The sequence below is a fragment of the Pseudooceanicola sp. HF7 genome, from assembly GCF_011806405.1.
GTDB lineage: Bacteria > Pseudomonadota > Alphaproteobacteria > Rhodobacterales > Rhodobacteraceae > Pseudooceanicola.
On sequence record NZ_JAATOW010000004.1, the window covers coordinates 1 to 56,384 of the forward strand.

52 protein-coding genes and 1 riboswitch (1 of these 53 running past the window's edge) are annotated in these 56,384 nt (G+C 64.9%); of the genes, 18 read left to right on the forward strand and 34 right to left on the reverse strand.

The window, feature by feature from the left end; translation table 11 throughout:
- Positions 1-211 (forward strand): SDR family oxidoreductase (locus HCZ97_RS02880; protein WP_167687171.1); only part of this gene is annotated, 211 nt, incomplete at its 5' end.
- A 6-nt stretch (positions 212-217) separates the two neighbouring features.
- Here the strand turns inward: HCZ97_RS02880 and HCZ97_RS02885 are convergent.
- The 7 genes from HCZ97_RS02885 to HCZ97_RS02915 all read right to left on the reverse strand — a co-directional run bounded on the left by HCZ97_RS02885 (position 218) and on the right by HCZ97_RS02915 (position 7,364).
- Positions 218-1,594 (reverse strand): FGGY-family carbohydrate kinase, encoded by a 1,377-nt coding sequence (locus HCZ97_RS02885; protein WP_167687172.1) that lies wholly within the window; start codon positions 1,592-1,594, stop codon positions 218-220.
- Positions 1,591-1,905, reverse strand: a complete 315-nt coding sequence (rhaM, locus tag HCZ97_RS02890; protein WP_167687173.1) for an L-rhamnose mutarotase — start codon at positions 1,903-1,905, stop codon at positions 1,591-1,593. Before rhaM ends, HCZ97_RS02885 begins: the two co-directional genes overlap by 4 nt.
- Before the next feature lie 14 nt (positions 1,906-1,919).
- Positions 1,920-2,918 (reverse strand): ABC transporter permease, encoded by a 999-nt coding sequence (locus HCZ97_RS02895; RefSeq protein WP_167687174.1) that lies wholly within the window; start codon positions 2,916-2,918, stop codon positions 1,920-1,922.
- Positions 2,915-3,907 (reverse strand): ABC transporter permease, encoded by a 993-nt coding sequence (locus HCZ97_RS02900; RefSeq protein WP_167687175.1) that lies wholly within the window; start codon positions 3,905-3,907, stop codon positions 2,915-2,917. Before HCZ97_RS02900 ends, HCZ97_RS02895 begins: the two co-directional genes overlap by 4 nt.
- Positions 3,904-5,436, reverse strand: coding sequence for a sugar ABC transporter ATP-binding protein (locus tag HCZ97_RS02905; protein ID WP_167687176.1), 1,533 nt, complete (start codon positions 5,434-5,436; stop codon positions 3,904-3,906). Before HCZ97_RS02905 ends, HCZ97_RS02900 begins: the two co-directional genes overlap by 4 nt.
- Before the next feature lie 81 nt (positions 5,437-5,517).
- The gene (rhaS, locus tag HCZ97_RS02910) at positions 5,518-6,510 is read right to left on the reverse strand and encodes a rhamnose ABC transporter substrate-binding protein (RefSeq protein WP_167687177.1); all 993 of its coding nucleotides are present in this window, start codon (positions 6,508-6,510) and stop codon (positions 5,518-5,520) included.
- Positions 6,511-6,560: 50 nt separating this feature from the next.
- Complete coding sequence (locus tag HCZ97_RS02915) at positions 6,561-7,364, reverse strand: DeoR/GlpR family DNA-binding transcription regulator (protein ID WP_167687178.1); 804 nt, start codon at positions 7,362-7,364, stop codon at positions 6,561-6,563.
- Between the two features lie 189 nt (positions 7,365-7,553).
- On the opposite strand from HCZ97_RS02915, the gene HCZ97_RS02920 reads away from it, so the two are divergent.
- The 3 genes from HCZ97_RS02920 to HCZ97_RS02930 all read left to right on the forward strand — a co-directional run bounded on the left by HCZ97_RS02920 (position 7,554) and on the right by HCZ97_RS02930 (position 11,805).
- Complete coding sequence (locus tag HCZ97_RS02920) at positions 7,554-9,662, forward strand: bifunctional rhamnulose-1-phosphate aldolase/short-chain dehydrogenase (protein WP_167687179.1); 2,109 nt, start codon at positions 7,554-7,556, stop codon at positions 9,660-9,662.
- 112 nt (positions 9,663-9,774) lie between these two features.
- Positions 9,775-11,049: an L-rhamnose catabolism isomerase gene (gene rhaI, locus HCZ97_RS02925; RefSeq protein WP_167687180.1), complete on the forward strand. Its 1,275-nt coding sequence runs from the start codon at positions 9,775-9,777 to the stop codon at positions 11,047-11,049.
- A 384-nt stretch (positions 11,050-11,433) separates the two neighbouring features.
- A complete protein-coding gene (locus HCZ97_RS02930) occupies positions 11,434-11,805 on the forward strand; it encodes a hypothetical protein (protein ID WP_167687181.1) in 372 nt (123 codons plus the stop codon).
- Here HCZ97_RS02930 and HCZ97_RS02935 read toward each other — a convergent pair.
- The 5 genes from HCZ97_RS02935 to ytfQ all read right to left on the reverse strand — a co-directional run bounded on the left by HCZ97_RS02935 (position 11,802) and on the right by ytfQ (position 17,146).
- Positions 11,802-12,536 carry a FadR/GntR family transcriptional regulator gene (locus tag HCZ97_RS02935; RefSeq protein WP_167687182.1) on the reverse strand — a complete coding sequence of 245 codons (735 nt, stop codon included), beginning with the start codon at positions 12,534-12,536 and terminating at the stop codon, positions 11,802-11,804. The two genes, HCZ97_RS02930 and HCZ97_RS02935, sit on opposite strands and share 4 nt — an antisense overlap.
- Positions 12,533-13,528 (reverse strand): galactofuranose ABC transporter, permease protein YjfF, encoded by a 996-nt coding sequence (gene yjfF / locus HCZ97_RS02940; protein ID WP_175581628.1) that lies wholly within the window; start codon positions 13,526-13,528, stop codon positions 12,533-12,535. Before yjfF ends, HCZ97_RS02935 begins: the two co-directional genes overlap by 4 nt.
- Positions 13,525-14,574, reverse strand: a complete 1,050-nt coding sequence (locus HCZ97_RS02945; RefSeq protein WP_167687183.1) for an ABC transporter permease — start codon at positions 14,572-14,574, stop codon at positions 13,525-13,527. Before HCZ97_RS02945 ends, yjfF begins: the two co-directional genes overlap by 4 nt.
- The gene (locus HCZ97_RS02950) at positions 14,574-16,076 is read right to left on the reverse strand and encodes a sugar ABC transporter ATP-binding protein (RefSeq protein ID WP_167687184.1); all 1,503 of its coding nucleotides are present in this window, start codon (positions 16,074-16,076) and stop codon (positions 14,574-14,576) included. The genes HCZ97_RS02945 and HCZ97_RS02950 overlap by 1 nt, the downstream gene beginning before the upstream one ends.
- A 116-nt stretch (positions 16,077-16,192) precedes the next feature.
- The gene (ytfQ, locus tag HCZ97_RS02955; protein ID WP_167687185.1) at positions 16,193-17,146 is read right to left on the reverse strand and encodes a galactofuranose ABC transporter, galactofuranose-binding protein YtfQ; all 954 of its coding nucleotides are present in this window, start codon (positions 17,144-17,146) and stop codon (positions 16,193-16,195) included.
- A gap of 717 nt (positions 17,147-17,863) precedes the next feature.
- Between ytfQ and HCZ97_RS02960 the strand changes: the two genes are divergently transcribed.
- Positions 17,864-19,222, forward strand: a complete 1,359-nt coding sequence (locus tag HCZ97_RS02960) for a methyl-accepting chemotaxis protein (RefSeq protein ID WP_167687186.1) — start codon at positions 17,864-17,866, stop codon at positions 19,220-19,222.
- A gap of 195 nt (positions 19,223-19,417) precedes the next feature.
- On the opposite strand, the gene aspS is transcribed toward HCZ97_RS02960, so the two are convergent.
- Complete coding sequence (gene aspS, locus HCZ97_RS02965; protein ID WP_167687187.1) at positions 19,418-21,199, reverse strand: aspartate--tRNA ligase; 1,782 nt, start codon at positions 21,197-21,199, stop codon at positions 19,418-19,420.
- Positions 21,200-21,740: 541 nt separating this feature from the next.
- On the opposite strand from aspS, the gene HCZ97_RS02970 reads away from it, so the two are divergent.
- The 3 genes from HCZ97_RS02970 (at position 21,741) to HCZ97_RS02980 (ending at position 27,646) form a co-directional block, all read left to right on the forward strand.
- Entirely contained in the window at positions 21,741-22,979 is a 1,239-nt protein-coding gene (locus HCZ97_RS02970; RefSeq protein WP_167687188.1) for a cyclopropane-fatty-acyl-phospholipid synthase family protein, read from the forward strand.
- Positions 22,980-23,453: 474 nt separating this feature from the next.
- The gene (gene carB, locus HCZ97_RS02975; protein WP_167687189.1) at positions 23,454-26,750 is read left to right on the forward strand and encodes a carbamoyl-phosphate synthase large subunit; all 3,297 of its coding nucleotides are present in this window, start codon (positions 23,454-23,456) and stop codon (positions 26,748-26,750) included.
- Positions 26,751-27,163: 413 nt separating this feature from the next.
- Entirely contained in the window at positions 27,164-27,646 is a 483-nt protein-coding gene (locus HCZ97_RS02980; protein ID WP_368484311.1) for a pyridoxamine 5'-phosphate oxidase family protein, read from the forward strand.
- A gap of 102 nt (positions 27,647-27,748) precedes the next feature.
- On the opposite strand, the gene ampH is transcribed toward HCZ97_RS02980, so the two are convergent.
- Complete coding sequence (gene ampH / locus HCZ97_RS02985) at positions 27,749-28,882, reverse strand: D-alanyl-D-alanine-carboxypeptidase/endopeptidase AmpH (protein WP_167687190.1); 1,134 nt, start codon at positions 28,880-28,882, stop codon at positions 27,749-27,751.
- Positions 28,883-29,460: 578 nt separating this feature from the next.
- On the opposite strand from ampH, the gene HCZ97_RS02990 reads away from it, so the two are divergent.
- Positions 29,461-30,051 carry a thymidine kinase gene (locus tag HCZ97_RS02990; protein ID WP_167687191.1) on the forward strand — a complete coding sequence of 197 codons (591 nt, stop codon included), beginning with the start codon at positions 29,461-29,463 and terminating at the stop codon, positions 30,049-30,051.
- Positions 30,052-30,152: 101 nt separating this feature from the next.
- Positions 30,153-31,166 carry an alpha/beta hydrolase gene (locus HCZ97_RS02995; protein WP_167687192.1) on the forward strand — a complete coding sequence of 338 codons (1,014 nt, stop codon included), beginning with the start codon at positions 30,153-30,155 and terminating at the stop codon, positions 31,164-31,166.
- A 118-nt stretch (positions 31,167-31,284) separates the two neighbouring features.
- Here HCZ97_RS02995 and HCZ97_RS03000 read toward each other — a convergent pair whose 3' ends face one another.
- The 4 genes from HCZ97_RS03000 to HCZ97_RS03015 are packed head-to-tail and all read right to left on the reverse strand — an operon-like array spanning position 31,285 to position 33,922.
- A complete protein-coding gene (locus HCZ97_RS03000; RefSeq protein ID WP_167687193.1) occupies positions 31,285-32,244 on the reverse strand; it encodes a D-glycerate dehydrogenase in 960 nt (319 codons plus the stop codon).
- Positions 32,241-32,582: a tRNA-binding protein gene (locus HCZ97_RS03005; protein WP_167687194.1), complete on the reverse strand. Its 342-nt coding sequence runs from the start codon at positions 32,580-32,582 to the stop codon at positions 32,241-32,243. The genes HCZ97_RS03000 and HCZ97_RS03005 overlap by 4 nt, the downstream gene beginning before the upstream one ends.
- Complete coding sequence (gene proC, locus HCZ97_RS03010; RefSeq protein WP_167687195.1) at positions 32,575-33,390, reverse strand: pyrroline-5-carboxylate reductase; 816 nt, start codon at positions 33,388-33,390, stop codon at positions 32,575-32,577. The genes HCZ97_RS03005 and proC overlap by 8 nt, the downstream gene beginning before the upstream one ends.
- A 31-nt stretch (positions 33,391-33,421) precedes the next feature.
- A complete protein-coding gene (locus HCZ97_RS03015; RefSeq protein ID WP_167687196.1) occupies positions 33,422-33,922 on the reverse strand; it encodes a YbjN domain-containing protein in 501 nt (166 codons plus the stop codon).
- Between the two features lie 690 nt (positions 33,923-34,612).
- Between HCZ97_RS03015 and cls the strand changes: the two genes are divergently transcribed.
- Positions 34,613-36,067, forward strand: coding sequence for a cardiolipin synthase (cls, locus tag HCZ97_RS03020; RefSeq protein WP_167687197.1), 1,455 nt, complete (start codon positions 34,613-34,615; stop codon positions 36,065-36,067).
- Between the two features lie 37 nt (positions 36,068-36,104).
- Here cls and HCZ97_RS03025 read toward each other — a convergent pair whose 3' ends face one another.
- From HCZ97_RS03025 to HCZ97_RS03060, 8 genes are all read right to left on the reverse strand, one after another.
- The gene (locus HCZ97_RS03025; protein WP_167687198.1) at positions 36,105-37,103 is read right to left on the reverse strand and encodes an energy transducer TonB; all 999 of its coding nucleotides are present in this window, start codon (positions 37,101-37,103) and stop codon (positions 36,105-36,107) included.
- Positions 37,100-37,492 (reverse strand): biopolymer transporter ExbD, encoded by a 393-nt coding sequence (locus HCZ97_RS03030; protein ID WP_254871309.1) that lies wholly within the window; start codon positions 37,490-37,492, stop codon positions 37,100-37,102. The genes HCZ97_RS03025 and HCZ97_RS03030 overlap by 4 nt, the downstream gene beginning before the upstream one ends.
- Positions 37,493-37,495: 3 nt before the next feature.
- Positions 37,496-37,876, reverse strand: coding sequence for a biopolymer transporter ExbD (locus HCZ97_RS03035; RefSeq protein ID WP_167687199.1), 381 nt, complete (start codon positions 37,874-37,876; stop codon positions 37,496-37,498).
- 6 nt (positions 37,877-37,882) lie between these two features.
- On the reverse strand, positions 37,883-39,004 hold the full coding sequence (locus HCZ97_RS03040) for a MotA/TolQ/ExbB proton channel family protein (protein WP_167687200.1): 1,122 nt from the start codon (positions 39,002-39,004) through the stop codon (positions 37,883-37,885).
- A 292-nt stretch (positions 39,005-39,296) separates the two neighbouring features.
- Complete coding sequence (locus HCZ97_RS03045) at positions 39,297-40,049, reverse strand: ABC transporter ATP-binding protein (RefSeq protein ID WP_167687201.1); 753 nt, start codon at positions 40,047-40,049, stop codon at positions 39,297-39,299.
- Entirely contained in the window at positions 40,046-41,011 is a 966-nt protein-coding gene (locus HCZ97_RS03050; protein WP_167687202.1) for an iron chelate uptake ABC transporter family permease subunit, read from the reverse strand. Before HCZ97_RS03050 ends, HCZ97_RS03045 begins: the two co-directional genes overlap by 4 nt.
- The gene (locus tag HCZ97_RS03055) at positions 41,004-41,951 is read right to left on the reverse strand and encodes an ABC transporter permease (RefSeq protein WP_167687203.1); all 948 of its coding nucleotides are present in this window, start codon (positions 41,949-41,951) and stop codon (positions 41,004-41,006) included. Before HCZ97_RS03055 ends, HCZ97_RS03050 begins: the two co-directional genes overlap by 8 nt.
- Positions 41,952-41,955: 4 nt before the next feature.
- A complete protein-coding gene (locus HCZ97_RS03060) occupies positions 41,956-42,891 on the reverse strand; it encodes a siderophore ABC transporter substrate-binding protein (protein ID WP_167687204.1) in 936 nt (311 codons plus the stop codon).
- A 138-nt stretch (positions 42,892-43,029) separates the two neighbouring features.
- Here HCZ97_RS03060 and HCZ97_RS03065 point away from each other — a divergent pair, with 138 nt between their 5' ends.
- Positions 43,030-43,335 (forward strand): DUF2218 domain-containing protein, encoded by a 306-nt coding sequence (locus HCZ97_RS03065; protein WP_167687205.1) that lies wholly within the window; start codon positions 43,030-43,032, stop codon positions 43,333-43,335.
- Between the two features lie 10 nt (positions 43,336-43,345).
- On the opposite strand, the gene HCZ97_RS03070 is transcribed toward HCZ97_RS03065, so the two are convergent.
- Positions 43,346-43,954, reverse strand: a complete 609-nt coding sequence (locus HCZ97_RS03070; protein ID WP_368484315.1) for a LuxR C-terminal-related transcriptional regulator — start codon at positions 43,952-43,954, stop codon at positions 43,346-43,348.
- A gap of 133 nt (positions 43,955-44,087) precedes the next feature.
- Here HCZ97_RS03070 and HCZ97_RS03075 point away from each other — a divergent pair, with 133 nt between their 5' ends.
- From HCZ97_RS03075 to HCZ97_RS03100, 6 genes are all read left to right on the forward strand, one after another.
- Positions 44,088-45,263 (forward strand): substrate-binding domain-containing protein, encoded by a 1,176-nt coding sequence (locus tag HCZ97_RS03075; RefSeq protein ID WP_175581634.1) that lies wholly within the window; start codon positions 44,088-44,090, stop codon positions 45,261-45,263.
- Between the two features lie 93 nt (positions 45,264-45,356).
- Positions 45,357-46,142: an ABC transporter ATP-binding protein gene (locus HCZ97_RS03080; RefSeq protein ID WP_167687208.1), complete on the forward strand. Its 786-nt coding sequence runs from the start codon at positions 45,357-45,359 to the stop codon at positions 46,140-46,142.
- Positions 46,139-46,843 (forward strand): ABC transporter ATP-binding protein, encoded by a 705-nt coding sequence (locus HCZ97_RS03085; RefSeq protein ID WP_167687209.1) that lies wholly within the window; start codon positions 46,139-46,141, stop codon positions 46,841-46,843. The genes HCZ97_RS03080 and HCZ97_RS03085 overlap by 4 nt, the downstream gene beginning before the upstream one ends.
- Before the next feature lie 9 nt (positions 46,844-46,852).
- The gene (locus HCZ97_RS03090; RefSeq protein ID WP_167687210.1) at positions 46,853-47,836 is read left to right on the forward strand and encodes a branched-chain amino acid ABC transporter permease; all 984 of its coding nucleotides are present in this window, start codon (positions 46,853-46,855) and stop codon (positions 47,834-47,836) included.
- A 1-nt stretch (position 47,837) separates the two neighbouring features.
- A complete protein-coding gene (locus tag HCZ97_RS03095) occupies positions 47,838-48,905 on the forward strand; it encodes a branched-chain amino acid ABC transporter permease (RefSeq protein WP_167687211.1) in 1,068 nt (355 codons plus the stop codon).
- Complete coding sequence (locus HCZ97_RS03100) at positions 48,902-49,750, forward strand: alpha/beta fold hydrolase (RefSeq protein WP_167687212.1); 849 nt, start codon at positions 48,902-48,904, stop codon at positions 49,748-49,750. The genes HCZ97_RS03095 and HCZ97_RS03100 overlap by 4 nt, the downstream gene beginning before the upstream one ends.
- Here the strand turns inward: HCZ97_RS03100 and HCZ97_RS03105 are convergent.
- The 7 genes from HCZ97_RS03105 to mdoH form a co-directional block, all read right to left on the reverse strand.
- The gene (locus HCZ97_RS03105; protein ID WP_167687213.1) at positions 49,737-49,976 is read right to left on the reverse strand and encodes an Lrp/AsnC ligand binding domain-containing protein; all 240 of its coding nucleotides are present in this window, start codon (positions 49,974-49,976) and stop codon (positions 49,737-49,739) included. The two genes, HCZ97_RS03100 and HCZ97_RS03105, sit on opposite strands and share 14 nt — an antisense overlap.
- Positions 49,977-50,043: 67 nt before the next feature.
- Complete coding sequence (locus tag HCZ97_RS03110; protein WP_167687214.1) at positions 50,044-50,490, reverse strand: hypothetical protein; 447 nt, start codon at positions 50,488-50,490, stop codon at positions 50,044-50,046.
- Positions 50,491-50,631: 141 nt separating this feature from the next.
- On the reverse strand, positions 50,632-51,876 hold the full coding sequence (locus HCZ97_RS03115; RefSeq protein ID WP_167687215.1) for an agmatinase family protein: 1,245 nt from the start codon (positions 51,874-51,876) through the stop codon (positions 50,632-50,634).
- Positions 51,857-52,624 (reverse strand): ABC transporter ATP-binding protein, encoded by a 768-nt coding sequence (locus tag HCZ97_RS03120; RefSeq protein WP_167687216.1) that lies wholly within the window; start codon positions 52,622-52,624, stop codon positions 51,857-51,859. Before HCZ97_RS03120 ends, HCZ97_RS03115 begins: the two co-directional genes overlap by 20 nt.
- Complete coding sequence (locus HCZ97_RS03125) at positions 52,621-53,433, reverse strand: ABC transporter permease (RefSeq protein ID WP_167687217.1); 813 nt, start codon at positions 53,431-53,433, stop codon at positions 52,621-52,623. The genes HCZ97_RS03120 and HCZ97_RS03125 overlap by 4 nt, the downstream gene beginning before the upstream one ends.
- Positions 53,434-53,488: 55 nt before the next feature.
- Positions 53,489-54,553: a putative urea ABC transporter substrate-binding protein gene (locus tag HCZ97_RS03130; RefSeq protein ID WP_167687218.1), complete on the reverse strand. Its 1,065-nt coding sequence runs from the start codon at positions 54,551-54,553 to the stop codon at positions 53,489-53,491.
- 90 nt (positions 54,554-54,643) lie between these two features.
- A riboswitch (guanidine-I (ykkC/yxkD leader) is annotated at positions 54,644-54,752 on the reverse strand.
- A gap of 230 nt (positions 54,753-54,982) precedes the next feature.
- Positions 54,983-56,384: the 3' portion of a glucans biosynthesis glucosyltransferase MdoH gene (gene mdoH, locus HCZ97_RS03135; protein ID WP_167687219.1), read on the reverse strand. It continues 383 nt past the right edge of the window; 1,402 of the gene's 1,785 nt are visible here — the last part of the coding sequence; its start codon lies off the right edge, out of view; it ends in the stop codon at positions 54,983-54,985.

Genomic DNA, 56,384 nt, shown 5'->3' on the forward strand with positions numbered 1-56,384 from the left:
CCCCATACGGACCGCACTGTTCGATCAGGCCAATCCGCCCGACTCCCCGCGCACGCAGGCGGTCATGCAAGCCATCCCCGTCAAGCGCATCGGCACCCCAGAGGACGTGGCCCATTCGGTGAGCTTCCTGCTGGATGACCGCGCGGGCTTCGTGACCGGCCAGGTCGTGCCGGTCTGCGGGGGCATGACAGTTGGCTCCGGCAGCGCCTGAAGCGGCTCACCCTAGGGCCAGCTCGGACACCTCGGCCTGCCAGTCTGCGGCATAGGCCCTGAGCGCCGCGGCATCCCGTGGCGCGACCGGGCGGGTGCGCGGGGCCACCTGCGCCTCTGAAAAGAGCATGGCCGCCCCCGTGCTGGTGCCCGTGGCAGAGGTCGACAGTTCCACCCCTTCCGGCGAAAGGGCGGCAAGCATTTCCGTGTAAGTCGCGTTGGCCGCAAAGGGCCCCTCGAGGATAACCGGCCCGGCCGCGCCGGTCAGGTCCAGACAGGTGCGGGTCATCAAAGCCAGGTACCAGGACAGCGCCGCCATGCGCTGCGCGTCATTTGCAGGCTGCCGCGTCCAGCAATGGCGACGCCCGGGAAAGGGCCCGGATTCCGGAACCACAGAGGGCATCAGCATCACGCCATCGCGCAAAACGGCCTTCAGGTCTTCGTCCGTGGGCGTTGCGGTGCAGCCCTGCCGGATCACCTCGTAAGCGCGTCCGCCCATGTAGCGGGCAGAGGGCACGGGCTGGCCAAGCGCGTTGACATTGACCAGCGTGTCGCGCGCGGCCGACAGGTGCGGGGTCTCTCCGCCGATGGACATGGCCACCAGCCATGTGCCTGTGGACACGACGGAAAAGGCCCCCTGCCGCCCGGCTAGATGCGGAAAGAGAGAGGCATTGCTGTCATGGATGCCGCAGAGCACCGGCGTATCGGGGGTCAGCCCGGTCGCCGCGCAGACGGCGGGCGTGACCGTGCCAAGCACATCGCCGGATTTGCGCGGCTCCGGGATCTTGCCCGCCAGCCCAAGGGCTTCGACCAGCGATGAAAACCGCCCTTCCTGCGGAGCCCAGAGATCGGTGTGGCACCCAAGAGAGGTCACATCCGTGGCGAAACGCCCGGTCAGCCGATATCCCCAGTACTGCGGATAGGTCACCACATGGGCGGTGCGCTCTGCCAGGCCCGGATCCTGGCGGAACTGCCAGAAAAGCTGCGCGCCCAGGTTCAGCCCCATCGCCAGGCGTGGAGAGCCGGTCTCCGCGAAATCGGGGCGGATCGCGTCATATGCACCCGCCAGGCTGTCCGGGCCGTCATGTTCATAATCCAGCATCGGCGCAGCCAGCTCGCCCGCCGCGTCCAGCAGCACCGCGGATGCCCCATGGGTCGTGACGGAAATCCCGTCGATCCCGTGACTGGCCTGAAAGCTCTTCAAGGCTTCCAGGAAGAATGCCCAATGCCCCTCAAGATCGAAATGCGGCCAGGGCGGGCCCGCCAGCACGCGATTGGGGCGGGTGACCACGGCCAGTTCCTGAAGCGTGGCGGCATCGACAAGGGCAAGCTTTGCATTGGTCTTGCCCACGTCGATGACGGCGATATGGCGGATCCTGGTCATGGCAGGTGAAACACCGTTTCCAGCGTTTTCGCCACGGGCTCGTTATCGGGGTGTACCTCCATGATATCGGCCATGTGGGCCCACCAGCGCTGCATCACCGGATGCTCCGGAAGGGCGTCCATGCCGTGATCCTTGCGCCGCCAAAGCACGCCGAAAAGAAGCCGCGTCTCCGCGTCGTAGTGGATCGAGTAATCCTCTACCCCGGCGTCCTTCAATAGCGCCACCAGCTCTGGCCAGATCTCGTCATGGCGGCGGCGGTATTCCTCAAGGCAGCCCGGGTGCAGGACCATGCGAAAAGCGTGTTTTTCCATTGTCCGACTCTCCTTCAGCGCCGCATGAGCTTCCAGAGCCGCGGCAGCGCCACGACCCCGATGAGCAGCATGCCGATGAAGATCGACATGACGATGCCGGGCACGTTCAGCAGCCCCAGCCCGAAGGTCACCAGCCCCATGACGAAGGCCGCGATCACCACGCCGGGGATCGAACCGGATCCCCCTAGGATGTTCACGCCACCAAGCACAACCATGGTGACCACCTCAAGCTCCATCCCCGATGCGATGGACGGGCGCGTGGAGCCAAGACGAGAGGTCAGGCAAACCGCCGCCAGCCCGGACATGAGGCCCGTCAGCAAAAACAGGATGAACTTCACCCGCCCCACCCGGATGCCAGAGAACAGCGCGCCGGTGGCATTGTTGCCCACGGCATAGACCGCGCGGCCGAAGTTGGTCCGGTGCAGCACGATGGCATAGATGACCGCCAGCAGCGCAAAGATCACCAGCTCGACAGAGATCACCCAGAAGGCATAGCCCTGCCCGAAAAAGGCAAAGCTGTCCGGGTAGCCCCGAAAGGCGCCATCGCCCAGCACGATGTAGGAGATACCGCGAAACAGGCTCATGGTGCCGATGGTCGCCACGATGGAGGGCAGGCCCAGGCGTGTGACCAGGAAGCCGTTGAAACCGCCGCAGGCCAGGCCCGTCAGCAGGCCCACCAGCACGATCACCGGGGTGCCCGCGCCCGCCTGCATCACCACGCCCATGGCCGTGGAGGCCAGCGCGATGATCGAGGCGACGGAAAGGTCAATCTCTCCGGCGATGATCAGCAGGGCCATGGCGAAGGCGATCATCGCCTTTTCGGTGAAGTTGAAGGTTGCGTCGCTCAGGTTCCAGGCGTCCAGGAAGTAGGGCGAGGCGAAGCTGTTCAGGACAAAGATGCCGATCGCGACCAGCAGCAGAAGGCTTTCCCAGCTTTTCAGCGCCTTCTGCGCCGGTGTGGCCAGCTGATCGGGAATGCGGCGTCCGGTTCCCGTGCTCTCGGTCATGCTCATTGCGCCTGCTCCGCGGATTTGAGGATAACGCGGCCCTTGGTCCGGTCGGCCCGCGTGTTGAAGGTGACGGCCAGGATGATCGCCGCGCCGGAGATGGCCAGCTGCCAGAAAGGAGAGACATCGATCACAGGCAGGGCGTTCTTGATCACGCCAAGGAAAAGCGCGCCCAGGACGGCCCCGCCCACGGTGCCAAGCCCGCCCGCGATGGAGATGCCCCCGATCACGCAGGCGGCCACCACGTCCAGCTCGAACCCGCCAGCGATATCCACGTAGGCCACGGCGTAGCGCGCGATCCACAGATAACCGGCCAACCCTGCCAGCATCCCCGAAATCACGAAGGCGATGAACTGGGTCTTGCCGACGTCAATGCCGGTATAGACCGCGGCGTGGGGATTGCCTCCAACGGCATAGAAACTGCGCCCAAGCGCGGTGCGGGTCATCACCAGCACCATGACACCCGCCATGACGATCGCAATCCAGCTAAGGACAGGAAGGCCAAGGATGACCTGCCGCGGGAAGCCAGTGAAATGGGCCGACATCTCATGGGAGTTCACCCAGCTGCCGTCCGACAACAGGAAGATGATGCCGCGATAGATGGTCATCGTGCCAAGTGTCACCACGATGGGCGGGATGCCGAGCTTCCACACCAGGATGCCGTTGAACGCCCCCATCACGCCGCCCAGGAAGACGGCCAGCACCAGCGACACGACGATCGGCAGATCCGGGTAGGCGACGTTCAGCATGGCGCAGACCATGCCCGTCAGCGCCAGGTTCGCCGCCACCGAAAGGTCGATGCAGCGGGTCAGGATCACCACCATCTGGCCAAGCGCCAGAAGAATCAGCGGCGAGGTGTCGTTGAAGACCGACACCAGGTTGGAGAGGGCGACGAAGCCTGGGAACCGGGTCGAGATCAGCACCATGACCAGCGCGATGACCGCGACCAGGATCGCCTCTCTCGATTTCAGCAGGGATGTGAGGGAAGCACTCATGCCGCGTCCTCCTTCAGGCCGATACCGGCGGCGTGCCGGACCAGGGTTTCGGGGGTCAGCGCATCGCCTTCCAGCTCAGCGGCGATCCGGCCTTCGCGCATGACGATCACGCGGTCGGCCATGCCCATGATCTCCGGGATCTCGGAACTGACCATGATGACGGAAAGGCCTTCGGCGGCCAGTTCGGACATGAAGTCATGCACGGCCGCCTTGGAGCCGATGTCGATCCCCTTGGTCGGTTCATCCAGGATGATGACCTTGGGCCGGGTGGCCAGCCACTTGGCAATGACCACCTTCTGCTGGTTGCCGCCCGACAGGCTGCCGACATGGGTATCAAGCGAGGCCGCCCGCAGATCGAGCCGCTGGGTATACTTGCGCGCCAGGGCGAATTCCTCAGCCAGCTGGGTGAAGCCATGCTTCGATGTCTGGCCAAGCGAGGGCAGCGTCACGTTCTGGAAGATCGGCAGGTCCAGGATGGCCCCCTGCCTGCCGCGATCCTCGGGCACGTAGACGATCCCGGCGTCGATGGCATCGGCGGGCGAGCGGATGATCTTGATGCGATCTTCCAGCCGCACCACGCCCTTCGAGGGTTTCGTGATACCGATCAGGCTTTGCATGAACTCAGACCGCCCTGCTCCGACAAGGCCGTAGAAGCCCAGGATCTCTCCGCGGCGGAGGGTGAAGTTGATGTCCTCGAACTCGGTCGGGTGGGAATAGCCCACGACCTTCAGCAGCTCGACCCCCAGCAGGGATTCCCGCTTGGGGAAGATCTGGTCGACGGAGCGGCCGACCATCATCTGGACCAGCGCGCCCTCATCGGTGTCCCGCATCAGGCCCGCGCCGACGAACTGCCCGTCGCGGAAGACGGTGTAGCGATCGGCGATGCGGAAGATCTCGTCGAACTTGTGAGAGATGAAAAGGATCGCCTTGCCCTGCGCCTTGAGGGTATCGACCAGCTCGTAAAGCTCCTCGATCTCCTTCTGGGACAGGGCGGCGGTGGGTTCATCCATGATCACGACGCGGGCGTCGATGGACAGCGCACGGGCAATGGCAACCAGGTGGCGCGAGGCAATGCCAAGGTCGCGCAGACGCACGCCGGGATCGATCTCTGCCCCAATGGAAGCCAGGATTTCCCCCGCCCTGCGCTTCATGCCAGCCCGGTCGATCATGCCGAAACGGGTGCGCGGCGCATGGCCGATAAAGATATTCTCCGCCACGGACAGCTCATCGAAGAGCACGGTTTCCTGGTGGATGGCCGTGACGCCGGCATCGGCCGCCGCCTGGGCCGTGGGAAAGGCCGTGGGCTGCCCGTCGATCAGGATCTGCCCGCCGTCCGGCTGGTAGATGCCCGTCAGGATCTTCACCACGGTGGACTTGCCCGCGCCGTTTTCCCCGATCAGGGCCGTCACCTCGCCGGGATGCAGCTCAAGCTCCACACCGTCAAGCGCCCGGACGCCGGGGAATTCCTTCACGATACGGTCGAGCGCCAGCACAGGTCTCTCTTGGGCGCCATCGGGGGTCTCGGCCATGGTTGCCTCGCACGGGTCGAAAGTCATTGGGGAAAGGGGCGGCCCGCAGGCCGCCCCGGATCGCGATCGCGCATCAGGAGATCAGAAGATGTCCTTGAAGTCGTCGATGTTGCTTTCGTCGTAGACGAAGGGATCGGCCATGGCGGCAGCGCCGGTTTCGTCCAGGGTCACTTCACCCATGCGCCCGATCGGGATCACGGTGCCCTCACCCACTTCGGCATCCGCGTTGGCGGCCAGGAAATGCGCCATCATCGTCGCGGAGTAGCCCAGGTCGATCGGGTTCCAGATTGCAAAGGACTTCGACGCGCCGCTTTCGATGGCCCCGGCCATCTCGGACGGCAGGCCCAGGCCGGTGACGTTCACCTCGCCGACCTTGCCCGCATCCACCACGGCCTGCGCCGCAGCCACGATGCCGACGGAAGTGGGCGCAATGATCGCATCCAGCTCCGGGTAGCTTTGCATCAGGCCGGTGGCCTCACGGTAGGATTTGTCCGCCAGGTCATCGCCGTAGACGGTGCCCACAACCTCGATGCCGGGGTAGTCCGGCAGCACCTTGGTCATCTCCTCGATCCAGATGTTCTGGTTGGTGGAGGTGGTGGTGGCCGACAGCACGGCCACTTCGCCGCCGTCGGGCAGCTCATCGGCGGCCAGCTTGATGATCATGTTGCCGATCAGCTCGTTGGACGAGGGGTTCAGGTGCGCCATGCGCCCGTCTTCCGCCACGCCGGAATCCCAGGAGATCACGGTGATCCCACGCTGCATCGCCTTCTTCAGCGTCGGCACCAGCGCATCGGTGTCATTGGCAGAGATCGCGATCGCGTCGACCCGCTGGGCGATCAGCGAGTTGATCACCTCGATCTGGCCTTCGGCGGTGGTGTCGGTGGGGCCGGTGTAGATGATCTCTACATCGCCCAGCTCTTCCGCGGCTTCCTCTGCGCCTTTCGCGGCAGCTTCGAAGAAACCGATGCCAAGCGCCTTCACGACCAGCGCGATGCGCATGTCATCGGCGGCGGCGGCATTGGCGAACAGACCCGTGGCAATCGCCACGCTGGTCATCAATCTGGACAGTTTCATGGTACTCCTCCCTGAATACGGTATCCCGAGTTATCTCCTCCACCCCGATCTCACGGGGCAGCTGCGTCCTGTTTCGCGGCGCTCGGGTGCGCCACGATCAGCTTCACGCCTGCCGTTTCCAGCATGGCGGCGTCACGGTCGCTGATCCCGTCATCGGTGATCAGCACATCGATCCGGTCCAGCGCGCAAAGCACCAGGCTAGAGCGAATGTCGAATTTCGAGGAATCGACCAGCAGGATCAGCTCATCCGCTTGCCCGATCAGCTTCTGTTCGGCCTGGATCAGCAGCGGGTCTGCCTCCATCAAGCCCAGTGGCCCCACGCCCTGCGCGCCCATGAACATGCGGCGGGCGTAGAAATTGCGGGTCACGTCGTTGTCGAAGGGGGACAGCACGATGTTCTGTTCGCGGTAGATCACCCCGCCAGAGATCAGCACCGTGTTCTTGGAATGCTTCAACAGGTGTTCTGCGATGGGAAAGGAGTTGGTGAAGACCTGGCAGCGCCGGCTGGCCAGCGGATGCACCATCTGGAAGGTGGTCGTGCCGCCGTTGATGATGATCGGCTCACCATCCTCGCACAGCTCCACCGCCGCGCGCGCAATTGCCTGCTTCTGAGCGATCCTGATCGTTTCGTTCACAGAGAAGGGCCGCCCGGCAAGGCCGGGGAAGTTCGCGGGCTGCAAGGCCTCGGCCCCGCCACGCACCCGGCGCAGCCTCTTCTGCACGTGAAGCGCGGCGATATCCCGACGGATCGTCGCCTCTGAAGCGCCTGTGAGCGCACAGAGATCCACCACCGTCACGACGGGCCGGTCCTGGACCGCGGATAGGATGATTCTGTGGCGTTCTTTCTCGTGCATATTGCCCTCCCTGTGGCTGGAGCGTCGCGCAAAACTTCAATCATTGTCAATCATATTTTGCCATTCCGATCATTATGCAGGTGCAGCATGATCGAATTTGATCGAATCTGATTGACATTCTGGCGCACGCCCGGCAGGCTCTCGATGTAACCGACCCTTTATCAAGGTACGACCGGGAGGAGCACATCCATGACGACCGTCGATAAAAAGCTGCATACGCGGCTCCAGTCCCTGTGGGATGACACCAAGGCCCAGAGCATGAGCGAGCCGGAGAAGCTGCTCTATCGCTCGAACCTCCTGGGCTCGGACAAGCGCGTGACCAACTACGGCGGCGGCAACACATCTGCCAAGGCGATGGAGGTCGATCCCCTGACCGGCAAGGAGGTCGAAGTGCTCTGGGTCAAGGGGTCCGGCGGCGACGTGGGCACCATCAAGATGGACGGTTTCGCGACGCTCTACATGGAAAAGCTTGAAGCGCTGAAGGGCAAGTACCGCGGCGTGGAATTCGAGGATGAGATGGTCGGCTACCTGCCCCACTGCACCTTCAACCTGAACAGCCGCGCGGCCAGCATCGACACGCCGCTTCATGCCTATGTGCCGAAGAAACACGTCGATCACATGCACCCCGACGCGATCATCGCCATCGCCGCCTCCAAGAACTCCAAGGAGCTGACGGCAGAGATCTTCGGCGATGACATCGGCTGGCTGCCCTGGAAGAAGCCGGGCTACGAACTGGGCCTCTGGCTGGAAGACTTCTGCGTCAAGAACCCCGATGCCAAGGGCGTAGTGCTGGAATCCCACGGGTTGTTCACCTGGGATGACGACGCCAAGGCCTGCTATGAGCTGACGCTGGCGACGATCAACAAGGCCATCGAATACTTCGAGGAAAAGACCAAGGGCGTTCCGGCCTTCGGCGGCGCGGTCCATACCTCCCTCCCCGCAGAAGAGCGCAAATCCGTCGCCTCCCGCCTGATGCCCGCGATCCGCGGCTTCGTCTCGGGCAACCAACACATGGTCGGTCACTTCGAAGACAGCGATACTGTGCTGGAGTTCGTCAACTCCGCCAAGATGGAGCCCCTCGCCGCCCTCGGCACCTCCTGCCCCGACCACTTCCTGCGCACCAAGATCCGCCCCCTGGTCGTCGCCTTCGACCCCGCCAAGGGCAACCTTGAAGAGGTCCTTAACGGCCTGGCCGACCAGGTCGCGGCCTACCGAGAGGATTACGCTGCCTACTATGAGCGCTGCAAGCATGACGACAGCCCCGCGATCCGCGACCCCAACGCGGTGGTCTACCTGGTCCCCGGTGTCGGCATGATCACCTTCGCCAAGGACAAGGCCACAGCGCGGATCTCGGGCGAATTCTACGTCAACGCGATCAACGTGATGCGCGGCGCCTCCTCGGTCAGCGACTATGTCGGCCTGCCCGAACAGGAAGCCTTCGATATCGAATACTGGCTGCTCGAAGAGGCGAAGCTGCAACGCATGCCCAAGCCCAAGTCCCTGGCCGGCCAGGTCGCCCTGGTCACCGGCGGCGCCGGCGGCATCGGCGCGGCCACGGTGGAACGCTACCTCTCCGAAGGCGCCTGCGTGGTGCTGGCCGATATTGCCGAGGATGCGCTGGCCTCCACCGCCGACGCCCTTGCGGCGCGCTATTCCAAGGATGTCGTGCGCACGGTCACCATGAACGTCACCAGCGAAGAGGCAGTCGATGCCGCCTTCACCGCCGCTGCGGTGGAGTTCGGCGGCGTGGATATCCTGGTCTCCAACGCCGGCATCGCCTCTTCCGCCCCGATCGAGGAAACCTCGCTCGAGCTCTGGAACAAGAACATGTCGATCCTGTCGACGGGCTATTTCCTGGTCTCCCGCGCGGCCTTCAAGCTGATGCGCTTGCAGGGCATCGGCGGCGCGGTGGTCTTCGTGGCCTCCAAGAACGGCCTCGCGGCCAGCCCCAATGCCTCGGCCTATTGCACCGCCAAGGCGTCGGAGATCCACCTGGCCCGTTGCCTGGCGCTGGAAGGCGCCGAAGCCGGCATTCGCGTCAACGTGGTGAACCCGGACGCGGTCCTGCGCGGCTCCAAGATCTGGGAAGGCGAATGGCTGGACCAGCGCGCCTCCACCTACGGCACGGACAAGGAAGGCCTGGAGGAGATGTATCGCAACCGCTCCATGCTGAAACGCTCCGTCCTGCCCGAGGACATCGCCGAGGCCGCCTATTTCTTCGCGTCGGAGAAATCGGCGAAATCCACCGGCAATATCCTCAACGTGGACGCCGGCAACGTTCAGGCCTTCACGCGCTGACCCCGGAAGGGAGCGCCCCCGCTCCCTTCTTCTTGCCATGAATACTCCGGGGGAGTCGGCGCAGCCGACGGGGGCTGGCCCCCACCCCGGCCCGAACAGGGAGGAGACCCGCATGCTCGACCAGGACGCCATCACCACCACCAACGAGGCCGCAGAAACCGCCCTGCGGGAAGACTACGACGCGCTGGCGCAGAAGCTTGCCCGCGCCGGCACGGATATCGAGGCCATTAAGGAGCGCGCCAAGTCCTTTGCCGTCGCCGTCCCCTCCTGGGGCACCGGCACGGGCGGCACCCGCTTTGCCCGCTTCCCCGGCGCAGGTGAGCCGCGCAATATCTTCGACAAGCTCGATGATTGCGGCGTGATCCAGGCCCTGACCCGCGCCACCCCCTCGGTCAGCCTGCACATCCCCTGGGACAAGGCAGATCCGGCGGACCTGCTGGCCAAGGCCGAGGAACAGGGGATCGGCTTTGACGCCATGAACTCCAACACCTTCCAGGACCAGGCAGAGCAGGCCCATAGCTACAAGTTCGGCTCGCTCTCCCACACCCAGGCGCCGACCCGCAGCCAGGCGGTGGAACACAACCTGGAATGCATCGAGATCGGCCGGCAGATCGGCTCCAAGGCTTTGACTGTCTGGATCGGTGACGGCGCGAACTTCCCGGGCCAGACCCACATGGGCCGCCAGTTCGATCGCTACATGGACTCGATGAAGGCGATTTATGCCGGCCTGCCAGAGGACTGGCGCCTGTTCTCCGAACACAAGATCTACGAACCCGCCTTCTACTCAACAGTCGTGCAGGACTGGGGCACCAGCCTGATGATCGCGCAGGAGCTGGGCGACAAGGCCGCCTGCCTTGTCGACCTTGGCCACCATGCGCCCAACGTGAACATCGAGATGATCGTGTCGCGCCTGATCCGCGCCGGCAAGCTGGGCGGCTTCCACTTCAACGACAGCAAGTACGGCGACGATGACCTGGACAGCGGCACGATCGAACCCTACCGCCTGTTCCTGGTTTGGAATGAGCTGGTGGAGGCCGAGGACACGCCTGGGCTGAACCTCAGCCACATGATCGACCAAAGCCACAATGTCACCGACCCGATCGAGAGCCTGATGATCTCTGCCTGTGAGATCCAGCGCGCCTTCGTTCAGGCAAGCCTGGTGGATCGGAAAGCCCTTGCGGGCTACCAGGAAGAGAACGACGCGCTCATGGCATCGGCCACGCTGCGCGCCGCCTTCCGCACGGACGTGGAGCCGATCCTGGCCATGGCCCGCCTGGAAAGCGGCGGTGCCATCGATCCGGTCGCGGCCTTCCGTGCCTCTGGCTACCGTGAAAAGGTGGCCCAGGAACGGCCCGCCATCGCGCCGGGCTCCAGCGGGATCGTCTGATCTGCCGCTCGCCCGTGGGGCAGGACCGCAGGTGTGCAAGACAGCTTCAGGCCCGTGGAATGCTCCGCGGGCCTTTTGCATGGCCCCAGCCGATCCGGCCCGGCCTCACGCCTCAGCATGATCGGTCGAGCGCCCCCTCAGTCTGACCAGAAGCTCCGCCTGGGCCACGGCGCAACCCACGCCCTCCAGCACCGCTGCGCATCTACTCTATGGCCCCCCAGGACATGGCCCCCCCCCCTGGGCTTCGAAGCCACGATCCTGCCTTTCGCGGAAATCCCGCAGGCTTTCGCCACCGGCTTGATCGATGCGCTCTTCATCCCTCCGCAGACCGGCATCGATGTCCGGGCCTAGTATAACACCGAGTACTTCACCGCTGTCGGCGCCATGCACACCAAGAACGCCATCATCGTGAACAAGGATGCCTCCGAGGCCCTAAGCGAAGATGAACAGGCCGCGCTGATCGCCGCCGGCGAAGCCGCCACCGCCCGGAGCCGGGAGATGAGCAAGGCCACCTATGCCGGGCAACTGGGCATCTTGGCAGAGATCGGCACGACGTTCGAGGCCGCCCCGGCCGAAGTCATGGACCTGCTTCTGATCACCGGGGGCATCGGGTCCATTTACGGCGGCTATGCCACCCCGACAGAGGCCGCCACGCGCACCTGCTGCATGATCACGGCGATCATACTGGGCGTCACCCTGCTGGCCCTGGTGCCGGAACTGGTGACTTTCCTGCCAGACCTGATGCTGTCGCGCTAGATCCGGCCGGGGGTCGCCTCGGCCAGGTTGCGGTAGCCATCGTTGATCACGCGCTGCATGGCCACCCGGGCCTCCTGCGCGCCGCCAGAGGCGATGGCACTGGCGATGGCGCGGTGGCGCACCGCGACCACGTCGCGCCGTTCGGGAAAGGTCTGCACGGAATCCGAGGTGAAGAGCGTGTAGAGCGCGGTCTGCACCAGGTCCCCCAGCGACTGCAGGAAGCGGTTGCCGGACAGACGCAGCACCTGCTTGTGGAATTCGTAATCCGCCACGGCGAACTCCGCCCGGCTGTCGGCACGGGCCAGGCTGTCGCAAAGCTCGAACAGGCGATCGACCTCGACGGAGTTGGCGCGCCCTGCCGCCTGGGCGGCGGCGGCGGGTTCGAAGATCAGGCGGATCTCGAAGAGCTCTTCGTAAAAGCGGGTGGGGTTCTTGACCGAGGCATGCCAGCGCAGCACGTCCTGGTCGAACATGTTCCATTCGTCGGCCGGGCGCACATGGGTGCCCACCTTGGCCTTGGACTGGATCAACCCCTTGGCAATCAGTGTTTTCTTGGCCTCGCGCACCACGGTGCGCGAGACGCCGTACATTTCACACAGGTCCGGATCCAGGGGGATCATGATGCCCTCGGGGTATTCCCCCGCGACGATGGCCCGGCCGAGCTGCTCCACCACGAAGAGCGTGTGATTGCTTGCGCGCTCCGCCCCGCCCCCGGCCTGGACCAGTGTCATGAGGGGGCGGCGGAGCCAATCACCGTTCTTCTTCGTCTTGCCTGCGTCGCCCACGTCAGCCCTTTCTGCAGGAGGATGAACGCAAAGAGCAGCCCCCCGATAACGATCTTGGTCCACCAGCTGGACAGCGTCCCGTCGAAGACGATGTAGGTCTGGATGAGGCCCATGATGAGTATGCCGAAAAAGGTCCCGGCGACAAAGCCATAGCCGCCGGTCAGCAGGGTCCCCCCGATCACCACCGCGGCGATGGCATCCAGTTCGACCCCCACCGTGGCCAGCGAATAGCCCGCCGAGGTATAGAGCGAAAAGACGATCCCTGCGAGGCCGGCCAACCCGCCGGAGATCGCGTAGATGCCGATGGTGGTCCGCGCCAGCGGAACGCCCATCAGGCGGGCGGTCTGTGCGCCGCCCCCCAGGGCATAGACGTTCTGCCCGAAGCGGCTGCGGTGGGCGACCAGGATGCCGACAAGGAAGGTCAGCACCATGATCCCGCCGATCAGCCGGAAGCGCCCGCCGCTGGGGGCCTTCCAGTAGAGGCCCTGCAGGAAGTCGTAGAACTCATGGGTGATCGGCACGCTTTCGGTGGACAGCACATAGGCCGCCCCCCGGGCCAGGAACATGCCGGCCAGGGTCACGATGAAGGGCGGCATCTCAAGATAATGGATCAGCGCGCCCATGGCGGCCCCGAAGACCGTGGTGATCACCAGAACAATGGCAAAGGCCATGAGCGGGTGGATCGAGGTATCGCGCAGGATCACGGCCAGGAAGACGCCGGTGAAGGCAATGACAGACCCGATGGACAGATCGATCCCCCCCGAGAGGATGACGAAGGTCATACCCACGGCGGCGATGCCGAGAAAGGCGTTGTCCGTCAGCAGGTTGGAGATCACGCGGGTCGAGAGCATCGCCGGGTAGGCCGAGGCACAGAGCGCATAGGCCAGCAGGAATGTCGCCAGGGTGATCAGAAGCGGCAGATGGGTGGAGCGGATCATTTCGCTTCTTCCTTCCGGTTTGCGTGGATCGGCGGGGTATCGGGCTGCGGTTGCGGGCCAGAGGCGCGCAGCATGTAGACCAGGTTGCCGATGCGCGGCGACTGGATCACCAGGATCGCCAGGATCAGCACCGCCTTGATGACCAGGTTGAACTCCGGCGGCATGCCAGACAGCAGGATGACCGAGTTCACCGACTGGATGATCATCGCCCCCAGAAGCGAGGCCAGAATGGAAAACCGCCCGCCCAGCAGGGAGTTACCGCCGATGACCACGGCCAGGATCGCGTCCAGCTCAAGCCAGAGCCCGGCGTTGTTGGCATCCGCCCCCTTGATGTCGGCCGCCACGATGACACCGGCCAGCGCCGCGCAGAGGCCGGAGACCAGGTAGACGCAGATCAGCAGCACGCGCGAGTTGATACCCGCCAGTCGCGAGGAACGTTCGTTGATCCCGATCGCCTCGATCAGCATGCCGAGCGCGCTCTTGCGCACCACGAAGATCACCGTCGCGCCAAGGGCCATCCAGATCAGGATCGGGGTCGGCACGCCCAGCACGGTGCCCGCGCCCAGGTGGATCAGCCCTTCGTTGGAGAAGGTCAGGATCTTGCCCTCGGTGATCAGCTGGGCAACCCCGCGCCCGGCGACCATCAGCACCAGCGTGGCCACGATGGGCTGGATGCGCAGCACCGCGACAAGGATGCCGTTCCAGAGCCCGCAAAGCGCGCCGGTTGCCAGGGCGGCGATCAGCGCCGTGCCCCAGCCATGGCCTTCGACCACGACAGAGGCCGCCGTGGCACCGGCAATCGCCATGACCGCGCCGACCGACAGGTCGATGCCCTTGGTGGCGATGACAAGCGTCATGCCGATGCACAGAAGCGCCACAGGCGCGCCCCGGTTCAGCACGTCGATCAGGTTGCCGAACAACCGCCCGTTACGGAAGTCGACATGGAAAAAGTCCGGGAAGACCAGGACGTTAAGCAGAAGGGCCGCCGCAAGGATCAGCAGCTGCGGCGTGATCCGCTTGAGGGTGGAGGGCTTCGGGCCGGGCATCAGGCTGTTTCCTCGGCGATGGCATGAACGATATTGTCGGGGGTGATCCGGTCGCCTGTCAGCTCACCGACCTGGCGGCGGTCGCGCAGCACGACGACGCGGGTGGAATAGGCCACCAGCTCTTCCAGTTCCGAAGAGGCGACAAGCAGCGCCATGCCATCGGCACGCAGCTGCTCGATCAGGGCGATGATCTCTGCATGGGCGCCCACGTCGATCCCGCGGGTCGGCTCATCCAGGATCAGGAAATCCGGGTTGGTCGCCAGCCAGCGCGCCAGAAGCGCCTTTTGCTGGTTGCCCCCGGACAGAAGCCGGATCGGCATATCCAGGCTGGCAAGGCGGATATCCAGCGCCCGCACGTAGTTTTCCGCAATTTCGTTAATGCGGGCCTTCGGGATCGGACGCATCCAGCCCTGGCGAGCCTGAAGCGCGATGGCGATGTTCTCTCTGACGGAAAGATCGCCCACGATGCCTTCGGTCTTGCGGTCCTCGGGACAAAGGGCAAAGCGGTGGGTCACCGCCTCACGCGGGTTGGAAACGGAGATCTCCTTGCCGCGCAGGTGGATGGAGCCGGAATCGGCCTGGTCCACCCCGAAAACAAGGTTCGCGGTCTCTGTCCGGCCAGAGCCGAGCAGCCCGGCAAGGCCAACGACCTCTCCCTCGTGGACGGTCAGATCGAAGGGGGCAATGCTGCCGCGCTTGCCAAGGCCACGGAATTCCACCAGCGGTTTCCCGGCGGCTCCGGCGCGGCGTTCATGCACGCGGGCCTCAAGCTGGCGGCCCAGCATCAGGGTCACCACGTCCTTCTGGCTGACCTGCGACAGCACCCGGGTGCCGACCACCTGGCCATTGCGCAGAACCGTGGCGCGGTCGGAGATATCGAAGACCTGGTCCAGGAAATGGGTAATGAAGACAATGGCCAGCCCGCGATCCTTCAACTGGCGGATGACTGAGAACAGCAGTTGCACCTCGTCCCGATCAAGGCTGGCTGTGGGCTCATCCAGGATCAGCACCTTGCCCGACATCTCGACCGCGCGGGCGATGGCCACGACCTGCTGGATCGCCACGGAATAGGCGGTCAGCGGTTCGGCCGGGTCGATCTCCAACCCGTAGCCGCGCAGCAGCTCACCCGCCTGGGCATTCATCTTGCGCCGCGACACAAGGCCGGCGCGGCGGGGCTGGCGCCCCAGGAAAAGGTTCTCTGCCACGGTCAGGTTGGGCAGCAGGTTGACCTCTTGATAAACCGTGCCGATGCCAAGGCGCTGGCTGTCGGCGGTGCTTTGGGGATCAACCTCTTGCCCGTCCAGCTCTATCGTGCCGCCGTCGCGCCGGTAGGCCCCGGTCAGGCACTTGATAAGCGTGGATTTTCCGGCACCGTTCTCCCCCAGAAGGGCGTGGACCTCTCCGGGGTGAAGGCACAGCTCCACCTCGTCGAGGGCGATGGTACCGGGGAAAAACTTGGAAATACCCCTGGCGTGAAGCATCGGGCGCATCTGGTCTTGCATGGAAACCCCTTGTCGGGCCCGCTTGTCAAAGGGGCCGGGTCAGGCAGGCAGACCCCGCGCCGGGGCACGGGGTCCGCTTCGGGCAGCGGACGGGACTGGCCCGCCCGGCCCGGTGATCAATAGCCGAGATCCTTCTTGATCTCGTAGATCGCCTGGTTGTCGTCTTCCGCGGTGAAGAGCTTGGATTCCGTCTGGATCCATTTCGGCGGCGTGGTGCCATCGGCCAGGTAGGCTTCCAGTGCGTCAAGCGCGGGGCCTGCCATGTTGGGCGTCAGTTCGATGGTCGCGTTCATCTCGCCGTTGGCGATGGCCTGGTGGGCATCCGGCACGGCATCGATGGCGACGATCAGGATATCCTCACCGGGTTTCAGACCGGCTTCCTTGATCGCCTGGATGGCGCCGACGGCCATGTCGTCGTTATGGGCATAGAGGGCGCAGATGTTCTCTCCGCCTTCGGCCTTCAGGAAGCTTTCCATGACGACCTTGCCCTGGGACCGGGTGAAATCGCCGGTCTGCGAGCGGATGATCTCAAGGTTGTCATTGCCCTCGATCGCCTGTTCGAAACCGGTCTTGCGGTCGATGGCGGGCGAGGAGCCAGTGGTGCCCTGAAGTTCGACGATGGGGCAGTCTTCGCCGGCCATCTCATCGACAAGCCACTGACCTGCAACGGAACCTTCATGCACCAGATCCGAGGTGACGGCCGTCAGGTAGAGGCTTTCATCGGCATCAACGGTGCGGTCCAGCAGGACCACGGGGATCTCTGCATCCTGTGCCTCCTCAAGCACTTCGTCCCAGCCGGTGGCCACGACCGGGGCGATCAGGATCCCGTCAACGCCCTGGGCGATGAAGCTGCGGATGGCCTTGATCTGGTTTTCCTGTTTCTGCTGGGCATCGGCGAACTTGAGGTCGATCCCGCGGCTTTCCGCCTCTTGCTTGGTGACGGTGGTTTCCGCCGCCCGCCAACCGGATTCAGACCCGATCTGCGAGAAGCCGATGGTCATGTCAGCGGCCATGGCCGTGACAGGTGCGAACGCGACAACGCTCGCCAAAAGCGCTTGTTTGGTGAACATAATTTCCTCCCTAGAAGAGCATCTCCCTGCTCCTGAGAGGATTAAGTATTATTTTATTAGTTTTGTAAACAGGCTTTGTTCTGTTGGGTTTTTGGCCTGTATCACAAGCGATTAAGCGGAAAATGGCCGATATTCCGCCAAGTTTCCGCGATCCGCCAAACACAACCTATGGCAGATTTTCGACAAGCTGCACAGAGCGGGGCGACTCAGCGCGCGTGCCCCCTGCGAGTCCTGCGCGCTTGGGGTGAAAGACGCCCTGCCCCGGCGTGCGCAGGTCGCACCGCGAGACAGCCCAAGAACCAAGGGGTTTGGGCCCGCCTTTGCGGGCGGATTAAAAAAGGGTACCGGGGCGCGCGGGGGTGTCGCTGCGCCAACTGGGCCGAATCAGGGTCAAGTTGCTGGTTAACGGGGTTAATCCACCGCCTTGGCGACGTCTGCATCACGTCGGTATTACGTCGGTATCGCGTCGGTGCGCATGTCGGTATCGGGCCGGGTTAACGCAGCGCACGATGGCCCGACGCCCCCGCGGGAGGGCGCCCTGTGCCAGCCGCTTTTTACCGGGTGGGACGGGGATTTTGACCGGCGCATGTCAGGCCATTTCACTTCAATGCGATGCATTTCTCGGTGCGAATTCACCGGACAGTAAGTTTCGTCGGGCTTTTTGCGTACATCAGAGCCGCCTTCCGAGGTGGCGCAACTCGTGCCAAGGAGCCCGACATGAAACTTTGGTCCGCCTCCCGGACTCCGTCGCAGGAGACGATTTCCAACGATGAAGCCATCTGCCAGATGGTCGAGGCCACCCAGGCGGTCATTCATTTCAAGCCCGACGGCACCATCCTTCATGCCAATGCCAACTTCCTTGAGGCGCTCGGCTACCGGCTGGAAGAGGTCGTCGGACAGCATCATTCGATGTTCGTCGATCACGAATTCCGCAACAGTGAACAATACCGTAAATTCTGGGAAGACCTGCGGGCCGGCAAGTCTATCACCCGCCAGTTCCCGCGCATCCGCAAGTCTGGCGAGGTGATCTGGATCCAGGCCACCTATGCGGCGATCCGCGATGCGGAGGGCCGGATCACCCGCGTGACCAAGATCGCCAGCGATGTGACCATGCGGCGACGCTGCATCGAACGGGTCTCCCAGGCGCTGGAAGCGCTGGCAGAGGGCAATCTGAACGACCGGGTGCCCATGTCCGGGATCGGGGATCTGGATGTCCTCGCCACGGCCTTCAACGACTCTGTCGACAAGCTGGCCAGCATGATCAGCCACGTCGGCTCTGTCGCCGGAACGATCGAAGCGGTCAGCGGCCAGATCACCGCAACCGCCAACAGCCTGTCCAAGCGGACAGAGACCCAGGCGGCCACGCTGGAGCAGACCGCCGCCGCGGTCGAGGAACTGACCGCCAACGCGCGCGCCGCCACGGATAACGCCCGAGAGGTGGGCGTGGATGCGGGCAATACCCGCGCCTCTGCAGATGGCAGCCGCCAGCTGGTCCAGGACGTGACAGAGGCGATGAAACGCATCGAGGGATCCTCTGACGCGATTTCGCAGATCATCGCCGTCATCAACGAGATTGCCTTCCAGACCAACCTGCTGGCGCTCAACGCCGGGGTCGAGGCCGCCCGCGCGGGCGAGGCCGGGCGCGGCTTTGCCGTGGTGGCCACCGAAGTGCGCGCACTGGCCGCGCGCACGGCGGATTCCGCCAGCCAGGTGAAATCCCTGATCGAGCAAAGTACCAGCCACGTCGGCGAAGGGGTCAAGCTGGTGGACCGCACCAGCATGGAGCTGACGACGATCTTCGAAGGGGTCGGCAAGATCACCGACCGGATCGACGAGGTGGTGCGCGCCCTGGGCGAACAGACCACCACCCTGGGAGAGATCAACTCTGCCGTGAACCAGCTGGACCAGGTGACCCAGCGCAACGCCGCCATGGTGCTGGAATCCAATGATGCCACGCAGGAGCTGTCGCACAACACCGCGACCCTGCGGGAAAGCATCGCCGTGTTCCGCACGGATCACGCCCGGGGCGACCAGGGCTGGTCCTCTGGCGGACGCTCAAGCGCACGATCCGCCTGACCACGTCGGGGCAAGGCTCCGGCCGGCATGCCCTGTGATGTGGTCTCAGGGGGGGGGGTGAGCGCGGTCCAAACCGATGCGCTCCAAGTCAGCGCAAAGACCAGACGAAGGGGCTGAAATGCGAACACCCGGGCCCTTTCGGACCCGGGTGTCAGCATTTACGGCGCCGGTGCGATATTTACCGCACTGGTGCGATCACTCCTGCGGGATGACCCGCAGGTTCAGCTCCATCAGCTGCTCGGGCAGCGGTTCGGAGGGCGCTGCCATCATCAGGTCTTCGGCGCGCTGGTTCATCGGGAACAGGATCACTTCGCGGATGTTCTGTTCTTCCGCCAGCAGCATGACGATACGGTCGATGCCCGCCGCGCAGCCACCGTGGGGCGGTGCGCCATACTGGAAGGCGTTGACCATGCCGCCGAAGCGCTTGATCACTTCATCCTTGCCGTAGCCGGCGATCTCGAAGGCCTTGAACATGATCTCTGGCTTGTGGTTCCGGATCGCGCCGGAGACCAGCTCATACCCGTTGCAGGCCAGGTCGTACTGGTAGCCCTTGACCTCAAGCGGGTCGCCCTCAAGCGCCTCCATGCCACCCTGGGGCATGGAGAAGGGGTTGTGTTCGAAGTCCAGCTTGCCGGTTTCCTCGTCCTTCTCGTAGATCGGGAAGTCCACGATCCACGCAAAGGCAAAGCGGTTCTTGTCGGTCAGCCCCAGCTCTTCGCCGATGACGTTACGGGCACGGCCCGCGACGGCTTCGAAGGACTTTGGCTTGCCCCCCAGGAAGAAGGCCGCGTCGCCGACGCCAAGGCCCAGTTGCTGGCGGATCGCCTCCGTGCGATCCGGGCCGATGTTCTTGGCCAGCGGGCCAGCCGCTTCCATTTCACCGTCCTTGTCGCGCCAGAAGATGTAGCCCATGCCGGGCAGACCCTCTTTCTGGGCGAAGGCGTTCATGCGGTCGCAGAACTTGCGCGAGCCGCCGGTGGGCGCGGGGATGGCGCGGATTTCCGTGCCGTCCTGCTCCAGCAACTTGGCGAAGATGGCGAAACCGGAGCCGGCGAAATGCTCGGACACGACCTGCATCTCGATCGGGTTGCGCAGGTCGGGCTTGTCGGAGCCGTACTTCAGCGCGGCGTCCTTGTAGGAGATCTGCGGCCAGCTTTCCGGCGCATCGACCGTCTTGCCGCCGCCGAATTCCTCGAAGATGCCGCCGATGACCGGGCTGATCGTGTCGAAGACATCCTGCTGCGTGACGAAGGACATCTCCATGTCGAGCTGGTAGAAATCGGTGGGCGAGCGGTCCGCGCGCGGGTCTTCATCGCGGAAGCAGGGCGCGATCTGGAAATACTTGTCGAAGCCCGAGACCATCAGCAGCTGCTTGAACTGCTGCGGCGCCTGGGGCAGCGCGTAGAACTTACCCGGGTGCAGGCGCGAGGGCACGAGGAAGTCGCGCGCGCCTTCAGGCGAAGAGGCCGTGATGATCGGGGTCTGGTATTCGCGGAAGGCCTTGTCCCACATCCGCTTGCGGATAGAGGCGACCACGTCCGAGCGCAGCGTCATATTGCGCTGCATCTGTTCACGGCGCAGGTCCAGGTAGCGGTAGCGCAGGCGGGTTTCTTCCGGGTATTCCTGATCGCCGAAGACCATCAGCGGCAGTTCCTTGGAAGCGCCGAGCACTTCGATATCGCGCACGAAAACCTCGATCTCGCCGGTGGGCAGCTTGGCGTTCACCAGCTCCGCGTCGCGGGCCTTCACGGTGCCGTCGATACGGATGCACCATTCGGAGCGCACTTTTTCGACTTCGGCGAAAACCGGGCTGTCGGGGTCACAGAGCACCTGGGTGGTGCCGTAGTGGTCCCGCAGGTCGATGAAGAGGATACCACCGTGATCGCGCACCCGGTGCACCCAGCCGGAGAGGCGGACGGTATCGCCCACGTTGGCCTTGGTCAGGTCGGCGCAGGTGTGGCTGCGGTACTGGTGCATGGTTCTTCATTTCCTCTGGCATCGGGTCTGGGTGAGGCGCGCGGTGCCTCGGCTGAACCTGCGCCGGATCACATGGAGGTGGCCGAAAGTCAAGGGAGGCAGGCCCCACCTGCGCCACCTGCCCCGCAGGTCGCGGGGCCCGGGCGGAGGCTTCCGGCGCGCCCGGTGCGGCATTCGGCGGCCGGATCCGGGGGGCGCGAGGCCCCGGGGGCCACCCGCGGCGGGAGTCTCGGGCAGGCGACGGGGCGGTAGGAAAACGGCAGGGGTGGTTAACGCGGTCGGGCACATTTCGGGCCGGGAATGGAGGTTGGAGGCGGGTTGGCCCGCCAAAACGCTGCAAATTTCCGCACAAATCGTTCAATATCAAGGCAGTCGTGCAGTGAAGCACAATCCGCTCTGCTCAGACGCGATTTACTTTTTGTTTAGATTTGGCATTCTGCAGTCACGCGAAAGCGCCGGGAAAGCGGATCCTGGCTGACGCAAACTTCCGCTTCCCCGTCTCTCGCGCAAGGAAAACATCCCGGTCGAGGGGAGACGACGCATGTGGGAAAGTCTGCTCAATAAATTCCTGGAACGCGCCATTCGCAAAGGCAGCCTCGTGGTGACCTTTGCCGATGGTTCGGCCAAACGCTACGGCGGCGGGCCCGGTGCGCCGGACGTGGAGGTCACGCTGCATGACCCCGAGCTGCCCAAGAAGATGATCATGGATCTCGAGCTGGCGGTCTGCGAGGCCTACATGGACGAACGCCTGACCATCAAGGATGACGATCTTTACGGGCTGGTCAGCCTGGGCATCCTGAACCTGCGCGGGGCCAGCAAGGCCTGGTGGCAGAGGCCCGTGGGCCTGGTGCGCCACGGCTTGCGCCGGCTGGCGCAGTTCAACCCGGTGGGCAAGGCACAGCAGAACGTGGCCCATCACTATGACCTGTCAGGTGCGCTCTACGATCTGTTCCTAGACGCGGACCGGCAGTATTCCTGCGCTTACTGGCCCAGCCTCGACATGACCCTGGAAGAGGCCCAGGCGGCCAAGAAGGCCCATATCGCGCGCAAGCTGCGCATCGAGCCGGGCATGAAGGTGCTGGATATCGGCTGCGGCTGGGGCGGCATGGCCCTGACCCTGGCGCGGGATTACGGCGCGCAGGTGGTGGGCGTGACCCTGTCCAAGGAACAGCATGCTATCGCCGTGGAGCGGGTGAAAAGCGCCGGGCTGGAAGGCCAGGTCGACATCCGCCTGCAGGATTACCGCCACGTGGAGGAGCGCTTTGACAGGATCGTCTCTGTCGGCATGTTCGAACACGTGGGCGTGCCGCATTACCGCGAGTATTTCCGCCATGTGAAGCAGTTCCTGACAGAGGACGGGATCGCGCTGATCCACACCATCGGGCGCAGCGATCCGCCGGGCACCACCGCGGCCTTCATCACCAAGTACATCTTCCCGGGCGGCTATGTCCCCGCGATGTCCGAAGCCATGGCGGCGGTGGAGAAGGAACGGCTGGTGACCACCGATGTGGAGGTCTGGCGGCTGCATTACGCGGAAACGCTCAAGCATTGGTATGACCGCTTCATGGAAAACGCCGACAAGGCCGAAGCGCTTTACGATGCGCGCTTCGTGCGGATGTGGCGGCTGTACCTGATCGCCAGCGAGATGACCTTCCGGCTGAATGACCAGGTGGTCTTCCAGTTCCAGCTGGCCCGGGACCAGGAGGCCGTGCCGCTGACCCGTGACTACCTCTATGAACAGCCGGTGATGGAGCAGGTCCACGCGACGGCGGCGCAGTAGCGCGGGATAAAGCGGGAGCGCCGGGGAGCGGCCTGGCTTTTGGTGGTGTTTGTTCGGGGGTGTCTTTCCGGGCAGCGGTGGCGCGGGTTGAGGGCGCCTCCGGCGGGAGTTTTTCGGCAAGAAGAAAGGGCAAGGGCGCGCGCAGGCTGCTGGCGGGGAGCGGCTGGCTGTGGCCGGGTTTCCGGGTGCGTTTCCTAGACGGGCGTGGCGCGCGGGTCCGGGGACGGGAGGCGCAGCCGACGATGGGCGCGGCCCCCTCGATGGGGGGCAAGGCCATTTCGCCGGGGTGGCTTGCCGAGGGTGCGGCGGGGCCGCTTGACAGCTTGGCGAAATCTGCGCCCCGGAGTGCGACGGAATGTGCGGCTGGGCGTTGCGCCATTGGGGGTTGAACCCCCGCGCGTCATGGCTATAACCGCGACAATTTGCGCGGGGAGAGTCCTTTCCGCGTCGTTCGTCCCGCCAAGAGGTCCTGTCATGCCAAAGAGAACCGATATCAATTCCATCATGATCATCGGAGCAGGTCCCATCGTCATCGGACAGGCTTGCGAATTCGACTATTCCGGTGCCCAGGCCTGCAAGGCGCTGCGCGAGGAAGGCTACCGGGTCATCCTGGTGAACTCGAACCCCGCGACCATCATGACCGATCCCGGGCTGGCCGATGCCACCTACATCGAGCCGATCACCCCAGAGATCGTCGCCAAGATCATCGAGAAGGAGCGCCCCGACGCGCTGCTGCCGACCATGGGCGGGCAGACCGGGCTGAACACCTCTCTCGCGCTGGATGACATGGGCGTGCTAGAGAAATTCGGTGTCGAGCTGATCGGTGCGAACCGCCAGGCCATCGAGATGGCCGAGGACCGCAAGCTGTTCCGCGAGGCCATGGACCGGATCGGGCTGGAAAACCCCAAGGCCACCATCGTCACCGCGCCGAAGAAGGCCGATGGCCGCTATGACATCAATGCCGGCCTGGCCGATGCCATGGACGCGCTGGAAGACATCGGTCTGCCGGCGATCATCCGCCCCGCCTTCACCCTGGGCGGCACCGGCGGCGGCGTGGCCTATAACCGGGACGATTACGAGTATTACTGCCGCTCGGGCATGGAAGCCTCGCCCATGGCGCAGATCCTGGTCGACGAGAGCCTGCTGGGCTGGAAGGAATACGAGATGGAGGTGGTCCGCGACAAGGCGGACAACGCGATCATCGTCTGCTCCATCGAGAACGTGGACCCGATGGGCGTGCACACGGGCGATTCGATCACCGTGGCCCCTGCCCTGACGCTGACGGACAAGGAATACCAGGCCATGCGCTCGGCCTCGATCGCCGTGCTGCGCGAGATTGGCGTGGAGACCGGCGGGTCCAACGTGCAATGGGCCGTGAACCCCGAGGACGGCCGCATGGTCGTGATCGAGATGAACCCGCGGGTGTCGCGCTCTTCCGCGCTGGCTTCCAAGGCGACCGGTTTCCCGATTGCCAAGATCGCGGCCAAGCTGGCCGTGGGATACACGCTGGACGAGCTGGACAACGACATCACCAAGGTGACGCCGGCCAGCTTCGAGCCGACCATCGACTACGTGGTCACCAAGATCCCGCGTTTCGCCTTCGAGAAGTTCCCCGGCTCCAAGCCCGAGCTTACCACCGCGATGAAGAGCGTGGGCGAGGTCATGGCGATTGGCCGGACCTTCCACGAGAGCCTTCAGAAGGCGCTGGCCAGCATGGAAACCGGGCTGACGGGTCTGGATGAGATCGAGATCCCCGGTGCCGATGGCGGCGCGCCCGACGAGGCTGCGGTGATCAAGGCCCTGTCCCAGCAGACGCCGGACCGGATCCGGGTCATTGCTCAGGCCATGCGTCACGGGCTGTCGGATGACCAGATCCAGGGCGCGACCTCCTTCGATCCCTGGTTCCTGTCGCGCATCCGCGAGATCATCCAGGCCGAGGCAGAGGTCCGCGTCAACGGCCTGCCGGTGACCGAGGAAGGGCTGCGCCATCTCAAGATGCTAGGCTTCTCCGATGCCCGTCTGGCCGCGCTCTCCGCACGGGACGAGGACCAGGTGCGCCGGGCTCGCCACAACCTGGGTGTCACCGCCGTCTTCAAGCGGATCGACACCTGCGCGGCGGAGTTCGAGGCCCAGACCCCCTACATGTATTCCACCTACGAAGAGCCCATGATGGGCGAGGTGGAATGCGAAGCACGGCCCAGCGACAAGAAGAAGGTCGTGATCCTGGGCGGCGGTCCGAACCGGATCGGCCAGGGGATCGAGTTCGACTATTGCTGCTGCCACGCCTGTTTCGCGCTGACCGAGGCGGGGTACGAGACCATCATGGTCAACTGCAACCCCGAGACGGTCTCGACCGACTACGACACATCGGATCGCCTCTACTTCGAGCCGCTGACCTTCGAACACGTCATGGAGATCCTGCGGGTCGAGCAATCCAGCGGCACCCTGCACGGCGTGATCGTCCAGTTCGGCGGCCAGACCCCGCTGAAGCTGGCCAATGCGCTGGAAGAGGCCGGGATCCCGATCCTGGGCACCACGCCCGACGCCATCGACCTGGCCGAGGACCGCGAGCGGTTCCAGGACCTGGTCAACCGCCTGGGCCTGAAGCAGCCGCGCAACGGCATCGCCCACAGCGACGCGGAAGCGCTGGAAATCGCGCAGGAAATCGGCTTCCCGCTGGTGATCCGCCCGTCTTACGTACTGGGTGGCCGCGCCATGGAGATCGTGCGCGAGATGGAGGGCCTGAAGCGCTACATCCGCGACGCCGTGGTCGTGTCCGGCGACAGCCCGGTCCTGCTGGACAGCTACCTCTCCGGCGCGATCGAGGTCGACGTGGATGCGCTTTGCGACGGTGAGGACGTCCACGTGGCCGGCATCATGCAGCACATCGAGGAAGCCGGCGTTCACTCGGGCGACTCGGCCTGTTCGCTGCCGCCCTTCTCCCTGTCCAAGGAGATCATCGCCGAGCTGAAGGTGCAGTCCCGCGCGCTGGCGCTGGAGCTGGGCGTCGTCGGCCTGATGAACGTGCAATACGCGGTCAAGAAGAACGCCGAGGGTGGCGACGACATCTACCTGATCGAGGTGAACCCGCGTGCATCGCGCACCGTGCCCTTCGTGGCCAAGGCCGTGCTGAGCCCCATCGCCTCCATCGCGGCGCGGATCATGGCGGGCGAGAAGCTGAGCGCCTTTGACCTGGTCGATCCGCAGATCGAGGGCTTCGCGGTCAAGGAAGCCGTGCTGCCCTTCGCCCGTTTCCCGGGCGTCGACACGATCCTGGGGCCGGAAATGCGCTCGACCGGTGAGGTCATGGGCTATGACAAGAGCTTCGCCCGGGCCTTCCTGAAGGCGCAACTGGGCGCCGGCACCCTGTTGCCGCGCGAAGGCCGCGTCTTTATCTCCATCCGGGACGAGGACAAGCACGACGCGATGCTGGACGCCGCGCAGACCCTGACCGACCTGGGCTTTGAACTGGTGGCGACCAAGGGCACGGCGGCCTGGCTTGAGGCGGCGGGCCTGACCTGTGCGCTGGTCAACAAGGTCTACGAGGGCCGGCCGAACATCGTCGACCTGCTGAAGGACGATGCCATCGCGCTGGTGCTCAACACCACCGAGGGCGCGCAATCGGTTTCCGACAGCCGGGCGATCCGCAACATCGCGCTCTATGACAAGATCCCCTACTTCACCACCGCTGCCGGCTCCATCGCCGCGGTGCAGGCCATGAAGGCCCGCGAGGAAGGCGATCTTGAGGTCGAGAGCCTGCAGGAAAGCTGAGGCTGACGCCGCAGGCAAGCTTCTTTACAAGGAAGGGCGTCCCATCGGGGCGCCCTTCCTGCATCTGAGTGCCTTCATCTGACGGAGCCCGCCCCATGAACCTGTCCCTGCGCCTTGGCGCCCTGGCCCTGCTGATGACCCTGGCGGCATGCGACGTCCCGCTGGTGCCCCTGATCTGAGCCTGCCGGACCTGCATCACGCGGGTTGAAAGCCGGGCGACCCGAGGCCCGAAATGCCCGCAAGAGCAGGCACGGCGACCGCATCGAGCGGTCTTCGCGCCTTGGCGGCCCGGCCGCCTGCCCCGGCCCCACCGGCTGATCCTTGCCGGCACAGCCTAAGAACCTGAACATCCCGGGGAACATCCCCCCGCCCCTCTTCGTTGGATATGCAACGCCACCGAAAAGGAGGATATCGTGAAAGATTCCAAAAACAGCACCGCCCATGATTTCTGGAAACGCCTGGATGATGTCACAGCCGGTATGCTGAAGACCGGCCCAGAGGACTTTGCCCCCATGGCGCCGCATGGCGACGAAGAGGAAAAGGCGATCTGGTTCATCACCGCCAAGGGCACCGCGGCCCACCAGGCGGCCATCGAAGGGATGTCGACCCATTTCGCCATCTGCGACCAGTCTGCCAAGCTTCATGCCGTCGTGAAGGGCAAGTTGCAGGAAGTGAGCGACCCCAAGAAGGTGGATGAGCTCTGGTCCCGCGTGACCGGCGCCTGGTTCGAAGGCGGGCGCGACGATCCCGATGTGCGCCTGATCCGCCTGACGCCCTCCCAGGCAGAGGTCTGGCTGACCGATGGCGGCGCATCCTTCTTCTACGAGATCGCGCGCGCGAACATCCAGGAAGAGCACACGCCCGATGTGGGCACGCATGAGGTCGTCAACTTCTGAGGCCTTGCTGCCGCCGCGTGACACCTATGTGATCCGCGCGGAACGCAGAACGAAAACCACTTACGGTCAAGAAGGGGGCGGGATCACCGCCCCCTTTCGCATTCAGAAGCCGCTGATATCCGCCAGCAGGCCGTTGGCCACATCGGCCATCAGGTAGGCGGATTCAAAGGCATATTGGTTCATGGTGATCACCACGCCGGTGCCGCGCTCCGGCGCGAAGGCGACATAGGACATCTGCCCCTGCAGGGCGCCGGACTTTTGCAGGACAAAGGGATGATCCGCATTGGGATACATCGCCACCCAGCCCAGGCTCATGGCATCCATGTGGCCGGATTCATCCATCGACAGCACCGTGTGCTTGCCCTCTCGCTGGACGTAGACACCGTGATCGATGAAGCGCACCTCGCTGCTTTGCTGATCGTCCAGGTGCCAGGAGAGCCATTTCAGCAGGTCATTGGCAGAGCTGTAGAGCCCGCCGGAGCCAAGGATCACATCCCCCGTCGGCACCACGTCCATGGCAGAGCCATCCGGCGCATGGCCGATGAACATGTTGTCCCGCTGCACGGGCGCGAAACCGGTGGAGCCCATGTCGAGCGGCCCGAGGATCCGGTCCTGGATCAGCTCGGCGTAGGACGCCCCGCCGCTGTTGGAAAGCGCCTGTGCCAGAAGGTCGAAGCCAACGTTGGAATAGGTGATGGCCGAGCCCGGCGCGAAAAGCAGCGGTTGGTTTTCAAGATAGGTTTCGAAGGCCGCGAGGGTCACGGTGCTGAAGGGATCCTCTGCCGGACCCCAATCCTCGATCGCTTCGCGGGGCAGGCCCGCCGAATGGGTGGCCAGTTCGACCAGCCGGATATCGGGGTGCTGCGCGGCGGCCTCTTGCAGGCTGCCCTCCAGGTGATCGGCAAGCGGATCGGTCAGCCCGACCTCCTTCCCGGCAACGGCATGGGCAAGCATCTCTCCGGCGAAGGCCTTGGTGATGGAGCCGATCCGGAAGATCGTGTCGCCGTCCGGCGTGCCGCCCGAGGCGGTCTCTCCGAAGCCGGCGACATGGGTTTCGCCATTGCGGATGGCGCCAATGACGATGCCCGGCACGCCGGCGCTGAGATAGAAGATCTGGCCGGAGAAATCGACGGCATCCTCAAGCAGCGGATCGGCGGCCCGGGCGGGTTGAGACAGGAGCGTGGACGCCGCTGCGGCGATGAAAATATGTGAAGAGAAACGGGTTATTTTGTTCATGCTGATTACCAGTACCGTGAAAATTCAAAAACTGACCGGAAAATAGGCGGCGGCCTTCCGTTTGGGCAAGCCCCAATTGTGTGCGGGGGTCAATTGCCGGTTTGAAACTTGGACCTGCAGGTAGAGCTGGATCCGCGTAGAATGCGCCTTTGCACGGTGAAAGCCGCGTTTTGCACTGTATTTGCGAAAATGAGATCGGATTTACAGGCCCTTGGAATTCCGGTAGTACGTTTGGGGGGTGCCCGCCTATTCGGAGAAGAGTGGCGGGTTGAATGCGATACTGGGATTGCAGGGTTACCCAAGATCCAGCATGCGAAAACAGCCCGTCCGGAGCCGAGAAATCAGGAGGCGATAGAAGCGCCAGGCTCTCTTTAAAAATGGCCCCTTAAATGGGCCTCACGGATCCCACTATTCGGAGCATTTCAAATCTACGAAGCAGGCTTTGAGACCCGCTTTACGGATGCTTCCCGTCGCTCCTGAAAAGCCCTGGTAACCGGCATCGCGCCCTGACGGCCTCGGCACGGCCCCCGGCAGAGTATCTGCTTGTGCAGCATCGCGAAGCTTGGCAAATCCCGGTCATGGCCAAGCTCTACTTCCATTATTCGACCATGAACGCCGGCAAGAGCACCGTGCTCCTGCAGGCCTCTCACAACTATATAGAACGGGGGATGCAGACCTACCTGCTGACCGCGCGTTTCGACAATCGTGCCGGCGAGGGCCGCATTGCCAGCCGCATCGGCATCGGCGTGGAGGCCGATACCTTCGACGTGGAGGACGACCTGTTCGCAAAGATCGCGGCCCGGCTGGAGGCAGGCCCCTGCGCCTGTATTTTCCTGGACGAGGCGCAGTTCCTGACAAAGGATCAGGTCTGGCAGCTGGCCCGCGCGGTGGATGACCTGGGCGTGCCGGTCATGTGCTACGGTCTGCGGGTGGATTTTCGCGGCGAGCTTTTCACCGGCTCCGCGGCGCTTCTGGCCTTGGCCGACGAGATGCGCGAAGTGCGCACCATTTGCCATTGCGGGCGCAAGGCGACCATGGTGGTGCGGCGCGGGGTCGATGGCGCCGCCCTGCGCGAAGGCAGCCAGATCCAGATCGGCGGGAACGAGACCTATGTCTCTCTCTGCCGCCGGCACTGGCGCGAAGAAATGGGTGACGACGCCCCCTGCTGAGGGGCAAGCACGGACAGGAGAGGCGGATGCGACAGGCAAGCGGATCGAAGGGTCACCGGGTTTCAGGGCGCCGTTTTTCCCCGAGGCTGCTGGCAAGCCTGATGCTGGTTCTGCTGCTGCCCGCCTGCGCAAGGGCCGGGCTGGAGGATCTTGCCCCCCGCCCCGAAGAGGCCGTGCCGGACGCCACGATCCTGAGCGTCTATGCCGCCACCACCCGCTCAGAGGCCTCTGGTTTCGGGGGCGGCGCAGGGCTTGAAACCAGCTATTTCCGCTTCGACGTGGCCGTGCCGCCGGGGCTCGACAAGCTGACGCGAGGGTTGCCGGATCTTTCCGATTACCGGATCATGGAGCGCGAGCGGATGCCGCGGGATGGCTGGCTGCGCGCCGTGAAGGCGGCAGATGTTGCGGCAGGAGAGCCCACGCTGGGCGTCTTCGTGCATGGCTACAACATGGACTTTCAGAAATCGGTCTTCCGGCTGGCCCAGATCGCCGCGGACAGCGACAGCCGCGGGGTGCCGGTGCTGTTCACCTGGCCCTCGACCGGCAAGGCCACCGATTACCTGCAGGACCGCCCCGCCGCGCTGTTTTCCCGCGACGGGTTGGCAGAGCTGCTGACCGATCTTGCCAGCCAAGGCGAAGTCGTGACCCTTTTCGGGCATTCCATGGGTGGCTTCGTCAGCGGAGAGGCGCTGCGCACCCTGGGCCTGCAGGGCCGGCGGGACGTGCTGGACCGGATCGATCTTGTGCTGGCCGGGCCGGACATGGATCTGGCGGTATTTGCCGGGCAGATGCGCGCCATCCAGCACCTGCATGCCCCCGTGGTGATCCTGACCGCGGCCGATGACCGGGCGTTGGCGACCTCGGCCAGGATCTGGAACGGCAATACCCGGCTGGGGGCGCTGGATGCGACCGACCCGACGATCAAGGCCCTGGCAGAGGCCCATGATCTGCAACTGCTGGATATCAGCGCGGTGGAGGCCGATCCGCTGGGCCACCAGCGTTTCATCCGCCTGGCCCAGGTCTATTCCTGGCGGCGGGACGGGCCGCGGGACCTGACCCTGCCCGGCGCCTATGTCTATGACGCGCTGACACGGCACTTCGTGCATCTGGACTAGCGCGCAGAGGGGGCCGCAAGCGCCCTGGCCCCCGAAGGGGGACAGAAGGGGCGCCCCGGTCTCGATGGCCGGGGCGCCCCTCCCTTGCTGTTAATTGTCCGTCCTGAAGATGGCAGCATCAGTTCACCCGGTTGGGCACCTCTTCACCCGCGAAATGCGCGCGCAGGTTCTCTACCGCCATGGCGCCCATGTCCTCGCGGATATTCAGCGCGGCGGTACCCAGGTGCGGCAGCAGCACGGCGTTTTCCTGGGCGATCAGCGCCGGGGGCACGATGGGTTCGTGCTCATAGACATCCAGCCCCACCCCGGCGATCTGGCCGCCCTGGAGCGCGGCGATCAGCGCCGCCTCTTCCACGATGTCGCCCCGGGCGATGTTCACCAGGATCCCGTGCGGCTGCATCGCTGCAAAGACATCCGCGTTGACCAGGTGATGCGTCTCCGGGCTGGCCGGGGTTGCCACGACAAGGATATCGGCCCAGCCGGCCAGATCCCTGATCGTGTCGAACCGGGTCGCGGGATGCTCCACCTGCTTTTCGGAGCGGTTGAAATAGCCAACCTCCATCCCGAACCCCAGGTGGCAGCGCCGCGCGACCGCTTGGCCGATCCGGCCCATGCCGATCACGCCAAGCTTGCGCCCGGTCACATGGGTGCCCAGCATCTGCGTCGGGTGCCAGCCGCTCCATTGGCCCGATCGCACAAGGCGCTCTGCCTCTCCGGCGCGGCGGCAGGTCATCAGGATCAGCGTCATGGCCACGTCCGCCGTGGCATCCGTCACTGCGCCCGGCGTGTTGGAGACCGTCACCCCATGGGCGCGGCAGGCCTCTGCATCGATGTGGTTATATCCGACCCCGAAGTTCGCCAGGATCTTGCAGCGCGGGCGACCGAAATCGCGCAGCACCTCTTCCGTCACCATGTCGCCCAGGGTCAGCATCATGCCATCAAAGACCGCCAACCCCGAGCGCAGCTCGGCACGGGTCATCGGCTGGGTGGATTCCCGCACCTCTACCTCGAACAGGTCGGAGGCCGCGCGGATGGTGCCCGGAGGCATCGGGCGGGACAGCAGGACACGTTTCCTCAATGCATCCGCTCCCCTGGCGCCACCTCCTGGTCAGGGGCGATCAGGACGATCCCCCCTTCGCTGTCCGAAACGCCCAGTGTCAGCACCTCGGACATGAACGGGCCGATCTGGCGCGGCGGGAAGTTCACCACCGCCATGACCATCTTACCCACCAGGGTCTCGGGCGTGTAATGCGCGGTGATCTGGGCAGAGGTCTTCTTTTCCCCGATCTCCGGTCCGAAATCGATCCAGAGCTTGAAGGCGGGTTTGCGGGCTTCCGGGAAGGGTTCGGCGCGGGTCACCTTGCCGGCACGGATATCGACCTTGAGGAAGTCGTCAAAGGAGATCTCGTCAGCCATTTGCCAACTCCCGCGAACGATCCGCGGCGGCCGTCACCGCGCGCTTGAGCAGCGGCGGGAAGCCGGCGCCCTCATCCATCAGCACCTCAAGCGCGGCCTGGGTGGTGCCATTGGGGCTGGTGACATTGACGCGCAGCTGGGTCGGGCTTTCCTCCGTCCCTTCGGCAAGCGCCCCTGCCCCGGCAACGGTGGCCTTGGCCAGTTGTAACGCGAGCTCCGCAGAGAGGCCCTGGGCCTCGCCGGCGGCGGCCATGCTTTCGATCAGGTGGAAGACATAGGCAGGACCGGAGCCCGAGACGGCGGTGACCGCATCCATCTGCTCTTCGCTTTCCAGGCGGACGACCTGGCCCACGGCAGAGAGCAGCGCCTCGGTCAGATCAAGCGCGGCGGCGTCGACCTGGGCGTTGCCAATGATCGCGGTGATGCCCCGGCCCACGGCAGCGGGCGTGTTGGGCATGGCGCGCACGATCGGGGAGGAGGCGCCGAAGGCGGCCTCGAATGCGGCGATCTGGGTACCGGCCGCGATGGAGACGAAAAGCGTTCCGCCCCCGCCAAGCGCCTGCAGGGACGGCAGGGCCGCGCCCATCATCTGGGGTTTCACGGCCACGATGGCAACGGCGGGCGTGCCGGTGATCTCTTCATTCAGGTGAACGCCGGTGCCTTTCAGCCAGTCCGACGGATTGGGATCGATCACCCAGACAGATTGCGGCGGTACCCCGCTCTTGAGCCAGCCCGCAAGCATCGCGCCGCCCATCTTGCCACATCCCAGAAGCACGAGCCCCTTTTCGGCCACCACGTCCAGTACCATGTCACCCCCTATGGTTATTCGGGGGTCAGTGTTACGCCCGCCCGTAGGCCTCTGCAATGGCGACATCGAGAGAGGACCGGGCTGAGCGGCCTCCCCACACGTTCATCTGGAAAGCCGGGTAATAGCGCTCTGCGGACATGACCGCCGCAGAGATCAGCGTATCCACCTGTTCCGGGCTTGCCATCTGCTCACCCGAGAGGATCAGGCCATAGCGGTAGACCATGAGCTTCTGCTCTTCCCAGTAGGTGAAGCTGCCGGCCCAGAGCTGGTCATTGACCAGGTTGAGCAATTCGTAGAGCCCCGGAAGCGCCTCTGCGGGGGGCTCCATCTCGAAGGTGCAGATCATGCGCAGGGTTTCGTCGTAGCCGGACCAGGCGAGGGTCACGGAGTAGGTGCGCCACTGGCCTTCGACGGCCATCGCGATCTGGTCGTCGCCGATCCGGTCGAAGTCCCAGTCGTTGAGCTCGGCGAGCGTTTCGACGATGTCGATCGGATGCAGTTCTTCGGAAATGAAGGATTCAGACAATGCCATGGCGCCACCTCTTTTATGTGTAGCGCGTGGGGCTGGCAGCGCCCCAAGCGCTAGGTGCCTGCTCGAAGGACAGGGCGATTTCCCACATCCCATACCAGATATGGTGGTCCCGCGACGATGACCTGTAAAGACAATTCTTGGGGATAACCTCAATTTGTTGTGGATATGGCTGTGTACACCGCCACATATCGCACATTTGGATCGCAGCGGGATATCGGGGCCGTCGCATCGCCTAAAAGGCGAAAGCGGCGGGCCAGAACGCAGGATTCGCCGCGGTTTTGGCGGGGTTTTCGCCGCCGGAGGGGGGCTTTCGCATGGAACGCGGGCAGAGGACAGCGCAATCGGAGCAGGCTTCCCCAGTGTGACTTAGCCACCCCTGATCTGAGGCGAGCTGCCCGCGATTCGACCCCGCGAAAGCGCTTACCGCGCCACCACTTATGCGTGCATTCCGCACTCCGGGGACACGGAGACCGCACCCCCACGCGATGGCCCAAAAGCCGATCCGCTTTCCGGGGGCCCAGTGAAGGGACACTCCCTGCCCGGTCTCAGGGTATCATTGCCAAGGCTCCCGCGGGCGGCAGGCTGGCCACAGGCCATGGGGAATGCATGCAACGGGCCTTCTTAGAACCCTGACAACACGGTAGAGCTTTCACATCGGCCAGGTGGGGCCGGCGGGTGAAGGATGTCGTGATGGAAGAGTTTTCCTATTGGCCCCTGTTGGCTGTGCTCTACACGCTGGCACAGCTGGGGTTCCTGCTGCGTGCCCTGACCCGCCCGGGGCGTGCGCCCTCCTCCCGGCTGGCCTGGCTGCTGGTCATGCTGGCCGCCCCCGGTGTGGGCATGCTGGGCTACCTGTTCTTCGGAGAGACCAATATCGGCCGCAAGCGCGCCGCCCGGTACAAGGGGATCCAGGACTACGTGCGCCTGGGCGCGCAGCGGCAGGCCGAGGTGGTCGAGGCCGGGGCGCATCATGCCTCTGAAGAGGTGCGCCATCTGTTCAGCTACGTCGAATCCGTCTGCGGCTTCCTGCCCGTGCGGGGCAACACCGCAGAGCTTCTGGCGGATTCCGAGGCGGTGATCGACGCGATGGTCGCCGATATCGATGCCGCGCAGGATCATGTGCACATGCTGTTCTACATCTGGCTGGATGACGGCAGCGGGATCCGGGTGGCCGATGCGGTGATCCGGGCGGCCAAGCGCGGCGTGACCGTGCGCGCCATGGCCGATGACATCGGCTCGCGGCGGATGATCCGGTCGGACCACTGGAAGCGCATGGGTGCGGCGGGGGTCAAGCTGACCCGTGCCCTGCCCATCACCAACCCGCTTCTGCAACCGGTCCGCGGCCGGATCGACCTGCGCAATCACCGCAAGATCGTGGTGATCGACAATCGCATCACCTATTGCGGCAGCCAGAACTGCGCCGATGCGGCCTTTGAGGTGAAGAAGAAATACGCGCCCTGGGTCGACCTGGTGGTGCGCTTCGAAGGGCCGATCGCGATCGAGAACCAGGCGCTGTTCATCTCTGACTGGATGGCGCACCGGCGCGAGGACCTGCGCCCGATCCTGGATGCCGCCCGCCCGCCGCATCCGACCGGCGGCGTGCTGGCCCAGGTCATCGGCACCGGCCCCACGATCCATGCCGAGGCCATGCCCGAGATGTTCGAGCTGATGATCCACGCCGCCCGGGAAGAGCTGGTGCTGACCACGCCCTACTACGTGCCCACGGAAGCCATGCAATCGGCCATCTGCATCACCGCCCGGCGCGGCGTGAACTGCACCCTGGTCGTGCCGGCCCGCAACGACAGCTGGATCGTGGCCGCCGCCAGCCGCAGTTACTACGAGGATCTGCTGAACGCCGGGGTAAAGATCTACGAATACCCCCACGGGCTTCTGCACGCGAAGAGCCTGACTCTGGATGGCCATGCCGCCCTGATCGGATCGGCCAACCTGGACCGGCGCAGTTTCGAGCTGAACTACGAGAACAACATCCTGCTGGAAGACGTGGCGCTGACGACCGCCCTGCGCGAGCGCCAGCAAAGCTATATCGATGCGTCCCTGGCCGTCGATCCCGCCCAGGTCGCGCAGTGGCATTTCGGGCGCCGGCTCTGGTACAACACCGTCGCCATGCTGGGGCCGGTCTTCTGAGACGCGGCCCCCGGCTGGCCCTTGAAGAGGTCCGCTTCTAGCTGAAGCCCATCGGCAGGTTGAAGGTGTGGCTGGACTGGGTGATCCCTTCAGGCGCCGCGGGCATGCGGCCTGCCCGCCGGATCGCCTGAAGCGCCGCGCGGTCGAATTCCGCGTGGCCCGAAGAGCGCACCACCTTCGCCCCCAGCACATTGCCGTCCCGGGAGACCGTCAGCCGCACGATCACGCGCCCGCTCTTGCCGCGCATCCCGCCGGGGAAGCGCTTTTTCCGCTCGATCCGCACCCGGATCTGGTTGCCCCAGACAGCCTGAAGCCTGGCCGTATCGCCGCCGGAACCTGCCCGGACGCTGCCATTGTCGCGGCCGGCCTGTTGCGATCCGCCATTGCCTGCCGCGCGTTGCGTCGCTGCACCCGCGCCACCGGCCCGGCTGGCTTGCTGGCGCGGGCCGTCCTCTGCCTTCTCGGGGCGCTTGGCAACCTGGGGCGTGAAGTCCCGGGGCCGCGCCTGCGGGCGGCTGGAGGTCGTGGGCGTCATCTCGTTCAGCTGTTCCTGGGCCACCTCATCGGGCTGGTCCTCGGGGGTTTCCTGCGGTGTTTCCTCGGCCACTTCGGGCTCCGGTTCCGGCTGTTCCTCTGGCTCCGCCTCCGGTTCGGGGGGCGGGGGCACGTCCATTTCCACCTGCGGCAGGGCGGTGGTCTCCGGCATGGCGTCCGGCAGCGTGACACTGGGAAAGGCCGGGCGCGGCGCGGGCGGCGTGGGCGTGACGGGCGTGACCGGGCTTTGCATCGCCACGGGCTCGACGATCTCCACCTCTTGCGGGGTCTCGGTGACCTCGGGCGGGGTTTCCCATCGTTCGACCATGTCGACGGTACCCGGAGGCGCGCCCTGCAGGGTCACGAAGGCCTGCCCGCCCTGCCCGCCGGCATCGGTGCCCCCCTTATCCGGGACGCGGATCGCGAGCACCACGTGAAGGCCCACGGCCAGCGCCACGAAGGCGGTGCCTTCCGCCAGGCGTTTCAAGGTTGTGCCGGTCATTGCGGAGCCACCACTAGGGCGACGTTCTGCACCCCGGCCTCTGTCAGCTCGCGCAGAAGGCGCGCGAGGGCGGCGGCTTCGGTCTTGCCATCCGCGCGGATCTGGGGCGCGCCTTCCTTGTCGGCGTTCTCTGCCACGTAGGCGGCCACGGCATCGGCGCCGCGCAGCTCCTTGAAGCCCGCTTCGCCTTCGGAGGACAGGAAGAGCACGGCGGTCTCCTCGGCTTCCGCGCCTTCTTCGGCCTTGGGCGGCTCCACCTCGAAGGGTTCGGGTGGGGTGAGGCGCGAGGTCATCAGGAAGAAGATCAGCAGCAGGAAGACCACGTTGATCATCGGGACGATGGATTCGGCCCGTGGGCGGCGGGGCGGGGCGGTGAAATCAAGCGACATGGATCACTCCACCAGCACGAGGTTCGTGAAGCCGCCGGCGCGCAGAATGGCAGCCACGTCGACCACGCGTTGCAGCTGCGCCCCGTCGGCCCCCCGCAGGATGATCGTGTCCTGCGGCTTCTCCGTCAGCTCACCGATCGCGGTTGCCAGCTCTGCCTGGGGGATTTCGCGTCCGTTCACTTTCAGCCCTTCCGGCAGGATGTCGACAAGGCGCGGCGGGCCCTCATAGCCCTGCCCGGCAGAGGCCAGCGGCAGGGGCAGCACCTGGTCCGTGCCGAAACGCGAGGCCAGCATGAAGAAGACCAGCAGCAGGAAGACCACGTCGATCATCGGCGTGAGCGACGGCTTGCGGCGTGGCCTTGGCGTGGTGGACAGGAAACTCATGGCGGCTTACTGGGCGGCCAGTTTCGACACGTTCTCACCCATGCCCTGCCCCGGCAGATCGGCCACGAAGATTCGTGCAGAGAGGTCCTCCATGTCCATGCGCAGGTTCTCCACCACGGCTTCGAACCAGGTCAGCGCCATGGAGGCTGGAATCGCCACGGCCATACCGGCAGCGGTGGTCAGCAGCGCTTCCCAGATACCGCCGGCCAGCAGCGAGGGATCGGCATTGGAACCGGCGGCCTGAAGGGCCTGGAAGGCCGCGATCATGCCCATCACGGTGCCGAGCAGACCCAGCAGCGGGGCGATGGTGGAGATAAGCTCAAGCGCGCGCAGCGCAGAGCCCTGCGCCCCAAGCAGGCGCTTGGCGATGCGGGAGGTTTCCTCTCGCGCGGCGTCTTCGTTCAGGGACAGGCGGGCGCGCATGGCGGCGGTCACCAGGCGGGAGCGCACGCCTTTGCGGTCCTTGACGATGGTGAGGGCCAGAGTGGCGTCGCCCTCTTCCCAGGCTTGCACGGCGCGGCGCGAGGTGCGGCGCGACCAGGCGCCTTCCAGCACCAGGCGCCAGATCTTCCACAGGATAAGCGCCACGGTCACCACGGAGAGGGCCGCGATGGCCCAGATCGCCGGGCCGCCGTTAACTAGGAACTCCATGCCCCGGCTGGAGGCATCTTCGACCACTTCCACCAGGGTTGCAGGCTGTTCGGGAGCCGCCGGCTGCGCGGCGGGAGCCGGTTCACTTGCCGTGTCGACAGCGCCATCGGTCGCGGGCTGCTCGGCTGCGGGCGCTTCGCCTGCGGGATCGGTTTGCGTGCCGCCCACACCGGCCTGCGCCGGGCTGTCCACGGCAGTGGGCGCGGCCTCCTGCGTTTCACTTGCGGCCCCTTCCTGCGGCGCATCGGCGGCAGGGTCGGCAGCGGGGGCGTCGACCGTGGGGGCCTGCGTGGGTTCGGGCGTCACGGCCGGCTGTTCGACGACGTCGCCGATGACCGGCGCGCTGTCGCTGGCCTCTGGCGCGGATTGCGCCCAGGCGGGACCAGTGAGCGCCGCTGCCGAGACCACCGCCGAAATCGCTGCCGTCCGGGCGAGGGTCAGAAAGCCCCTGGAGCCCTCCGCGTGAAGCCTTGCCATGTCCAAACTCCTTTCGGAAACCGATGACGCCGCGCGCCCTGTTTCACAAGTAAAGACCGAAGGGCGCGATGCCTTCGGCGCTATCATCCACCGGGTGAAATGACGCCTGCCGCTGGCATGGGGACGGGAAGGTCCGCACGCTGCTGCGGCGTCATTCACGAAATGCTGGCACCACGGGTGAGTGATCGAGGAAGAAACCCCCACGGTGGCTGGCGTCGACCACGGGTTAAGATAACCTAGTAATACAGTCAACTATATTCCGATGGATGCCGCCGCCCGGGCGAAACCGCCGTCAGACCATCACGTAAGGGCGGTCCCCGATGAGTGAAATGCGGGCGTCGCTGCCGAAGACATCAGCCAGCAGGGCATCGTTCACGACCTCCACCGGGGTCCCCTGGGCTGCGATGCGCCCGTCCTTCAGCGCGACGATCCGGTCGGCAAAGGCCGTGGCGTAGTTGATGTCATGCAGCACGATGACGATGGTCTTGCCGTCTTCATCCGCCATCTCGCGCAGCAGCCGCATCAGGCTGCGGGCCCCGGCGATGTCGAGGTTGTTGAGCGGCTCGTCCAGCAGCAGGTATTCGGTGTCCTGGGCAAAGGCCATGGCCACGAAAGCGCGTTGGCGCTGCCCGCCCGAGATCTCGTCCAGGAAACGCTCTGCCATCTCCGACAGGCCGAAGCGGTTGATCGCGGTTTCGACAAGCGCATGGTCCGCGGCGGTGGGATGGCCCTGGTGCCAGGGATAGCGCCCGAAGCCCACCAGTTCGCGCACACGGAGACGGGCCGAGACGTGATTGCTTTGCGCCATGATCGCCAGCACGCGGGCCAGGTCCCTGTCAGAGGCCTGACCGATTTTGAGGCCCTGGACGTCGATCTCTCCACGCTGGATGCGGGTGAGTCGGGCGATGAGCGACAGCAGGGTGGATTTCCCCGCCCCGTTCGGCCCCACCAGCGCGGTGATCCCGCCCTTGGGCAGGTCCAGGTCGATGCCGGTCAGGATCTGGTTGCTGCCGATGCTGTGATGCAGGTCGCGGATACGGATCATGCGCGTCGCCTTTTCAGAAGGAGCGCCAGGAAGAGCAGCCCCCCGATGAGTTCGATGATGACGGAAAGCGGCGTGGACAGGTCCAGCAAGCGCTCCATGACGGTCTGCCCGCCGACAAGGATCAGGCAGCCGGTCAGCGCGGCCGAGGGCAGCAGGACGGCATGGCGCTCTGTCGGGGTTAGCACATGGGCCAGCGCGGTGACGATGAGCCCGAAGAAGCTGCCGGCCCCGCCGCCCATGCCCGACATCGGCCCGACCAGCGCCGTCGCGGCGGCCACAAGAATGCAGATCAGCACCAGCACCTGGGCCTGCCCCTGCGCGGGACGTGCGCCCAGGCCGGTGGCCGGAACTTCCCCCAACCCCAGCACGTCGAGCCGGGCGCGCATCCGCCAGGCCAGCAGCACCGCCGGCACCGAAACCAGCGTGGCGAAGCCCAGCAGCGCCGGTTCGACACTGGTGAAGCGCGCAAAGGAGATGGACTGCACCATCTGGAACTCTGCCGGATCGATCAGGCGCTGGATGAACTCCGTCACCGACCGCAGGAGCGTGCCGAAGATGATACCGGTCAGGACCAGCCGCATCATGTCGCCCCGCGCGCCCTTGCGCAGCAGCGTGAACAGCCCCAGGCCCAGCAGCGTCATGAGGCTGACGTTGATGGTGAAGATCAGCGCGGTGGGCATTCCGGCATACCCCGATGAGCCGAAGACATGCACCATGATCGTCAGCACCAGCATGTAGAGCGCATCGAACCCCATGACCGAGGGCGTCAGGATCCGGTTCGCCGTGATGGTCTGGAACAGCACCGTGGCGACCGACAGGCAGACCCCCACCAGCAGCATCGCCGCCAGCTTCGTGGCGCGGAAGGGCAGCAGGAATTCCCAGGCCGCCCCGGCGCCCGCGAAGACGTAGATCGCGGCAAGGCTCAGCAGGGCCAGCGACAGGAGGGTGATGCGCCTAGCCATGCCGCGGCTCGCTGTAGAGCAGGAACAGGAAGACCCCTGCCCCGGCGATCCCCACGAGGGAGGCGACGGGGATCTCGAACGGGGCGCGCAGGACGCGGCCCAGGATATCCCCGCTCAGCACCAGCATCGCACCGGCATAGGCCGCCACCGGCAATGCACGTCGCAGGTTGTCGCCCATCCGGCGGGCGACGATGTTGGGCACAACCAGCCCCACGAAGGGGATGGCCCCCAACGTCACCACGACCATGGCCGTGGTCAGAGAGATCGCCGCAAGCCCAGCCCCCGTCACCAGCCCGACGTTGACACCCAGCCCGCGCGCGGCGTTTTCGCCCAGGCCCAGCACCGTGATCCGGTCCGCGATGAACCAGGTCAGACCGGCGGCGAAGGCCCCGACCCAGAGCAGCTCGTACCGCCCCTGCAGCACACCTGAGAGCTCTCCGGTCAGCCAGGCGCCGAGGAACTGCATCATGTCGCCTTGGTAGGCGAAGAAGGTCACGAAGGCCCCGATCACGCCGCCGTACACCAAGGCCACAAGCGGCACGAGAAGCGGCTGCGTGGGGGGCAGCGGGCGGATCAGAAGCAGCAGGCCGGCGCTGCCGACAAGCGTTGTCAGGGCGGCGATGCCCATCTTCGCCCAGATCGCCGTGGCCGGGAAGAACAGGGTGGAAATCAGGATGCCAAGAGCCGCGCTCTGGCCCGCGCCGGCCGTCATCGGCTCCACGAAGCGGTTGCGGGCAAGGATCTGCATGATCTGGCCAGAGACCGCCAGCGCCGCGCCGGCCAGCAGGGCCGCCAGCGTGCGTGGCAGGCGGCTGACCAGCAGAAGCTGCTGACCCTGGGGATCGGTCAGAAGGTCCCGGAAGGTCACGGGAACGGCGCCGATGAACAGCGACAGGACCGCCAGCGCCGCCAGCGTGAGAAGAGCCAGGGTCCAGCGCATGTGGTCAGGAACCGCCTGCGGTCAGGGCCTTGGTGATCTCGTCCAGCGTGAAGAGCAACGATTGCACGCCGCCGGCAGAGACATAGGCCGCCGGCGGGGACAGGTAGATGACCCGCCCCTCCTGCCAGGCCTTGGTGTTGTGGACCAGCGCGTTGTCGAGCGTGGCTTCAGCGGATTGGGCGCCCTCGCCCACCGTGGTACCGCGGTCGATCACCAGAAGCGTGTCCGGATCGGCCTGGGCGACATATTCGAAGGAGACGGGCTCGCCATGGTTGGAGGTCTGGATCCCCTCGACCGCCTGCGGCCAGTCCAGCCGCTCATGAAGCCAGCCGAAGCGGCTGCCCCGCCCGAAGGCCGAGATCTTGGGACCATTGGCCAGCAGGATCAGAGCCCGCCCGCCCTTGTCCGCCACGGCCTCGCGGGTGGTCTCCAGTGCCGCGTCCAATTGCGTCTGAAGCTCTGCCGCCTCTGCCTGCTTGTCGAAGATCGTACCGTAGGCCGCAAGCCGGGCTTCCCCGTCCCCGAAAGCGTCGGGCCCGATGGTCATGTCCGCCACCGGTGCCAGGCGGCGCAGCGCCTCTGCCTGGGCAGCGGCACGGGAGCCGACGATGATCAGGTCCGGACGCAGGACCGCCAGTTTCTCGAAATCCGCTTCGAAGATCGTGCCCACGGAGGGGACGCCTTCCATCTGCGGCTCAAGGAAGTCGGTGTAGAGCGGCGTGACGATCCCGTCCGGCTCAACCCCGAGGGCGCTGAGCGTGTCGATCGCGGCGATATCCAGCACGGCGATGGTCTGCGGCGGCTCCGGCAGCTCCATCGACCCGGTGGCCGTCTGGAAGGTCACCAGATCGGCCATGGCCTGCGCGCCGAGAAGCCCGAGACCAAGGGCAAGAAGGGTCGCGCGAGCGGCCTTTACGGGGGTTCTGGCGGTCTGGGTCATGGCTTTCACCTGGCTGAAAAATGGCGCGATATCCGGCCCGCCCCGCAGGGTAGGCAGCGTTGCGTTCGGGGCTAACCCGTTGCCAACAAGGGGTCAAGCTCATACCCTAGTAAAAGAATCGGAGAAAGGAATTGCCGAATGCTTACAGCCAGCGCCAGCTTCGAGACGGCCAATGGGTCAAAGTATCTTCAGCAGCTTTGCAAGCACTTCGCCCACAAGGTGTCGGTTGAATACGACGCGACCTCCGGCCGGGCAGAGATGCCCACGGGCCCGGCGCTGCTGAGAGCGGACGAGGCCGGCCTTCACATGGTCGTGAGCGCCCCGGACGAGGCAAAGATGGAACGCGCGAAATTCGTGGTCGAGGATCACCTGAAGAAATTCGCCTTCCGTGAGCCTTTCGACACCCTGAACTGGTCCGAAAGCCGGGAAGAGGCGGCAGCCTGATAATCGGGGCCTAACTGCGCCCCACGATGTGTTCCTGATAGACACCGGCGAGGCAGTTGAGCAGCCCGCTAGTGTTGCTGACGCCGAATTTCTTGAGCAGTTTCGCCCGGTAGACCTCTACCGTGCGGTGAGAGATATCGAGGGTGAGCGCGATCTCCTTTGAGGTCTTGCCGTCCGCCAGCAGCGCGACGATCTCTCTCTCGCGCCGGGTCAGCGGGATGTAGGGGCGGGTCTGGCTGAGGTCCGCAAAGCTCCAGACCGCCTGGGCCAGGGGGTCGTCCGGTGTGAAGGAATGCCCCCGCACCCGGCACCAGAACAGCGTACCGTCGCGGCGCGCCATGATCCGTTCATCCCAGTAGGAATTGGTTTCCCGAAGCTGGTCGACGCCGCGATTGCGGATGTTCGAGAACTCCGAATCGCTGGGATAAAGCTTTGCAAACAATTGATTTTGCAGCTCTTCCCGCGTGTACCCGAACATGTCGGCAAAGGCGAAATTGCAGTCCCGGATCACCCGGTTCTCCGTCACTACCAGCCCCACCGGCGCGTGCAGGTAGGCCAGTTCGGCGAAGGCGCCGTCCTGGAAGGCGGCGGCGGGATCGGGGGTACGTATTTTCACGATATTGCCCAGGTTGCCAAAGCGGTGATGCTTGGGAGTGCAAGGTAAACGACAGGCGCGCCGCGGGCAACGCGGACGGCCTGAGCGCTCTCGGGAGGAGACCATGAAACCATTTGCAAGCGCCTTTGGCGCCGCCATGACCGCATTGAGCCTGACAGCAGGTGCGGCCTTCGCGCAGGATGCCGATCCGATCCGGATCGCCCTGATCCACGGGCTTTCGGGCTCAAGCTTCGAAGCCTTTTCCAAGCAGTCCCAGACCGGGTTCGAGATGGGCCTGGAATATGCCACCGATGGCACAAACGTGGTCAACGGCCACCCCATCGAGATCATCGTCAAGGACACCCAGTTCAAGCCGGACATTGCCCGCGCCGTCCTTGAAGAGGCCTATGGCGATGACGACGTTCTGCTGGCCGTGGGCGCGACCAGCTCCGGCGTGACCAAGGGCATGCTGCCCATCGCGGAGGAATACGAGAAGCTCCTGATCGTGGAGCCCGCCGTGGCCGACAGCCTGACCGGGCCGGATGGCAACCGCTATGTCTTCAAGACCTCGCGCAACTCCTCCATGGACATGCAGGCGCAGGCCCTGGCCCTGCAACCGGACGAAACGCTGCACGTCGCCACCCTGGCCGAGGATTATGCCTTTGGCCGTGACGGGATCGAGGCATTCAAATCCGCGCTGGAAGGCACCGGCGCGACCGTGGTGACAGAGGAATACGTGCCCCAGGGCACCGCGGATTTCACCGCTGCCACCGAACGGATGTTCAACGCGCTGAAGGATATCGAAGGGCGCAAGGTGATCCTGGTCTACATCGCCGGGGGCGGTGACGCGCCGGGCAAGATCCAGGCGATGGATCCGGCCCGCTACGGCATCGAGATCTCCATGGGGGGGCATATCCTGCCGGTTCTGCCGACCTACAAGCGCTTCCCCGGCATGGAAGGCGCGGTCTATTACTACTACGAATCCTATGACAACCCGATCAACAACTGGCTGGTCGAGGAACATATGGCGCGCTTCGAAAGCCCGCCCGACTTCTTCACCGCAGGTGGCATGGCCGCCGCGCTGGCCGTCGTGAAGGCAATCGAGACCACCGAGAGCCTGGACACCGAAGACCTGATCGCGGCCATGGAAGGCATGTCCTGGGACACGCCCAAGGGCGAGATGACCTTCCGCCCCGAAGACCACCAGGCGCTGCAGTCCATGGTGCACTTCAAGATCAAGGTCGATGACGAGGTCGAATGGGCCATCCCCGAGCTGGTCCGCATCATCGAACCCGGCGAGATGAACATCCCGCTTGGCCGCGACGGCGACTGAGCCGGACCGCGCCACGCTGCCCCGGTCGCGCTTCGCCGTGACCGGGGTCCTTCCCCCCGGACTTTTTCCCGGACATTTCACCCGGAAGACCGCATGACCCTTTCCGCCACATCCCCTGCCCCCTCTCTCAGCACGCAAGACCTGACGATCCGCTTCGGCGGCCATGTCGCGGTCAATGCCGTCAGCTGCGATTTCCACCCCGGCGAGCTGACCGTGATCGTCGGCCCCAACGGGGCGGGCAAGACCACCTATTTCAACCTGATCTCGGGCCAGCTGACCGCAAGCTCCGGCACGGTGACCAAGGACGGGCAGGACCTGACCCGCATGTCGCCCTCTGCCCGCGCCCATCACGGCATCGGCCGGGCCTTCCAGCTGACCAACCTCTTTCCCGCGCTCACGGTGCTTGAGAACATCCGCCTTGCGGTGCAGGCCCGCGCGCACATGGGCTGGCGGATCTTCCGCCCCGTGCGCCATTACCGCGCCCTCACGGAAAGGGCGGAACATTACCTGGAAGCTGCCAAGCTGGGTACAAGGGCTCATGACCTGGCGGCCAACCTGCCCCATGGCGACCAGCGCAAGCTTGAGGTCGCGCTGCTGATGGCGATGGAGCCCGATATCTACATGTTCGACGAACCCACTGCCGGCATGTCCCTGGACCACGCGCCGGACGTGCTGGAACTGATCGGCAGCATCAAGTCCGACCCGACCAAGACCGTCCTGCTGGTCGAGCACAAGATGAGCGTCGTGCGCAGCCTCGCCGATCGGATCATCGTACTGCACAACGGCGAGCTGGTGGCAGAGGGCGACCCCGCCACGGTCATGTCCAGCGCCGTGGTCCGCGAGGTCTACCTGGGCACCGCGACGGAGGAAGTCGCATGAGCCTGCTGTCTCTCAATGCCATGAAGACCGATATCGAGCAGTACCACGTGCTGCATGACGTGACCTTCGACGTGCCCGAAGGCGGTGTCTTTGTCCTGCTGGGCCGCAACGGGGCGGGCAAGTCCACGACCCTGCGCTCCATCATGGGGCTCTGGTCGCCCTCGCCCGGCTCCGTGACCTTTCGCGGCAAGGACATAACCGGGATGCACACCGCAGATATCGCCCGGCTGGGCATTGCCTATGTGCCCGAGAACATGGGCATCTTCGGCGGGCTGACGGTGGAAGAGAACATGATCCTTGCCACGCAGAACGGCAGCTTCAGCAAATCGCGGCTTGAGTTCGTCTACGGCATCTTCCCGGCGCTGGAGCGCTTCTGGGACAAGCCCGCGGGCAGCCTTTCGGGCGGGCAGAAGCAGATGCTGTCTGTCGCCCGCGCCATCATCGAGAAACGGGAACTGATCCTGATCGACGAACCGACCAAGGGCCTGGCCCCCTCCATCGTGGATGCCATGGCCGGCGCCTTTGCCGAGATCAGCGCAGAAACGACGATCCTGCTGGTCGAGCAGAACTTTCACTTTGCCCGCCGTCTGGGCCGGGAAATGGCGGTGATCGACGACGGCCGCGTGGTCCATCGCGGTTCCATGGAAGCCTTCGTCGCGGATACCGAATTGCAGGACCGGCTGCTGAGCCTGTCGGCCTGAGGGGGAACAATGAACGCAACACTGGAAAGATTTGGCGGCGTGAACCTGCTGCCGCTGGCGGTGGCCGCCGTGGCCTTCGTGCTAATCGGCGCACCGTCCAGCTGGGTGACCCTGACCGTGGCGGGCCTTGCCATGGGCATGATGGTCTTTCTCATGGCCTCCGGCCTGTCGCTGGTCTTCGGGCTGATGGACGTGCTGAACTTCGGGCATTCGGCTTTTGTCAGCCTTGGTGCCTTCATCGCGGCAAGCGTGCTGGCGGCCCTTGGCGGCTGGCTGGGCTCGCCCTCCGTCCTGATGAACGTGGCCGCTCTGGCCGCCGCCCTTGGCGCGGCGATGCTGTTCGGCCTGCTGGCCGGGCTGTTCTTCGAGAAGGTGATCATCAAGCCGGTCTATGCCGACCACCTGCGCCAGATCCTGATCACCATGGGCGCGCTGATCGTGGTCGAGGAAGCGATCCTGGCGATCTGGGGCGGCACGCCCATCACCGTGCCCCGCCCTGCCTTCCTTGAGGGGGCCTGGATCATCGGGGATGTCTCTATCGAGATCTACCGGGCCTTCGCCTTTGCCCTGGGCCTGATCGTCTTCGGCGGGCTTTACTGGGTGCTGAACCGGACGCGCCTTGGGCTGCTGATCCGCGCCGGCGTCGAGAACCGCGAGATGGTCGAGGCACTTGGCTTCCGCATCGACCGGCTGTTCGTCGGGGTCTTCATGCTGGGCTCTGCACTGGCGGCCCTGGGTGGGGCCATGTGGGCGGGCTACCAGACGCTGATCACCCCGGCCCTTGGGGCAGAGATGATGATCGTGGTCTTCATCGTGGTGATCATCGGTGGCCTCGGCTCCATCGAGGGCACCCTTCTCGGCGCGCTGATGGTCGGGCTGGTGGCCAACTACGTGGGCTTCCTTGCCCCGAAACTGTCCCTGGCCTCGAACATGATCCTGATGATGATCATCCTCATGTGGCGGCCGTCCGGCCTGCGACCAGCGGTGAAGTGACATGAAACAGAGCTACGGAACCCTTGGCGTGAAACTGGCGGTGCTGGCAATCTGGGCCGCGCTGCTGTTCGGCCCCTTCCTGTTCCAGGACGTGCGCTCCATCCAGGTGGCGGCACGGATCTGCATCTTCATCGTGCTGGTGGCCAGCTATGACCTGCTGATCGGCTATACCGGCATCGTCAGCTTTGCCCATACGATGTTCTTCGGCTTCGGCGCCTATGGTGCGGCGATCCTGCTGAAACAGATGGGCCCGGGCTGGACACCGGTGCTGCTGGGCGCCGGCGCGGGCGCGGCGCTGTCGCTGGTGATCGCAGCGGGCATCGGCCTGCTGTCCCTGCGCGTCAAGGCGATCTTCTTTGCCATGATCACCCTGGCGGCCGCCTCTGTCGCGCTGGTGCTGGCCTCTCAGCTGTCGCATCTGACGGGGGGCGAGGACGGGATCACCTATCGCGCGCCGGACCTGTTCAAGCCGGCAACCAAGCTGCTGACCGACGGTGACGGCAAGGTGCTCAAACTCTGGGGGGTCAGCCTGAACGGCAAGGTCGCGGCCTATTACTTCGTCTTCCTGAGCTGTGCGGCGCTGTTCTGGCTGATGCTGCGGCTGGTCGGTTCGCCCCTTGGCACGGTCCTGAAGGCCATCCGAGAGAACGAGGCCCGCGCCGAGGCGATCGGCTATCGCGTGGTGGCCTATCGCACCTTCGTCTTCTGCATCTCCGCGGTCATCGCCTCGCTCGCCGGGACGGTCTACGCGGTCTGGCTGAAGTACACGGGCCCGGAAACCGCGCTGAGCTTCGACATCATGATCGACATCCTGCTGATGGTGGTGATCGGCGGCATGGGCACCATGTTCGGCCCAGTGATCGGGGCGGTTCTGCTGGTGCTGGCGCAATACTACCTGCGCGACCTGATGGGCGCGGCCTCTGAGGCGGTCAGCGCCATCCCCCTGCTGCCGGAGCTGCTGAACCCGGATCGCTGGCTGTTCTGGCTGGGCATCCTGTTCATCCTGCTGGTCTATTTCTTCCCGAAAGGGATCGCAGGCACGGCGATGCTGAAAGGCAGCCGGACATGAGCCCCCGATTTTCGCTGGTCCCGATCATGGATCATGAGATCCACGTGACCGAATGGGGCGATCCCGCAAAGCCCGGGCTGGTCATGTGGCATGGCCTGGCCCGTACGGGGCGGGATTTCGATGAGCTGGCCGCGGCGCTTTCCGACAACTACTTCGTGATCTGTCCCGACACCCTGGGCCGGGGGTTTTCAAGCTGGGCCGGCACCGCGGAAACCGAGTATTCGGTGGCCTATTACGCCGGCATCGCCGCCGACCTGCTGGACCATTACGGGTTGGAAACCACCTGCTGGCTAGGCACCTCCATGGGCGGGATGATCGGGATGCGCCTGGCCTCTGGCCCACAGAAGGACCGGGTGGCCGGGTTGATCATCAACGATATCGGCCCTGAGATCCCCGATCCGGCCATCAGGCGGATCCTCGACTACGTCGGCGACCTGCCACGCTTTGACACGCTGATCCGGGCAGAGTCCTGGCTGCGCGAGACCTACCGCCCCTTCGGCCCGGCCACGGATGATTTCTGGCGGCGCATGACGCTTAGCTCTGCCAGGCGCAATCCCGATGGCAGCCTGACCCTGCATTATGATCCGCGCATTATCCTGCAGTTCTCGCAATGGCCAGAGGAGCTGACCACCTGGGATCGCTGGGACAGGATCACCGCCCCTTGCCACGTCTTCCGGGGGGCGGAGTCCGACCTGCTGACCCGGGAGATCGCCGAGCGCATGGCCGAAAGCGGCCCCCGTCCAGAGGTGACGGAGGTCGCGGACTGCGGTCATGCCCCCACCCTGACCCGGCCCGGCGATATCGCACAGGTCCGGGAGGTGCTGGCGGGGTTCAGAAGGCCTTGAAGGTGAGGGTCGTGAGGGTCCGTTCGATCCCCTCGATCCCGCCGAAGCTCTGATCGACGAAATGGCCAATGTCCTGCCCTTTGGGTGGGTAGATCTTGACCAGAAGATCGAACTCTCCGGAGGTCGAGTAGAGCTCGGAGTGGAATTCACGCAGGTTGATCGCTGCGGCGACGTCATAGGTGGTGCCGGGCTTGCAGCGCACCTGCACGAAGAGCGGGGTGGTCATGATCTGTCCTTTCCTCCTGCGCCTGCTCCCAGAGTGCTCCGGGAGCGGGCGGGATTTCAAGGATGGCTTACAACCGGTCTCTCAGGAAGTCACGGATATCCCAAAGGACTTTTTCCCGCATGGAGACGTAGACAAGCGACATGTTGGTCCGCTCCGTCACCATCTGGCCGGGAAAGGGCAGATAGGACAGCTCAGCCGCGCCGAAGCTGGGCGAGGCGGTGCCCACCTGCCATTCGGTCTTGAGCTCCACATCCACCAGTTTCAGCGCCGTGTCGCCGCCCTTTCCGGGCCGCTCCAGCGGTACGCCCGCCAGCTTGAGGTAGCTGGCCTTGTCTGCGGCAGAGACAAACCCGTCGATGAACTGCGCGGTCAGGACCTGAAGATCCGCGGCCTCGTCCCGGTCATGCATGTGGGAATGCAGGTGATCGGCCTCATGGGGGTGATTGTGGTCATGGGGATGAAGGTGGTCGTGATCATGTCCGTGGTGGTGATGATGCGGGTGGTCATGGGGCATGGGTTGCCTCCTGTAGAATGAGGGCTGCGCGCTTCCGTCTTCCTGAACCTCCGGGCGACGGCGCCCCAAAGGCGCGACGGGAAGGGCGGGCGCGACCCGGCATGCCGCCGGGCCGGATGCTAGGGCGAGGTCGGGGCAGGATCACCTCTTGTTCGACCAGCGATTGCCCTCGAATTCCCCGTGAGGGATCTCGACCGGCTTGTCGATGTGGCGCTTGTGATTGCCCAGCACCCCGGCCGAAACCATGGAGCCGAGCACGTCCACGATGACTCGCGTGCCCATCAGCGCGGTGATGTCCGAGGTGTCATAGGGCGGAGAGACCTCGACCAGCTCCATGCCGCAGATACCTTCGGCCGCCACCTTGGAGGCCAGCGCCAGAGCCTCTCGCGGCAGGAAGCCGCCGGGTTCGGGCCAGCCGGTGCCGGGCACGAAGCCGCAATCGATGCTGTCGATGTCGAAGGACATGTAGACCATGTCGACCCCGTCCCAGGCCATCTCGAGCGCCATCTCGGCGGTCTTGTCGATGCCCATGCGCTCCATGTCGGACATGGTGATGATGTTGGTCTCGCGCTCGCGCGCCACCTTCACCGCGTCGCGGGGCACCTGCCAGCCGCCGATGCCGACCTGCACCAGGTTCTTGGCCGGCACGTTGGGCAGGTTCGTCGAATGGAACCAGGGCGTGGTGTGCATCCGCTCGTCCAGGTCCTTTTCCTGGATGTCGGCGTGACGGTCGAAGTGCACGATGCCGATCTTCTTGCTGGTGCACTCCGCGATCCCGCGCACGCAGGGGAAGCCGATGGAGTGATCCCCGCCGATCATGATGGGCAGCGAGCCCGAGGAAAACACGTGGCTGACCGCGCGGCTGATCTGGTCGAAGCTCTTCTCGATATTGGCGGGGATGGTGAAGACGTCACCCGCGTCGCACAGCGTCATCTGCTCGCGCAGGTCGACGCCCAGTTCATAGTTGTAAGGCGTGTAGAGCGCCGAGATCTTGCGCAGCCCCTGCGGCCCGAAGCGGGTGCCGGGCCGGTAGGTCGTGCCGCCGTCGAAGGGGATGCCAAGCACGGTCGCGTCGTAATTGGCGACCTCAAGCACGTCCTCTGCATAGGGCGCCTTGAGGAAGGTGTTGATGCCCGCGTAATGGGGCAGCTCACCGCGCGCAAAGGTGGGGATCGACTTGTCGTCGATGCTGTCGGCGCCGGTCAGCCCCATGCGCAGGGCCCATTTACGCTCTTCCGCCCAGCCTGAGCCGGACAGCTCCGCCTCTTTCTGCATGGCCTTCCAGCCCAGCAGCTTGGTCAGGTCCGGGTGGTGCGCGCGCCGGTCCGGGGACCGGCGATCGGCCGGGTGATGCGAGCGGCTGCGCTCATGCGGAAAGCAGAACATTGTGTTCCTCCATGATATCTTGGAAGGGAATGCCACCATTTCTGGCGTCGAAGTCGTAGGTGATCGTGGCGCCGTAATTATCCGGGTAGTCCGCGTCCCAGCGGGTCTTGTCGAAGACCAGCACGCGGTCGCCCAGCTTGAACCCCTCTTCGAGGTCATGGGTCACCATGAAGACGGTCATGCGCGTCTGGGCGCGCAGTTCCATCAGGAAGTCATGCATGGCCAGGCGCGTACCCGGATCCAGCGCGCCGAAGGGTTCATCCAGCAGCAGGATGCGCGGGCGGGCCACGAGCGCCTGTCCGATGGCAAGGCGCTGCTGCATGCCACCCGAAAGCGTGGCCGGATAGGCATCCGCCACATGGGCCAGCCCGATCCGGTTCAGCGTTTCATCGGCGCGGTCAAGCGCCTGTTTCTTGCCGGCCCCGTAGAAGCGGCCCCAGCAGCGGTGAAAGCTTTCCCCCGCCACGATGTTTTCGCGCACGCTCATGTGCGGAAAGACCGAGTAGCGCTGGAAGACCACGCCGCGTTCGCGCCCCGGCTCCACCGCCGGATCATTGCCGTCGATGCGGATGGTACCGCGCGTCGGCACCTCCTGCGCCAGAAGCAACCGCAGGAAGGTAGACTTGCCGCAGCCCGAAGCGCCGACGATGGAGATGAAGTCTCCTTTGGCCACGTCCAGGTTGACGCGTTCAAGGATCGGGCGACTACCGTAGCTCTGGAAGATGTTTCGAACCTCGACGAAGCTCATAGCGCGGCCTCCGTCCAGGGGAAGGCCTTCCGGGACAGGAGACGCAGGGCGTAATCCATGAGGAAGGCCAGCAGGGTGATCCAGATGACGTAGGTCAGGATGACATCCATCGCGAGGTACCGCCGGACCAGGAAGATGCGATAGCCCAGCCCCAGCTGCGCCGCGATGGCCTCTGCCGCGATCAGGAACAGCCAGGCGGGGCCAAGCGCCAGGCGCACGGATGCGATCAGCCTTGGCAGGATCTGCGGCAGCACCACGCGCATGGCGATCACCGCCGACGAGGCCCCGAGCGTCTCTGCCTTGACGATCATCTCGCGGGGGATTTCCAGCGTGCGCGCTGACAGGTCGCGGATCATCACCGGGGTGATGCCGATCACGATCAGCGCCACCTTGGAGACCTCTCCCAGCCCGAAGATGATGAAGAGGATCGGCAGGATCGCCAGGGGCGGCACCATGGAGATCACGCCGACAAAGGCATTCAGCGTCCGCCGGGCATAGGGCAACATGCCGATGGCCATGCCGAAGGCCAGCGCCGACAGGGCGGCGATGCCCACGCCGATGGCCAGCCGTGCAAGGGAGGCCCCGGTGTCGTACCACAGCAGGATCCGACCGGAGCGCCTGTCGCCTTCCGTGAACAGCCGGATGGCGGTCTCAAGGATCTGGGCCGGGGCCGGCAGCAACTTGTCCTGCGGGTTCTCAGCCAGCCGCACTTCAGACCCGATGGCATAGGCCGCGAGTACTGCCACGAAAGGCAATGCCATCAGGACCAGCGCCGCGGGGCGTCCCGGACTTCGGTTGATCAGGCGCATGGGTGACCTCCTGCTTGCAAGGGAACCCGGACGGCAGACCGCCCGGGCAGAAGGGTCAGAGCGCGCCTTCGGCCGCCATGCTCACGTAGGTCGTGTCGTAGCGCATGTTCACGTTGCCCGCGTCCCCGGTGGTCGAGCCATCGGGATAGGTCACGCCGACGAAATCGGGACTGGGGGCACCTTCGCCCAGGATGCCCTTGTCAAAGAGGAAGTTCGCGACGGAAACCATGGTGTCGGGCAGCGCCGCGTCCTCAGCAAAGGCCTTTGCACTTTCGGGCGTGTAGAACATCGCCGTGGCGGCCAGCTGCGCCTTGTAGCCGGCAAGATCGGTGCCCGCGGCCTCTGCCATGGCGCTCAGCGCCTTGTCGCCTTCCGCCGTGCCGGAGGCCATGAGTGCCATGGTTTCATACCAGGCCCCGGTCACGGCCTTGCCGAAAGCGGGATTGGCTTCCAGCACGTCGGTATTCACGAAGAGGCAGTCGATGATCTCTCCCGGAATGTCGCTGGAATCATAGAGGCTGAAGGCCTCCGGGTCCTCAAGGATGGCAGAGACCAGCGGGTTCCAGGTCACCACAACCTCAACATCCGGCGTCTGGAAGGCGGCAATCATGTCCGCATCAGAGGTGTTGATCACCCCACCCAGGTCGCGCTCGGAAAGCTCGACGCTTTCAAGCGCGCGGGCCAGCAGGTAATGGGAGACGGAGAGTTCCACCAAGTTCACCGGCTTGCCGGCAAGATCGGCCAGCGCCACCTCTCCCTTGGTGATGATCGCGTCGTTGCCGTCCGAGTAGTCCCCGACGATCAGCGCGGTGCTGTCCACCCCTCCCCCAGCCGGAATGGAGAGCGCATCCATGTTGGTCGCCGTCACGCCATCGAAGGCGCCCGCCGTGTATTGGTTGATGGATTCGATGTAATCGTTGAGCTGCACGACCTCCACGTCGATGCCGTATTTCGCGGCCCATTTGTCCATGATGCCGGAATCCTCGATATAGCCCCAGGGCATCCAGCCGGCGTAGATTGTCCAGGCCAGTCGGAAATCGGTCTTTTCCTGGGCCTGAAGGGTCGGAGCAGCCAGAACGGCGGCAAGGGTCGCAGCAGTAAGAACCTTTTTCTTCAGCATGTTACATCTCCCCGTTGGTTCCGCCGATAGTATTGGTTTCCCCACTGGCGGAACGAAAAGAGTAAGGGCGCGGGGCAAACCTGCGCAGTACTCTCCCGGGATTTTGGCCCGCCGTGTACCTGCCCGGAATTTGCCGGGAAGGCGGTGCTTCTTGGACCAGGCTTCGCGGTAAGCGAACGGAACCCTAAGCGCCCTGCCCTTTCAGACCAGCATCGCGAGGCCCCTGTGGGCAAGCGCAAATGAGGCGGCTGGGAAGCAGCCGGGGCAGAAAGGTCAAGAAACAAGCAGAAACAGGGGAAGATCCCGCTGGAGGGTTCCCCGGCTCCGGACTGCCATCATGACAATCCGGAGCCGGGTCTACCGACCGGGCAGACAGGACCGCCAGGGGAGGGGCCCTGTCCGGGGGATTCCCGGTGGCAAGTTTTCGGCTCAGGCGATGGCGCCAAGAGCCGGGGGGACGGGGATCGCGTCCTCGGGGCCGTTGTCATCACGGGTCCAGCGGTCATGGATGGCGCGGTAATGGCGGATGACCGGACTGGGTGCCGCCTCTTCCGGGGTCTGAAACAGTCCGGAGATCCCAACGCGAGAGGTCAGCGCGATCAGCAGCGGCGCAAGCAGCATCGGCACGGCCACCGGCAGCAGCCAAATCAGCAGACCGGGCGCAATCCACCAAGTGGCTGTCAGCGCGGCAGCCCCGAAAAGCGTGATCCAGAACCCGGCGGCGATGCCCTGCCCGATGGTCAGGCGACCTTCTCCGCGCTGGTTGGCGGGCCAACCGCCGTCCCGGCCCATCAGAACCTGAAGCACGGCGCGGGACTGATACATCAGCATGACCGGGGCCAGAAGAGACGAAAGCAGCAGCTCCACCAGGACCGATCCCGCAGCCTTGAGGCTACCGCCAAAGCCGACGGCGCGGCGGGTCATGGCGGACTCGATCAGGATGGAAAGCTTGGGCAGCACCAGCAACCCGACAACCCCGATCCCAAGCGCGATGATCTGCTGGGTCTGGTCAGAAGGGAACACCGGGAAAAGCTGGTAGGTGTCCGGGAAGTAATCAGGTGCCGGCGCGAAGACAGCTCCGGCGACGGAGGCAATAAGGAAAAGCCCCCAGACCAGCGAAACGAGATAGGCGAAGATCCCCTGCACGAAGACAAAGCGGCTCCAGGCGCGCAGGCCGGGCGCTGTCAGCAGGCGGATGTGCTGCAGGTTGCCCTGGCACCAGCGGCGGTCGCGCTTGGCGAAGGACAGGATGTTCTCAGGCCCCTCTTCGTAGGATCCGTCGATGGTTTCATCGACGCGCACGGACCAACCGGCGCGGGCCAGCAGCGCTGCTTCAACGTAGTCATGCGACAGGATGTGCCCGCCGAAGGGCGGTTTGCCGGCGAGAGGCGGCAGGGCACAGCTTTCCGCGAAGGCGCGCGTTCGAATGATCGCGTTGTGCCCCCAGAAGGGACCGGTGGTGCCTTGCAGGCGGGCCAGCCCGCGCGCGAAGACCGGCGAAAAGAAGCTGGCGGAGAACTGCATCGCCCGTCCGAAAACAGAGGTCGCACCGGTGATCTTCGGCAGGGTCTGGAGGAGACCAAGATCGGGGTCGGCCTGCATCTCGGCGATCATGCGGCGAATGGCTTGGCCTTCCATCAGGCTGTCGGCATCCAGGATGACCGCAAGCTCATAGGCCGCGCCGGAATTGCGGATGAAATCCTCGATATTGCCGGCCTTGCGGCCCCGGTTGTCCTGACGACGGCGATAGAAGATGCGACCCTGCCCGGCGGTTTCATCCAGCAGGTGGGCAAAGGCATTCCGCTCACCACTCGCCGCGTCTTCATCGCGC

Coding starts and splice junctions, on each gene's coding strand:
- HCZ97_RS03130 (WP_167687218.1), bottom strand. CDS start 54,553: ATGCTGAAGAAAAAGGTTCTTACTGCTGCGACCCTTGCCGCCGTTCTG.
- HCZ97_RS03075 (WP_175581634.1), top strand. CDS start 44,088: ATGACCGCATTGAGCCTGACAGCAGGTGCGGCCTTCGCGCAGGATGCC.
- HCZ97_RS03025 (WP_167687198.1), bottom strand. CDS start 37,103: ATGACCGGCACAACCTTGAAACGCCTGGCGGAAGGCACCGCCTTCGTG.
- HCZ97_RS02905 (WP_167687176.1), bottom strand. CDS start 5,436: ATGGCCGAGACCCCCGATGGCGCCCAAGAGAGACCTGTGCTGGCGCTC.
- HCZ97_RS03105 (WP_167687213.1), bottom strand. CDS start 49,976: ATGACCACCCCGCTCTTCGTGCAGGTGCGCTGCAAGCCCGGCACCACC.
- HCZ97_RS02970 (WP_167687188.1), top strand. CDS start 21,741: ATGTGGGAAAGTCTGCTCAATAAATTCCTGGAACGCGCCATTCGCAAA.
- HCZ97_RS03005 (WP_167687194.1), bottom strand. CDS start 32,582: ATGGCTGACGAGATCTCCTTTGACGACTTCCTCAAGGTCGATATCCGT.
- ampH (WP_167687190.1), bottom strand. CDS start 28,882: ATGAACAAAATAACCCGTTTCTCTTCACATATTTTCATCGCCGCAGCG.
- HCZ97_RS03095 (WP_167687211.1), top strand. CDS start 47,838: ATGAAACAGAGCTACGGAACCCTTGGCGTGAAACTGGCGGTGCTGGCA.
- cls (WP_167687197.1), top strand. CDS start 34,613: ATGGAAGAGTTTTCCTATTGGCCCCTGTTGGCTGTGCTCTACACGCTG.
- HCZ97_RS03080 (WP_167687208.1), top strand. CDS start 45,357: ATGACCCTTTCCGCCACATCCCCTGCCCCCTCTCTCAGCACGCAAGAC.
- HCZ97_RS03015 (WP_167687196.1), bottom strand. CDS start 33,922: ATGGCATTGTCTGAATCCTTCATTTCCGAAGAACTGCATCCGATCGAC.
- HCZ97_RS03030 (WP_254871309.1), bottom strand. CDS start 37,492: ATGTCGCTTGATTTCACCGCCCCGCCCCGCCGCCCACGGGCCGAATCC.
- ytfQ (WP_167687185.1), bottom strand. CDS start 17,146: ATGTTCACCAAACAAGCGCTTTTGGCGAGCGTTGTCGCGTTCGCACCT.
- HCZ97_RS03085 (WP_167687209.1), top strand. CDS start 46,139: ATGAGCCTGCTGTCTCTCAATGCCATGAAGACCGATATCGAGCAGTAC.
- HCZ97_RS03110 (WP_167687214.1), bottom strand. CDS start 50,490: ATGCCCCATGACCACCCGCATCATCACCACCACGGACATGATCACGAC.
- HCZ97_RS03045 (WP_167687201.1), bottom strand. CDS start 40,049: ATGATCCGTATCCGCGACCTGCATCACAGCATCGGCAGCAACCAGATC.
- HCZ97_RS03060 (WP_167687204.1), bottom strand. CDS start 42,891: ATGACCCAGACCGCCAGAACCCCCGTAAAGGCCGCTCGCGCGACCCTT.
- HCZ97_RS02945 (WP_167687183.1), bottom strand. CDS start 14,574: ATGCCCGGCCCGAAGCCCTCCACCCTCAAGCGGATCACGCCGCAGCTG.
- HCZ97_RS03040 (WP_167687200.1), bottom strand. CDS start 39,004: ATGGCAAGGCTTCACGCGGAGGGCTCCAGGGGCTTTCTGACCCTCGCC.
- HCZ97_RS02930 (WP_167687181.1), top strand. CDS start 11,434: ATGCACACCAAGAACGCCATCATCGTGAACAAGGATGCCTCCGAGGCC.
- HCZ97_RS02915 (WP_167687178.1), bottom strand. CDS start 7,364: ATGCACGAGAAAGAACGCCACAGAATCATCCTATCCGCGGTCCAGGAC.
- HCZ97_RS02895 (WP_167687174.1), bottom strand. CDS start 2,918: ATGAGCATGACCGAGAGCACGGGAACCGGACGCCGCATTCCCGATCAG.
- HCZ97_RS02995 (WP_167687192.1), top strand. CDS start 30,153: ATGCTGGTTCTGCTGCTGCCCGCCTGCGCAAGGGCCGGGCTGGAGGAT.
- HCZ97_RS03090 (WP_167687210.1), top strand. CDS start 46,853: ATGAACGCAACACTGGAAAGATTTGGCGGCGTGAACCTGCTGCCGCTG.
- HCZ97_RS03055 (WP_167687203.1), bottom strand. CDS start 41,951: ATGCGCTGGACCCTGGCTCTTCTCACGCTGGCGGCGCTGGCGGTCCTG.
- HCZ97_RS02885 (WP_167687172.1), bottom strand. CDS start 1,594: ATGACCAGGATCCGCCATATCGCCGTCATCGACGTGGGCAAGACCAAT.
- HCZ97_RS02950 (WP_167687184.1), bottom strand. CDS start 16,076: ATGCAAGACCAGATGCGCCCGATGCTTCACGCCAGGGGTATTTCCAAG.
- carB (WP_167687189.1), top strand. CDS start 23,454: ATGCCAAAGAGAACCGATATCAATTCCATCATGATCATCGGAGCAGGT.
- rhaM (WP_167687173.1), bottom strand. CDS start 1,905: ATGGAAAAACACGCTTTTCGCATGGTCCTGCACCCGGGCTGCCTTGAG.
- HCZ97_RS02935 (WP_167687182.1), bottom strand. CDS start 12,536: ATGACACTGGTCCAGGCCGGGGGCGGGGCGGAGCGCGCAAGCAATCAC.
- rhaS (WP_167687177.1), bottom strand. CDS start 6,510: ATGAAACTGTCCAGATTGATGACCAGCGTGGCGATTGCCACGGGTCTG.
- HCZ97_RS03120 (WP_167687216.1), bottom strand. CDS start 52,624: ATGAGCTTCGTCGAGGTTCGAAACATCTTCCAGAGCTACGGTAGTCGC.
- HCZ97_RS03125 (WP_167687217.1), bottom strand. CDS start 53,433: ATGCGCCTGATCAACCGAAGTCCGGGACGCCCCGCGGCGCTGGTCCTG.
- HCZ97_RS02920 (WP_167687179.1), top strand. CDS start 7,554: ATGACGACCGTCGATAAAAAGCTGCATACGCGGCTCCAGTCCCTGTGG.
- HCZ97_RS03100 (WP_167687212.1), top strand. CDS start 48,902: ATGAGCCCCCGATTTTCGCTGGTCCCGATCATGGATCATGAGATCCAC.
- HCZ97_RS03035 (WP_167687199.1), bottom strand. CDS start 37,876: ATGAGTTTCCTGTCCACCACGCCAAGGCCACGCCGCAAGCCGTCGCTC.
- HCZ97_RS03065 (WP_167687205.1), top strand. CDS start 43,030: ATGCTTACAGCCAGCGCCAGCTTCGAGACGGCCAATGGGTCAAAGTAT.
- aspS (WP_167687187.1), bottom strand. CDS start 21,199: ATGCACCAGTACCGCAGCCACACCTGCGCCGACCTGACCAAGGCCAAC.
- HCZ97_RS03115 (WP_167687215.1), bottom strand. CDS start 51,876: ATGTTCTGCTTTCCGCATGAGCGCAGCCGCTCGCATCACCCGGCCGAT.
- yjfF (WP_175581628.1), bottom strand. CDS start 13,528: ATGATCCGCTCCACCCATCTGCCGCTTCTGATCACCCTGGCGACATTC.
- rhaI (WP_167687180.1), top strand. CDS start 9,775: ATGCTCGACCAGGACGCCATCACCACCACCAACGAGGCCGCAGAAACC.
- HCZ97_RS02990 (WP_167687191.1), top strand. CDS start 29,461: ATGGCCAAGCTCTACTTCCATTATTCGACCATGAACGCCGGCAAGAGC.
- HCZ97_RS03050 (WP_167687202.1), bottom strand. CDS start 41,011: ATGGCTAGGCGCATCACCCTCCTGTCGCTGGCCCTGCTGAGCCTTGCC.
- HCZ97_RS02900 (WP_167687175.1), bottom strand. CDS start 3,907: ATGAGTGCTTCCCTCACATCCCTGCTGAAATCGAGAGAGGCGATCCTG.
- HCZ97_RS02960 (WP_167687186.1), top strand. CDS start 17,864: ATGAAACTTTGGTCCGCCTCCCGGACTCCGTCGCAGGAGACGATTTCC.
- proC (WP_167687195.1), bottom strand. CDS start 33,390: ATGGTACTGGACGTGGTGGCCGAAAAGGGGCTCGTGCTTCTGGGATGT.